The sequence below is a fragment of the Novosphingobium sp. genome, from assembly GCF_041915465.1.
Taxonomy (GTDB): Bacteria; Pseudomonadota; Alphaproteobacteria; order Sphingomonadales; family Sphingomonadaceae; genus Novosphingobium.
Genome location: NZ_JAYSBK010000003.1, coordinates 1 through 55,318 on the forward strand (window position 1 = coordinate 1; position 55,318 = coordinate 55,318).

Here is a 55,318-nt window from a genome sequence, read left to right on the forward strand (position 1 = left end):
GCGGCAGGCCGATGTGGGTGGTGCCGCCCTTGCCGGGGGTCACGCCCGCAACCATCTGCGTGCCGTAATCCAGCGCCGCCTGGGTGTGGAAGCTGCCGGTGGCGCCGGTCATCCCCTGGGTGATGACCTTGGTATTTTTGTTGATCAGAATGGACATTGTTCAGATCCGTTCGATGATGATGGCGGGGGCCATTCCGCCCGCCGCGCACATAGTGATGAGGCCGTAGCGACCGCCCGTCCGTTCCAGTTCGTCCAGCGCCGTGCCGATCAGCAACGCGCCGGTCGCGCCGATCGGGTGGCCCAGCGCAATCGCGCCGCCGCTCGCATTCACTTTCGCGCGGTCCATGCCAAGGTCGCGCATGAACTTTTCCGCAACCACGGCAAAGGCTTCGTTGATTTCCCAGACGTCGATGTCGGCCACGCTCAGCCCCGCGCGTTCCAGCGCCTTGCGGGCGGCGGGAACCGGGGCATTGAGCATCAGCGTCGGGCAATCGCCGACGTTGACCGCCGTCACGATCCGCCCCCGCGGGCGCCAGCCCTGCTTGTCGGCATAGTCCTTCGACGCCAGCAGCACGGCGGCCGAACCATCGACCACGCCCGAGCTGTTCCCGGCGTGGTGGATCCCGCTCCACTCCAGCCCCGGATACTTGCGCTGGATCATCTGGCGATAGGTGGTGCCGTCCTTATCGGCGGCCATGTCGGCGATCCCGTCGAAGCTCGCCTTGAGCTGGGCGAGGCCTTCGGCAGTGGTTTCGGGGCGCGGAAATTCGTCCTTCGCCAGCGCGACGCTGCCGTCGTTGTTGAGGACCGGGACCACGCTCTTGTCGAAGCGGCCCTCGTCCATCGCCACCTTGGCGCGGCGCTGGCTTTCCAGGCCCAGCGCATCGACATCGGCGCGGGTGATCCCTTCCATCGCGGCAATCGCATCGCCGCAGACGCCCTGGTGGCTGAGCGGATGAAGCGCGACGAGATCGGGGTTGCCCGCCCCCGGCCCCAGCGTCAGGTTCGCGGCGGCCTCTTCCTGGAACACGGTGGTGTGCAGGCTCATCATGTCGGTCCCGCCGCCGATCACGCAGTCTTCGAACCCGGAGGCGATCTGGCTGGCCGCGAGCGCGACCGAGGTGATCGAGCCGCCGCAAGCCCGGTCGAGCGTCATCCCGCTGGCCTTGACGTCATAGCCCGCCAGCAGCGCCGAGGTGCGGCCAAGGTTGCCGGCCTGCTTGCCCTTCTGCACGGCGGTCGACCAGACCACGTCATCGACTTCGGATGTGTTCAAATTGTTGCGCTCCTTCAGCGCCTTCAGCACCGCCGCACCCAGCGCCTGCGGGTGCAGATGGGCAAGCGAGCCCTTGCCGACCTTGCCGATGCCGCGCGGCGTGCGCACCGCGTCGATGATGTAAGCTGAACGCATGGAGCTTCGAGTCCTCTCTCGTCCGGATTGACGAATTGCGCGCGACTTATATAACTAGGTAATATAAATCAAGCCGCACGGCCGGGAGAGCAACAATGACAGGCATGGCAGGCGAGAACTGGCTTTCGCGCGAACTGGACCGGCCCCCCACCGCATTGGTGACGGGCGGCTCGGTCGGTCTTGGCCTGGCGCTGGCCAAGGAGCTGCTGGGGCACGGCTTCACCGTCTTCATCTGCGCGCGCACCCAGGCCGATCTCGATGCCGCCACGGCCGCCGAGCCGCGCTTTCACGCGGTCCGCGCCGATGTGGCCAAGGCGGACGACCGCGAGCGGGTGATGGCCTGGGTCGCCGATCAGACCGGGGGCCTGCCGCTCGACCTGCTGGTCAACAATGCCGCTATCGTGCGCGCGCATGACTATGCCAGCGCCTTCACGCTCAAGGCCGACCGCGCCGCCGACGAGATCGCGATCAACCTCGCCGCGCCGATCGAACTGGCGCGGCTGTTCCTGCTGAGCCGGATGGGCGGCGAGGACACGCCCGGCGCGATCCTCAACGTCAGCACGCCGGGCGCATTCTTCCCGCTCGATGCCAACCCGCTGTACTGTGCGACCAAGTCCGCGCTGCACATGTTCACGCTGTCGCTGCGCCGCCATCTGGCCGATAGCCCGGTGCGCGTGTTCGAAGTGTTCCCGCCCGCGCTCGACACGCGCCTTGCCGATCAGCTCGACGTGCCGAGCCAGGCGGCCAACGGACAGGAAGCGATCGATGCCGTCGCCAAGGCCACCATCGACGCGCTGCTGGCCGGGACCGAGACCATCCTGCCCCACGAACAGAGCAAGGCGCTGGTCGAACTGTTCCCGCCGCTGGAGCCAAAGCTGATCGACGCGCTCAACAAGGGCGTCTCGCGCCGCGCCGGGTGGGACCGCGAATAGGTCCGATCAGCGCGGCAGCGCGCGCGCCACGGCGGCAAGGAAGGCTGCAGGTTCTTCCAGCTGGGGCATATGGCCGCAGCCCATCAGCCGCACCAACCGGGCATGGGGGATGGCGGCGGCGAGTTCGTCGGAAGCCGCACTTGCGATCACGGCGTCCTCGCTGCCTGTGATGACCAGCGCCGGACAGGCCAGTGCGCCGATCCGGTCTGCAAACATGGGCCGGGTGGCGGCGGCAGTTTGTTCACGGGCAAAGCGTTCCACCCCGCCCGCCAGCATCATCGCTTCGACCTGGGCCAGGCAGCGCGCGCGGTTGTCACGGGCCAGGGCCGCACGGGCGAGGCGCGCGACCACGCCGGAAAAGTCGGCCTGCGCCGCCGCGACCAGCTCTGCCCGCCCCTGCCGCGCGGCATCGGTTTCGCTTCGCGCCGACGTGGAGACAAGGATCAGCCCGGCTACCCGCCCGGGCGCGGTGAGCGCGGCCTCCAGCGCGACATAGCCGCCCAGCGAATGGCCGAGCAGCACGAAGCGCTCCGGCGCGCGCGCCAACAGGCTGGCGGCCATCGCCTCAATCGAGGACCCTTCGTTGGGAAACACGTCCACGTCAGAAGAAAGGCCAGCCAGCGCCGCGCGCCAGCTGGCCTGATCTTCCAGAATGCCGGGGACGACGACGAGCGGCAGGCTCATCGTCTTCTTCCCGATCAACCGCGCGTGAAGCTGCCGCCAGCGGCAGCCTTGTCGGCCAGCAGCTTGGCCGGTTCGATGCCCATTGCGCGCAGCCCTTCGACCACCTTGGGCAGGCCCACGGTATCGGCCCAGAACATCGGCCCGCCGGTATAGACCGGCCAGTTGTAGCCCAGGATGCAGGCCACATCGATGTCGCTGGCGCGGATCGCCACGCCTTCTTCCAGCACCTTGGCGCCTTCGTTGACCACCGGATAGAGCAGGCGGGCAACAATCGCCTCGGCGCTCTGCGGCCCCTTGTTCTCGACGCCCTTGAACTTCGCGAAGTCGGCGATCACCTGCGCGGCGACCGGGCTCGGCGAGGACTGGCGCTTCTCGTCGTAGTCATAGAAGCCGCCGTTCTGCTTCTGGCCCAGACGGCCCAGCTTGACGAGATCGCCGTTCAGCGTGCGCTCGTTCGAGCCGCGCCCGATTACGTCGAGGCCGACGAGGTCGCTCATCGCGAAGGGCCCCATGGCAAAGCCATAGTCATAGAGCGCCTTGTCGATGTCCTGCGGGGTCGGGCCTTCGAGCACCAGTTCGGTGGCGGCGCGGCTGCGCGGGCTCATCACGCGGTTGGCGATGAAGCCCGGGCCGACGCGGCTGACCACCGGCACCTTGGCGATGGTCTTGGCGATCTTGAGCGCGGTCGCGAGCACCGCGTCCGAGGTCTTCGCCCCGCGCACGATTTCCAGGAGGCGCATGACGTTGGCGGGCGAGAAGAAGTGCAGGCCCACGACGCTTTCCGGGCGCGCGGTGGCGCTGGCAATCTCGTCCAGATCGAGGAACGAGGTGTTGCTGGCGAGGATCGCACCGGGCTTGGCAATGGCGTCCAGCTTGCCGAACACGTCCTTCTTGATGCCCATTTCCTCGAACACCGCCTCGATCACAAGGTCGACGTCCTTGAGCGCATCCAGTTCAAGCGCCGGGGTGAGCAGCGCCATGCGCTGTTCCACCTGCTCGGCGGTCATCCGGCCCTTGGCGGCGGTGTTCTCGTAGTTCTTGCGGATCACGCCCACGCCGCGATCGAGCGCGGCCTGGCTCATTTCCACCAGCGTCACGGGGATCCCGGCGTTGAGGAAGTTCATGGTGATGCCGCCGCCCATCGTGCCCGCGCCAATCACGCCGACCGACTTCACCGGCAGGGCTGCCGTGTCCTTGGGCAGGTCCGGCACCTTGGCGCCTTCGCGTTCGGCGAAGAAGTAATAGCGCTGGGCCGCGCTTTCGGTGCTGGTCACCAGTTCGGTGAACAGCTCGCGCTCGCGCTCTATGCCCTGTTCGAAGGGCAGCTCTGCCGCCGCTTCGATCGCCTTGACGATGTTGAACGGCGCTTTGAAGCCGCGGAACGCGCGGGCGTTCTTCTTGAGGTAATCGGCGTAAATTTCCGGCTTGCCGCGATAGGGCTCAACCTTGTCCTGACGGTCGCGCACGCGCAGCAGCGGGCCGCCTTCGGCCACCAGCTTTTGCGCAAAGGCAATCGCGTCTTCGCGCAGCTTGCCCTCTTTGGCGAGCGCGTCGATCATGCCGAGATCCAGCGCCTTCTTCGCCGCCACCGGCGCGCCGCCGGTGATGAGGTCGAGCGCGGCGGGAATGCCGACGATGCGCGGCAGGCGCTGCGTGCCGCCAGCGCCCGGCAGCAGGCCGAGCGCGACTTCGGGCAGGCCGACCTTGGCCGAGGGCACCGCGATGCGGTAGTGGCAGATCAGCGCCAGTTCATAGCCGCCGCCCAGCGCCGTACCGTGGATCGCGGCGACGACCGGCTTGGTCCCGCTTTCGATGATGTCGAAAACGTCCTGCAGGTTCGGACCGCCCATGTTCTTGCCGAATTCGGAAATGTCCGCGCCCGCGATAAAGGTGCGGCCCGCACAGATCAGCACGATCGCCTTGACGTTGTCATCGGCGGCGAACTGGCGGAAGCCTTCGTCGAGCGCCTTGCGGGTGTGGACGCTCAGCGCGTTCACGGGGGGATAGTCGATGGTAAGGATGCCGATGCCGTCGATGACTTCGGTGGTGCCGACCTGGCTCATGTCTGTCTTCCCTCTCCAGCCGCGTGTTCAGGCGGCAATTCGTTCAATGATGATGGCCGGGGCCATGCCACCGAAGGCGCACATCGTCACCAGTGCATAGCGCCCGCCCGAGCGTTCCAGTTCATCCAGCGCCATGCCGATCAGGATCGAACCCGTCGCCCCGATCGGATGGCCCAGCGCAATGGCGCCGCCGTTGATGTTGACCTTGGCCCGGTCGATCCCGAGGTCGCGGATCGCCTTTTCGGTGACCACGGCAAAGGCCTCGTTGATTTCCCAGACGTCGATGTCCGCCACGGTGAGGCCCGCGCGTTCCAGCGCCTTCTTCGCGGCCGGCACCGGCGCGTTGAGGATCAGCGTCGGGCAGTCCCCGGCATTGACCGCCGTGACGATCCGCGCGCGCGGCTTCCAACCGTTGTCCTTGAGAGCCGCCTCCGAGGCCAGCAGCAGCGCCGCCGAACCATCGACCACGCCCGAAGACGTGCCGACATGGTGGACCGGCTCCCACGTGAGATCGGGATACTTGCGCTCGATCATCGCCCGCATGGTCGTGCCATCCGGCGCGGCGGCGACCTGTTCCATCGCGACGAAGGCAGGCTTCAACGCGGCAAGCGTCTCCGCCGTGGTTTCGGGGCGCGGGTATTCGTCGTGATCGAGCGCCAGGCTGCCGTCGCGGTTATGGACGGGCACAAGGCTGCCCGCGAACCGCCCGGCATCGATTGCCGCCTTGGCGCGGCGCTGGCTTTCCACCCCCAGCGCCTCAAGCGCGGCGCGGGAAATGCCCTCCATCGCGGCGATGGCATCGGCGGCCACGCCCACGGCGGAAATCGGGTGTTCCTGATAGAGGTCGTAGTTCCCGCGCGCGCGGCCCAGCGTGGCAAGCGGCGTGCCGACTTCCCAGCTGTCGGCCTCGGCGTGGTGGCTCATCATCTCGGTCCCGCCGGCGATGACCACGTCCTCGAACCCGGCCATGATCTGCCCGGCGGCAAAGCCGACGCTGGTGATCCCGCCACCGCAGAAGCGGTCGAGCGTCACGCCGCTGGCCTGATTGTCATAGCCGGCCCACAGCGCCGAGAGGCGGCCAAGGTCGCCCCCCTGCTTGCCGCGCTGCTGGCTGCACGACCAGACGATATCGTCAACCTTGGCGGTATCGAGCGCGTTGCGTGTCGCGATCGCGCGCAGCACGGCCGCGCCCAGATCCTGCGGGTGCAGGTGCGCAAGCGCACCCTTCCCCAGCTTGCCGATCCCGCGCGGCGTGCGCACTGCATCGACGATATAGGCTTCGGCCATGATGGCGTCCTTTCAGTAAGGAAAAACTGGCTTTCAGCGGCTCAGCGCGGGGCCATGCGGATCGCGCCGTCGAGACGGATCGCCTGCCCGTTGAAGTACGAGTTGCGCACCAGCTCCATGGCGAGGCTCGCGAATTCCTCGGGCTTGCCAAGGCGCTTGGGGAACGGAACCGAGGCGTTGAGGCCGTCGAGCACTTTTTCGGGCAGGCGGCCAAGCAGCGGCGTGCCGAAGATGCCGGGCATGATCGCGTTGACGCGGATGCCAAGGTCCATCAGGTCGCGCGCCATCGGCAGGACGAGGCCGTTGACCCCGGCCTTGGCCGAACCATAGGCGACCTGGCCAATCTGCGCGTCCTGCGCCGCGACCGATGCGGTCATGATGATCGTGCCGCGTTCGCCGTCTTCGAGCGGCTCGAGGCTGCCCATGCCCAGCGCCGAGAGCGAGGCCACGCGGTAGGAGGCCACCAGGATGCCGAGGATCGCGAATTCATAGTCGCTGGTCGGGAAGCGGACGAGTTCGCCCGTTTCCTTGTTGCGGCCCACGGTCTTGCCCTTGCGGTTGGCCATGGCGCAGTGGACGCAGATGCGCTCCTGCCCGTGGGCGGCGCGGGCCTTGGCGAAGCCGGCAACGACCGAGTCTTCGTCCATGATGTCGACCTTGCAGAACAGGCCGCCGATCGAATTGGCGACTTCCTGGCCCAGTTCCTCGTTAAGGTCGAAGATCGCGACCTTGACGCCGGCGGCGGCCAGCGCCTCGGCGGTGGCGCGGCCCAGGCCCGAAGCGCCCCCGGTCACGACTGCGGCAGTGGTATTGTCAATTTTCATGGGCTCTCTCTCCTCAGGCCAGCAGGCCGGTCAGGCGCTGGCGAATGATGGCTTCGGCATCGGCGACGATGCGCTTGATCAGGACTTCGCAGGTCGGGATGTCGTGGATCAGGCCCTGGATCATCCCGGCCCAGAACACGCCCTTGGACAGGTCCCCGGTTTCGAGCATTTCGCGGCCCGCCGCCCCGGCGACGAGTTCCTTGACGTCGTCGAAAGTCGCACCCGGAATGGCAAGGCGGCGCGCGACTTCTTCCGAAACGGCGCTGCGCCCGACGCGGGCGGTGTTCTTCAGGCTGCGGAAGATCAGCACGCTGCCGCGCTCGTCATTGTCCAAGTAGGCCTGCTTGACGTTCTCGTGGATCGGCGCTTCGACCGTGGCGCAGAAGCGCGTGCCCATGTTGATGCCTTCCGCGCCCAGCGCCAGCGCGGCGGCAAGCCCGCGCCCGTCACCGAACCCGCCCGAGGCGAGCAGCGGAATCTTCACCTTGTCAGCCGCCGCCGGGATCAGGATCAGGCCCGGAATGTCGTCTTCACCCGGATGTCCGGCGCATTCGAAGCCGTCGATGCTGATCACGTCCACACCCGCCTTTTCAGCCGATACGGCGTGGCGGACGGCGGTGCACTTGTGCAGGATCTTGATGCCGTGGGGCTTCAGCATTTCCCAGATTTCGCGCACGGCGGGCGTCCCGGCGGTTTCCACCACCTTGATCCCGCCGTCGATGATCGCCTGGGCATAAGCCTTGTAATCGGGCGCGTTGATCGTGGGGAACACGGTCATGTTCACGCCAAAGGGCTTGTCGGTCATGCCCCGGCAGCGCTCGATTTCGGCGCTGAGCGCCGCAGGCGTCGGCTGGGTCAGCGCGGTCAGGATGCCAAGGCCCCCGGCGTTCGACACGGCCGAGGCCATTTCGGCCACGCCCACGCCCTGCATGCCGCCCTGGACAATCGGATGCTCGATTTCGAGCAGCTCGGTAATGCGAGTCTTGAATGCCATTTCTTGCCCTCTCCTCAGGCCGGAATCTGGTTGAACGGAATTCCTTTGTCCGGGCGATGATCCTGCGGCAAGCCCAGAATCTTCCCGGCAATGGTGTTGAGCAACATTTCATCCGCCCCGCCCGCGAACAGGCGGAAATCAGCCTCCCGGCGCGTTTCTGCAGCGATGGCCTGTTGGCCCTCGTCATACAGGATTGACATAACCGCCATCCCTATCCCAAAAGCCGGTCCAGTTATATAACTAGGTAATATACATCAAGCACCGATTGAGTCCCTCGCGGATTCCATCGGAACGGGCCTTCGGGCCTGGGAGGTTGCGAATGCCGAAGGCCGGTTCCGGGCCTCGCTCAGCGCGGGGCAAAATGCCCTTGCGCTGCAAGATCGCGGCGCAATTCGGCCTTCTGCACCTTGCCGCTGGGGGTGCGGGGAAATTCCTCCACCACGACCAGCAGTTCGGGCGTCTTCTGCCGCGCGACCCCGATGGCACGGAACGCCGCATCGATCGATTCGATGCTGACCTCGGCGCTGCCATCCAGCGTGACGACCGCGCAGATCCGCTCGCCCAGCCGCGCATCGGGCGCGCCGATCGCGGCGGCCTCGCGCACGCCGGGCACGGTCAGCAGCAGCTCCTCGACCTCGCGGCTGGAGACGTTTTCACCGCCGCGAATGATGATGTCCTTCTTGCGGTCGGTGATCGCCAGGAACCCTTCGGGATCGAGGCGGCCGATATCGCCCGTCAGGAACCAGCCGCCGGTGAGGAAGCTCGCCTCGTTGAGCGCCGGATCGGTATAGCCGGTAAAGCGTTCGGCCCCGCGCACCGCCACTTCGCCTTCGCTGCCCGCCGGCAGGTCGGCCCCGAAATCGTCGACGATCCGCACCTCGACGCCGGGATTGGGGCGGCCATCGGTATTGAGCCGCTTGTCCAGCGGATCGCCCGGCCCGCACTGGCTGACAGTGGGCATTTCGGTCGAGCCGTAGCACCGGCAGCAACGGATCCCCATCGCCTCGCTCGCGGCAACCAGCGCGGGCGGCACGGTGGTCGCCCCGATCAGGAACTGACTGAAGCTGGTGATGTCGCGCCCGTCCCGGCTTGCGGCTTCCATCAGGCCCGAGAGGTGGAATGGCGTGCCCGACATCTGCCGCACCTTGAAGCGTTCGACCAGCTCGGCGGCAAGGGCAGCATCCCACGCCTCGAGGATCACCATCGGGCGGCCGAGCAGGGCGTGGCCCATCACCCCCAGCGTCCCCGCGATATGGCCCGAGGGCCAGGGCGAAAGCCCATAGTCATCGGCCGGTCCATCTCGCCGCTGGGCATTGAGTTCGGCCAGCAGGCTGCGCGAGGTGTGGCGCACGCCCTTGGGCGCAGCCGTGGTGCCCGAGGTGTAGAGCAACAGCGCGCGGGCGCCCGGATCGACGGTGATTTCGGGCAGATCCCCCTGCGGCAGATCGGCGAGGCGCAGCATGCCCTCCGGCACGGTCTCACCCATTACGATCCGGTGCTGCAAGGCGGGCAGTTCGGGCAGCCGCGCCAGCCGGTCGAGGTAGTCGATGTTGCGCCATTTATCCGGCACGATCAGCGCCTTGGCACCGCTGTCGCGCAGGATGTGCGCCAGCTCGTGCGGGCCATAGATGTGGACGATCGGCAGCAGCGTGCAGCCCAGCATGGCGGCGGCCTGAAACAGGACCGCGTTTTCAAGGCCATTGGGCAGCTGCATCGCGATGGTATCGCCCGGCCGCAGCCCCAGCGCGTGGAACGATCCGGCCAGCGCCAGACCCTGCGCATGAACCTCGCCCAGGCTGGTCACGCGCTCGCCCTCGGCGCCGAAGAAGTGCAGCGGGGAGTGCGAACGCTCCCGCGCGGCCCGCGCCATCGCTTCGGCCAGCGAAACGTCCTGCCACAGCCCCAGCGCACGCCAGTTCGCTTCCAGTTCGACCGGCATCGCGCTTGCCACCTCAACCATTTACCGCCTCCCACACGTGTATGTGCGTGCGAGGGTGGGACGCGCATTGACGCCGCGTCAACACCGGAGATCTGAACCGATGGATATCCAGTTTTCACCCGAAGAGCAGCGCTTTCGCGAGGAATGTCGCGACTGGCTGCACGCCAATGTCCCGGCCGAACGCCGCCCGATGGACGCGGCCGACGCGATCGCCTTTGACAAGGCGTGGCAGCGCCGCCTGTTCGACGCGGGCTGGGCCGGGATCAACTGGCCGAAGGAATACGGCGGGCGCGGGCTGTCGATCGTCCAGCAGGTGATCTGGCTGGAGGAATACGCGCGTGCCCACGCCCCGTGGATCGGCGCGAACTTCGTGGGCATCAACCACGGCGGGCCGACCCTGATCATCAACGCCAGCGAGGCGCAGAAGGAATACCACCTGCCCCGGATCCTGCGCGGCGATGCGATCTGGTGCCAGGGCTTTTCCGAACCCGGCGCGGGCAGCGATCTGGCTGGGATCAAGACCCGCGGGCGGATCGAGGGCGACGAACTGGTGGTGAGCGGCTCCAAGATCTGGACCAGCTTTGCCCACGTGGCCGATTGGCAGGAACTGGTGCTGCGCACCGAGGATGGCTCAACGCGGCACAAGGGCCTGTCGTGGGTGATCTGCCCGATGCACGCGCCCGGAATCGAAGTGCGCCCGATCCGCAAGATGTCGGGCCAGGTCGAATTCGCGCAGGTGTTCTATGACGATGTGCGCATTCCGCTGGAAAACGTGGTCGGCGGGCTCGGCAACGGCTGGAAGGTCGCCATGTCGACGCTCAGCTTCGAGCGCGGCACCGGGTTCATCGCTGATCAGGTGAAGCAATCGCAGGAAGTCGAGGAACTGCTCGAACGGGCGCGCAGCACCGGTGCGATCAAGGATGACCGGATCGCCGGGGAACTGGCCCAGATGCGCGTGGAAGTCGCGGCGCTGCGGGCGATGACCTATCGCAACATTTCCCAAGTGGTGCGCACCGGCCAGCCCGGCGCGGAAAGCTCGGTCATCCGGCTGTTCACGTCCGAACTCGGCCAGCGGCTCGAACGCATGGCGCTCTTGCTGGCGGGCGAGGAAATCCTCGACTTCCGCTATGGCGACGACGACCTCGTGGCCGATTACCTGCGCGGGTTCGCCGCAACCATTGCTGGCGGCACCGCCCAGATCCAGCGCGACATCATCGGCGAGCGCCTGCTCGGCCTGCCAAAATCGAGGTAAGATCCATGGACCTCACGCTAGACACCGAACAGGAAGCCTTCCTCGCCGCCACCACCGACTGGTGCCGGGACAATATGCCGCTGGAACAGGCGCGCAGCCGCCCGGCGGGCCTGTGGGCCGAACTCGAAGCCATGGGCTGGACCGGGATGACCGCGCCCGGCATGGACCTCTCCCACGCGACCGAGGCGCTGGTCTTTGCCGAACTGGGCCGCCACATCGCCCCCATCGGCCTGATCCCGACGGCCGTGGCCGCGCGGTGGTCCGTCCATCCGGGCAAGACCGCGCTGGCCCTGCTTGACCGCCATGTCGAAGGCGGGCGGCTGCGGCTGTTCGATCCCGAAGGGGCGAGCCAGGCGCTGGGCCTCGTCGGCAACTTCGCCGCCACCACGGCGCTGCCGGCAGACCTTGGCGGCGCGCCCGGGCTCGATCCCTCGGCGCACCTGGCGCACCTCGATCCCGTCCCGCCGTTCGAGGCGCTGGGCGATCCGCGCGCGGCGCTGCACCTGCAATTGCTCGCCGCCGCCTACGCCCTTGGCTGCGCCGATGCCGCGCGCGACATGGCGGCCGAATATGCCAAGGTGCGCGAGCAGTTCGACCGCCCGATCGGCTGGTTCCAGGCCCTGAAGCACATTTGCGCCGATATGGCGGTGCGCTGCGCCGTGGCGCGCTCGCAGCTGATTTTTGCAGCCTGCGCACTGGATGCGGGGCAGGATGACGCCGCCTTCCACATCGCCGCCGCCAAGCAGCTCGCCGATCAGGCCGCCATCGAGAACGGCCGCGCCAACGTGCAGGTCCACGGCGGGATCGGCATGACCGACGAAGCCTATCCGCACTTCTGCCTGAAGCGCGCCCACCTGCTGTCATTCATCGCGCCCGTTCGGCGCGAGATCATTCTTGGAGAAGCCGCATGAGCGACAAGGTTCTGTACGAGGTCGTGGACGGAGTGGGCGTGATCACGCTCAACCGCCCGGAAGTCCACAACGCCATGGATGACGAGGCCGCGCACCTCTACAAGGAAGCGCTCGACCGCGCGCTCGAGGATGACGCCGTGCGCGCCGTGCTGCTGCAAGGCGCGGGCAAGTCGTTCTGCTCGGGCCGCGACACCACCATGCTCGGCCACCGCGCCAAGGACGAAAGCGACTATCACTTCGTCCTGCGCCACCAGCAAAAGCGCTTGGCCGTTCTCGACAGCCCCAAGCCGTTCATCGCCGCGCTGAAGGGCGCGGTGATCGGCGGCGGGTGCGAAACCGCCCTGGCCTGCGACATTCGCGTGTCCGACACCACGCTCAAGATGGCGCTGCCGGAAATCCATTACGGGATCCTGCCCGATACCGGCGGTACCCAGTTGATGACCGCGCTGATCGGCCCCAGCCGCACCAAGTACATCGTGATGACGGGCGATCGGATCGACGCGCAGACCGCGCTGGAATGGGGCGCGGTCGATTTCGTCGTCGCACCGGAAGAGCTCGACGCCAAGGCGCTGGAGATCGCGAAGAAGATCGCCGCCAAGCCGCCAATCGCCCTCGCCATGGCCAAGACCATGGTCGACCAGGCCCATGCCGGCGCGGTGCGCAACGGCATCGCCCAGGAACTGCTGGCCCAGACCGCGCTGTTCAAGACCGAAGACTATGCCGAGGCCCGCGCCGCGCTGCGCGAAAAACGCCAACCCGTTTACAAGGGAAAGTAAGATGACCGACACCTACAAGGGCCTGCGCCGCGCCCCGGCCAAGGGCCTCAGGATGTTGCCCGAAGGCACCTTTGCCAATGACGTCGCGATCATCACCGGCGGCGGCTCGGGCATCGGCAAGGGCATTGCCGCCGAATTCGGACGGCTGGGCGGCGCGGTCGCGATTGCCAGCCGCGACCCGGAAAAGCGCGCGCGCGGCATCGCGGCGGTCGAGGAAGCAGGCGGGCGCGCCATCGGCGTACAGCTCGACGTGCGCGATCCCGCCGCGGTCAAGGCCTGCTTCGACGAAGTGGAAGACCAGCTTGGCCCGGTCACCCAGCTGATCAACAACGCCGCCGGGAACCTGGCCGGGGCGTCCGAGGATTTCAGCCTCAACGCCTGGCGCGCGGTCACCTCGATCGTGCTCGACGGCACCTGGATCTGCTCGACCGAATTCGCGCGGCGGCGGATCGAGGACGGGATCGGCGGCTCGATCCTCAACATCGGGGCAACCTATTCGTGGACCGGCGGCCCCGGCACCTCGCCCTCGGCGGCGGCCAAGGCGGGGGTGACTAACCTCACGCAGAGCCTCGCGGTGGAATGGGCGCCCTATGACATCCGCGTGAACTGCATCGCGCCGGGGCTGTTCCCCCACCAGGATCGCGCCGCGCACCTGCGCTTTGCCGATGGCAACGACCTTGAGGGTCGCCAGCCGGCCCTACGCACCGGCGAAGTCCATGAACTGGGCTGGGCAGCGGCCTATCTCTGCTCGGACTATGCGGCGTTCTGCTCGGGCCACACCTTTGTGCTCGACGGCGCGAACTGGCTGCGGCGGAGCCTCAGGATGCCCGAATTCCAGCCCGTGCGCGAATGGCTGCCCAAACGGGAGAAGTAAGCCAGCAGCCCCGCCTCCCGAGGGGGCGGGGTCAGCCGATCACTTTCTGCTCGCGGTAGCTGGCGATCTCCGCATCCGAGAAGCCCAGTTCGCGCATAATCTCGTCCGTGTGCTGGCCGATGGCGGGGGCGGCCTGGCGGAACACCACCGGCACATCGCCAAAGTGCCAGTAGGCGCCCGGCTGCTCGACCGTGCCGTAGAGCGGCTGCTCCAGCACCGAAATCAGGTTCAGTTCGCGGTTGAGCGGATTGGCGAAGAACTGCTCTTCGGCAGCCTCGAAAGTCACGTGATCGCACGGCACGCCTGCGGCCTCGAGCTTAGCCACCAGATCGGCGGCGCTGTGCCGGGCGGCAGCGGCGGTGAAACCCGCCTCATCCTCGCCCAGCACGCTGCGCAGCGCGGCGCGGCGCGGCTCGGTACGGGCCGCCACCGCAACCCACTTGCCGTCCTGGCATTCGAAGATGCGGTGGTAGGGCGAAAACCCGGTCTGGTCCTTGTCAAGATGATAGGTTTCGGCCAGGCTGCCATCGGGCAGGATCAGCGTTTCGCCCTGGGTCATCGCCGAGATGCCGAGCAGCGAGGTTTGCGTGGTATAGCCGCGCTGGCCCGAACGCTTGGCATAGAGCGAGGCCATCAGTTCAACCAACGCGCTCTGCGCCGAGGAGACGTCCATCGTGCCGGGGCGGTTGAAGATCGGCTTGTTGCCTTCGCCCGCGTTTTCGAACTCCCACCCGGCGATCGCGTTGAAGATCGAATCGTAACCCGGCCAGTTGCCGCGCGTGCCGCGCTGACCATAGGCGCTGACATAGTTGAACGCGACGTCGGGATTGTGCGCGCGGATGCCTTCTTCCGATAGGCCCAGCTTCGCCGCGCCCTTGAAGCGCATGTTGTGGTGCACCGCTTCGGCCCACTTCAGCAGGCGGGCGAGGATCGGCTGCGCTTCGGGCTTGGTCAGGTCCACGGCAATGCTGCGCTTCGAGCGCGAGGCCGCCTGGTAATAGCGGTGCATGAAGCGGATCCGGTCGCCGGTCAGCGCTTCGACCTTGATGATGTCGGCACCCATGTCGCCCATCATCGAGGGGCCCATGGGACCTGCCAGGAACATCCCGAAATCGAGCACCCGCACTCCGGCCAGTACTTCGGCGGGCTGGCCGCCCGCGCCAACCTTGGCGGGCGGCGGCGTCCAGTCGGCATCGCCGCCCTCGCCAAGGCGCGGTGCGGGGCGCGGCGCGGGCAGGCTTGCGTCGGAGTGGAACGGCACGTTGGGCTGAACGGTCTTGCCCAGCAGCGGGTCTTCGATCTCCACCGCGTAGCCGTTGGCGAGGACTTCGGGATGGCTCAGCATCCCGCCCAGCGGATAGGCCGGCTCAGCGGCAATGTCGTCGGCGCGCAGGTCCGCCAGCCAGCGTTCCAGCGGGCGGCGCTTGAAAGCCTCGATCTTGCCTTCCTCGGTGTCGATCTCGACGCCTTCGGCCAGAACCTCCCACATCGTGGGCATGTTGGCGTAATCGTATTGGCGGGGCGGGTCCATGATCTGCAGCCAGTCACCACCCTGGCATTCGTAAAGCTGTATCCCAATCGACCGCGGCCCGAGCGGGTGCGGCGGATTGTTGGGCATGGGCCCGGCCGAATTGCGCGCCCAGATCAGCGAGAGCATGACCATGTGGCCCTGGAACAGCGAGGTATGCGCCGCCCCGCCCTGGCCCGATTGCAGCCGCGCGACGAGCCGGGCAAGAATCCCCGCCGCCGCCAGATGCGCCGCCGACCACGATCCGGCGTTGAACCGCCAGACGATCGGCCCGGCACGGTAGCCATCGTTCTCGTAGAGTGCGCCGAACCGCGCGGCGACGAGCAGTTCGTCGTCCGAGCGTTCGACGTCAGGGTGATTGTGGGGGCTGCCGGTAATCCCGCAAACCACCAGGCGCGGATACTTCAGGCCAAGCGCCGCATCGTCCAGCCCCAGCGCCTTGGCGCGCGACGGGGTGAACTGGTGCAGCAGCACGTCCGCCCCGGCCAGCCGCGCTTCAAGCTGGGCGAGCCCTGCGGCGCTGTCCAGATCGAGTTTCAGGCTACGCTTGCCGCGGTTCCAGTTGGCGAAGGTCGCCTGGCCGCGCGCGGGATCGCCGCCCGGCCGCTCGACCTTGAGCACATCGGCCCCCAGCGCGCCGAGCATCAGCCCGGCGACCTGGACGGCCTGCCCCTCGCCAATCTCGACGATCCGCAGCTCGTTCAACATGGCGTGCGCGTCCCTATGCCTTGCGGAAGTTGGGCAGCACCCAGCCGTCCTGGATCTCGGTCCATTCGACCGTGACCTTCATCCCGATGTGGACGTCCTCGGCGTTGCAACCGGTGACGTTGGCATTGAGCCGCGCGCCTGGCGCGCCATCGAGATCGACCACGACGGGGACATAGATGTAGTCCTCGCCGTTCGCCGGGTTCTTGTTACAAACGACATAGCTGAACACCGTGCCGGTGCCCGGCAGCGCCGGCCAGTTCACATCCTGGCTCGAACATTCGGGGCAATAGGGCGACGGCGGCATGCGGAAATGGCCGCAGCTGCCGCACTGGCAGGCAGTCAGCTTATGCTCCTTCGCCGCTTCCCAGAAGGGTTCGGTGTTGGGATTGGTGGTGATGCGAATCTGCTGGCCGGGCAGGAGCAGCGCGGGGCCGTACTTGATGGGCTCGCTCATATCAGGCGCTCCTCAGGATCAGACTGGACACGGGAAGTGAAGCGGGGCCGCCCGAAACGAGCGCGAATTCCGCATCCTTCACCTGGTTGATCGCGGTGCCGCGCACCTGCTCGACACCCTCGACGATGTGGGTCATGCCGATGATGTAGGCCTCGTTGAGGTTGCCCCCGTGGGTGTTGACCGGCACGCCGCCGTTCACGCCCTTGCCGGTTGCCGCGTCATAACGGATCTTGCCGGAGAGCACGTAATCATTGCCCTCACCCTTTTCGCAGAAGCCGTAGTCTTCCAGCTGCATCAGCACCATCGGGCTGAAGTGGTCATAGATCAGCGCGACGTCCATGTCCTTGGCCGACAAGCCCGACTGCGCCCAGATCCGGTCGGCGGTGAACTTGTGGCCCGAACTGGCGAAATGCGGATCGGGCATGCCCATCCAGGCGAAGGCCCGGCCCCATTCGCGCTGCCCGCCGTGGGCGCAGGCGTGGACGACCGCGGGCTTGTGGCGGCAGTCCTTCGCGCGGTCCATGGTGGTGGTGATCACCGCCACCGCGCCATCGGTTTCGAGGCAGAAGTCGAGCCGCCGCAGCGGATCGGCCAGCATCACCGAGGCATCGTATTCTTCCTTGGTCAGCGGTGCCTTGCGCACTGCCTTGGGTCGGTTGTGGGTGTTGGCGCGGGTGGCCATCACCACTTCGCCAAAGGCATCCTGGGTGGTGCCGTAAAGGTGCATGTGCCGCCGGGTCAGCATCGACATGAGATGTCCCGGGCCGACCAGCCCGGACGGCTGCAGGAAGCTGTTTTCCGGATTGGGCGCGGCCGATCCGAACACCACGCCAAGGCGGTGCTGGGGCAGCTGCTGCAGCGCCATCAGCGTGACGACATACTTGCAATCCTCGTTCATCAAGCCCGCCGTGGCGAGCCCGATCGCGCCGGGGCAGCCGCCCCCGCCGCTGGTCAGCGTGGCCGAGAACGAGATGTTCGGCATGCCCAGCGTTTCCATCAGGCTGGCGGTATCGAACTTGTCGAGATAGCCCGCGCCCGCCGTGGAATAATAGGCGAAGCCATCGATGTCCTTCACCGAAATCCCGGCATCGGCGCAAGCTTTCAGGATCGCCTCGCCCGCCATGTCGTTGATCGTGCGCGGCCAGCTTTTGCCGCGGACGTAATAGTCCGTGGCGCCGATCCCGACGATCGCTGTCTTGTCCTGATTTGCCCAGGCCATCCGTGGTCCTCTCGTTCGAATCTGGTTCAATAGTTATATAACTAGGTTCGATAGGACCGCGTCAAGCCCCTGTCCAGTCACAGTGTCAGGCAAAATGCAGGCGGCGATACTTGCCCCGGAAATAGAGCAGCGGATCGCGGCGCGGCTCGAACCCGGCGCGCACCACTTCACCCACCAGGATGAAGTGATCGCCGCCATCGTGGACCGCATGACGCTTGCACTCGAACGCGACCAGCGACCCGTCGAGCAGCGGCACGCCGGTTTCGCCCGGCGCCCAGGGGGTCGCGGCAAAACGGTCTTCGCCCTTGCCGGCAAAGCGGTTCGAGGTTTGCTGCTGGCTGGTCTGGAGCACGTTGACTCCGAAGTGCATGGCCTCGCGCAGCACCGGCGCGGTCCCGGCGGTGTTGGCGATGCAGACCAGCAACAGCGGCGGATCGAGGCTGACCGAGGTAAAGCTGTTCGCCGTCAGGCCCACCGGAGTGCCGCCGGGATCGAGCGCGGTGACGATGGTGATCCCGGTGGCAAAGCAGCCCATCGCATCGCGCAGGGTGCGGGCATCCGATCCGGCGCGAAATTCGGTCGCGGCGCGGGCCTGCTTGCGGTCAAGGAAGTCGAGCAGCAGCGACAGGAACGCCTCGGTCCGGTCAGTCACGACCAGCAGGTCGGCATCCTCGACCGTCACCGTCTCGGCATTCGGCAGTGCCGCATCGAATGCATCGCTCGCCCCGGACTGCTTGATCCATGACAGCCCGCCACGTACCACCAGTGTCGGCAGGGCGAGGCGCGGCGCGGCATCCATCAGACGGCCCGCGATGTCGTCCAGCGGGAAAGCTCCCAAAGTGCGCGGATCCCAGGCAGGCGATCCTTCGTCCAGCCGTTCGCGCAAGCGGGCGGAAATCTCTCCAGCCAGCGCGGGATCGGTCTCCACCGGCATGTCGACCAGCACCAGCGCGGCGGCAAGGTTTGCGGCATCGTCGGCCAGCGCCGCCGCCGCGATCCAGCCCCCCAGCGTGGCCGCAACCACCACCGGGCGCGATCCCATCTGCGCCAGCACGGCGCGCAGGTCTTCGACATGAGCGGCGAAGTCATAACGCGCATCGACGGGCCATTCGCTGCCGCCGTGGCCCCGCAGATCGAGGCTGACAACGCGCCGGCCCGACTGGACCAGCGCATCAGCCACATCATTCCACACGGCGCGGGTCTGGCCCGCCCCATGGACCAGCAGGATCGCCGGATCGTTCGCCTCGCCGCGAACCTCGGCTTCGAGGCGGGTGCCCCCAAAGCCCTTGAAGCTGATTGTTTCCATCATTCTCCCCGTACGGCATCTTGCGCCGCTTCGATCCATCCCGCCATCGCGGCCGAGCGCCGCCGCATCATCAGGCGGGCAACGTCGCCATCGCGTTCAAGGATCGCATCAACCAACCCGTGCTGCAGCTTGCGGGCCAGTTCGCGCTGCTCGGCGGTGCGATAGAGCGCCATGCCCTGTTCCTGCATTCCGAACGAATAGCCGATCGCCATGACCAGCTCGATCGCCGGATTGCCGCTCATCCGCGACACCAGCTGGGCCATTTCGGCCTCGGCCTCGATCAAGGCCGCAGGGGTATCGGCCGCGTCGATCCTGCCTGAAAACCGGCGCAGCGCCGCGCGGTCGAGCTCGTTTTCGCTGGCGCAGGCGAGCATCGCGGCCTCTTCGGCCACCAGCTTGCTGACCGCCATGATATCGAGCAGGGTCGCGCCCTTGAGCCGCAAATAGCGCGCCAGGGTGCGGATCGCGTCGTTGGCATCGGGGCGGCTGGCATAGAAGCCCCCGCGAATGCCCCGCCGAACCGAGATCAGGCGGTCGTTCTCGGCGATCTTGGCGGCCTGACGGAGGGTCGGACGGCTGACGCCCAGGCGGTGCAGCAGTTCATCCTCCGCCCCGATGAAGTCGCCGTCGTCATGCTCAAGACTGAGCTTGGAAAGTTCGCGCGCGGTGCGCGCAACCAGCGTTTCCGCGTGTCCGACCTGCTGCATGACGCCTCCTTAACAGCTATCTCTTTATGGCATTCCTAGCATTAAGTCCAGCCTCAGGCTTGCGCTGACTTATATAACTAGGTATCTTTTCATCATAACGAATTCGAATCGGGAGATCCCACATGAAGCCTTTCGTATTCAGCGCGGACAGCCATGTCCTTGAACCGCCGACGATTTTCCTCGACGGACTGCCCGCCAGCCTCAAGCGCCACGCGATTCACAGCCGCAAGGAAGGCGATTTTCTCATCACCGGCACCGAGGACAAGGTGATCTACCGCCTGCGCGTGGGCCAGCACCGCGAAAAGGCGCTTGGCGACAATGAACGCCGCGGGATCCGCGAAATCGCCGGCCGGCTCGAGGACATGGAACTGGAAGGCATCGACGCCGAGATCTGCTTCCCCAGCCTCGGCCTGTGGCTCTACGCGCTCGACAACCCGGAAGCCGAAGCGGCCTCTGCGCGGCTTTACAACGACTGGAACAACGAATTCCTCGGCTCCAACCCCAGCCGCTTCGTGCGCTGCGGGATGCTGCCTGTGCTCGATTTCTCGAACACCGTGGCGGAACTGGAATACCTCGCCTCCAAGGGCTTCACCGCCGCGATGCTGCCCGCCGTGACGCCGCCGGGAATGCCCAAGTACAACGACGCGGGCTGGGACGTGGTCTTCGCCAAGGGCGCGCAGCTGGGCATCGTCTTCGTGATGCACACCGGCACCGGCCTTGAAACCGTGGTGATCGAACGCGGCCCCGGCGCCGGGATCATCAACTACACCAACCAGATGACCGATGCGCAGCAGAGCGTGATGTACCTGGTTGCGGGCGGCGTGCTCGATCGCAATCCGGGGGCCAAGATTGCCTTTATCGAAAGCGGCGCAAGCTGGCTGGTCGCGCTGGCCGAGCGCATGGACGAGGTCGAGGAAGCCCATTCGAACTTCGTATTCCCCAAGCTGTCGCGCCGCTGCAGCCAGATCATCGACGATCAGGTCTGGGCCAGCTTCCAGCACGACCGCGCCTGCATCACCGCTGCCGCGGCTGGCCTGCCGGGCGCGAAGAACGTGATGTGGGGTTCGGACTATCCCCACGCCGAAGGCACTTTCCCGATCAGCCGCCGGATCGTCGACGATCTGTTCGAGGGCCTGGGCGTCAGCGACGAAGTGCGCCGCGACGTGCTGGGCCTCAACGCCTCGCGCCTGTTCCGGATCGAACCCAAGGTCCAGACCAGCGCCGCGCTGGCAGCCTGACCTCAAGCATTCCCAAGGAGCATTTCGATCATGGTTTCTCTCGGTCTCTCAAGCGAGCAGCAGGCCATGATCGACAGCGTCGGCGGAGCGCTGGCCTCACGGGGTGAGCGTTCCGCCGACAGCGTGCTCGAGGAACTCGGCATCGAGGCGCTGCTCGGCGAGGGCGGTTCGCTGCTCGATGCCGCGCTGGTGGCCGAAGCGGCGGGCCGCGAGGGCGTGCTGGCCTTTCCGGGCAAGCGCATTCTTGTCGCCGCCAGTTGCGTCGGCATGGCCCAGCGCGCGCTTGATGAGGCCGCCGCCTATGCCTGCGAAAGGCAGGTGTTCGGCCGCGCGATCGGCGAATACCAGGGCGTCGCCCACACCCTTGCCAATGCCGCGACCGAAGTGGACGCCGCGCGCCTGATGGCCTGGCGCGCGATTGCCGCGCGCGCCGAAGGGCTGGGCGATGCCGCCCTGCTCGATACCCAGGCGTTCTGGTGGGCGGCGCGCGCCTGCCCGCTGGCGATCAAGAATTCCATGCGCGTGTTCGGCGGCTATGGCGTGAGCGAGGATTCGCCGCTCCCCGCGCTCTACCGCAATGCCCGCGCGGCGCTCTACGCCGATGGCGATCCAGACCGGGTGCTGACCGCGCCGCTGCCCCACCTTTCGGCCATCGAACCCGTCTCGATGAGCTTTACCCAGGACGCAGAGGCCGACGAATGGGAAGCGCGCACCCGCCGCTTCCTGGCCGAAAACTTCACCGACGAGCACAAGCGCGCCTTTGCCGCCGCGCTCGACAATCACCTGCCCGAACTGCACCTGAAGCTGGCCGCGGCAGGCCTGCTGTTCCCCGACTGGCCGGCCGAATGGGGCGGATCGGGCGCGGGGGCCATCGCCACCTCGGCCGTCCACCGTGTGCTGACCCGGGCGGGCTGGCCGATTTCGGTGCTGGTCGTCTCGGACTCGATCGGCAAGCTGCTGATGATGTTCGGCACCGAGGAAGCCAAGGCCGAGATCCTGCCGCGCCTGGCGCGCGGCGAGGCGCTGGCCTGCCTCGGCCTGTCCGAGCCTTCGGGCGGATCCGACGTGTTCGGGGCAAAAACCCGCGCCGAGCATGACGGCACGCGCTGGATCGCCAACGGGCAAAAGGTCTTCACCACCAGCGCGCACCGCGCCGACTATGTCCTGCTGCTGACCCGCACCGAAGGCGGCCTCACGCTGTTCGTCGCCCCACTCCCCGTGCCGGGAGAAGGCGGCTTCGACCTCGCCCCGGTCCAGACCTTCGCGGGCGAGCGCACCAACATCACCTTCTATTCCGATTTCGCCATCGAAGATCGCTATCTGCTCGGCGTGGCCGGCAAGGGCGCCAAGGTGCTCGCGGCGACGATGACGCTGGAACACAACCAGGGCGACTATTACCTCGGTGCGATGGGCCTGGTGCAGGAAGAACTGCGCCACGATCTCACCCGGATCATGGCCCTGCCCGGCATGGCCGAGAACGCAGCGGCGATCCGCCATTCGTTGGCCCGCTTCGATGCCCATGTCGCCGCGCTCGAATGCCTGTCGGTTCGCGCGATCTGGGCCGGGCACGCGGGCCAGTCGCAGCGCTGGTACGGGCCGATGTGCAAGTTGTTCGGCACCGAAAGCTGGGCGGCGTGCTGCGCCGAGCTGGTCGAACGCTTTGCCCCCTATTCGCTGCAGGGTGAAATTCCGGCGCTGGCAGCCGTGGAATCCGAGGCGCGCAGCGGGATCCAGGCGACGATCTATGGCGGCACCAGCGAAGTGCAGCGCAGCGTCATCGCGGAAACCGCGCTGGGCCTCCCGCGCAGCCGTTAGAAGTATCTGTAAATCGTGGCCATTGCCATATTGCTCGCTATTTTTTGACATCCGTCAAATTAAATAGATACCTCTTTTGGCATTCTCTCTTTGCAGGCAGCGAGCCCGAAGGATTCGCGCCGGACAAACCTTGGAGGAATGCCATGACGGACAAGATTCGCCCCTTCGTGTTCAGCTGCGATGCCCACGTGGCCGAGCCGCCAGACCTGTTCCTGAAGGCGATGCCCAGCCACCTGCAGCAATATGCGATCCATTCCGAAGCGGACGGCGACGTGCGCATCACCCGGATCGGCGAGCAGGTGATCCTCAAGATCAACACCAACTTCCACCAGCACAAGACTGGCGAGGGCGATGCCGCTTTCAACGCGCAGGCCGCCGGCGGCAGCGCGGACCGTTCGTGCACCGATGCGAGTGACAACTTCGTGTCCGATTGCGCGGTCGACACCAAGCGCCGCGGCGCGCGCGACCTTGAACTGCGCCTGACCGACATGGACCGCGACGGCGTGGACGCCGAACTGGTGTTCCCCTCGCTCGGCCTGATGCTGCCGCGCATCGGCGACGTCGAGGCCCAGGCCGAAGCCTGCCGGATCTGGAACGATTGGGCCTGGGACTATACCGCGCCGGTGCGCGACCGCCTGATCCCCGCCGCAATGATCCCCTGCATCGATTTCGACGCGGCGCTGGCCGAATGCCAGCGCACCGCCACCAAGGGCTTTGCCGCGTTCTGCCTGTGGGAAGGCCTCAACAACTACAACGACCCGCGCTGGGATCCGATCTTCGCGCTGGCGGCTGACCTTGGCATCCCACTGGTGTTCCACACCGGCGTGGGTGACATCAACATCCGCGCCCTCAAGGGGCCGGGCGGCGCGCTGTTCAACTATACCCGCCAGATGAACGACGCGGTCGACGTGATCACCCAGCTGGTCGCTGGCGGCGTACTCGATCGCAATCCGGGTGCGCACATCCTGTTCGCCGAGCACAGCGCCGGTTGGCTTTGGGGCCTGGCCGAGCGGATGGACGAAGTCTATAACGGCCACGCCCCCTCGATCAGCCCCAAGCTGTCGCGCCTGCCCAGCCAGATCGTGCGCGACCAGGTGCACCTTGCGCTGCAGAACGATGGCAATTCCTCGATGGCGATCCGCAAGGGCGTCGGAATCGACGCGCTGCTCTTCGCCACCGACTACCCGCACGCCGAAGGGACCTTCCCCTTCTCGAAGCAGGTGATCGACAAGCTGGCCCAGGACAATCCCGACGTTTCCACCGACGAACTCGTCGCCGTGCTGGGCGGGAATGCCGCCAAGCTGTTCAAGCGCGCCAACCTGCAAGGCGCGGTCGACACCCGCCGCAAGGAACTGGCCGTGGCCTGATCGCCGCGCGCCTCACGACCTTTCTCCCCAACTGCCCCGCCGGATCACTCCCCGGCGGGGCATTTTTTGCGCGCGGCGAAGGGTGCCGGTCGATCCTGGACGATGGCACGAAAAAAGGGGGAGGACCCTGCGGTCCTCCCCCTCAAGATCTGGCCGGTTACGGCCGCTCGGTATCAGAACTTGGCGGTCAGGCTGACGCCGTAAGTCGCCGGGTCATTCCAGTTGGCGCCGACATAGTTGAAGCCGCCAAGCCACAGGATGTACTGCTTGGCGCGCACGTCGAAGACGTTACGGCCCCAGATGGCGATTTCGTAGTTGTCATCCGGACCGAAGGCCAGCGAAGCACGCATGTTGGTGATGCCATAGGCCGGGGTCTTGCCCGCTTCGATCAGCTTGTTCGCTTCGGTCGCGTTCGGCAGCCCGCCACCGCCCAGCGCCGAAGACAGGGTCAGCACGCTGACCGGATCGCCGACCTGGTACATGTCACCCTGCCAGGCATAGCTGGCGTTGAAGCCGAACCGGGCAAAGCCCAGATCGCGATTGTAGTTCATGCCGACCGAGAACTGGTCGTTGACGATCGAGCCGAACTTCTGGCCGCTCTTGTCGAACGAGGTCAGCACCCCGCCAGCCACGACGAAGCCGTTGTACTTGGTGTACTTGGGCTTGGTGTGGGCATAACCGGCGAACAGGTTCAAACCGTCAGCCACGCGGATGTTGGCATCGGCTTCGAAGCCCCAGTTTTCGGTATCGGCGTTTTCCAGCACGGTGCGGCTGGTGCCCCCCACGTTCAGGATGACGCTGCGCTGAGCGTTCTTAACGGTGGTGTGATAGCCCGAGATGTTGAAGCGTACGCGCTTGTCCAAGAACTCGGTCTTGAGGCCCACTTCCTGCTCGTTCACGATTTCCGGCTGGGCCGGGTTCGTGTCGGTCAGGGTCAGCGAGCGCAGCTGCTGGGCCCCGGCGCGATAGCCGCGGCTCTGCTTGGCATAGAGCATCACATCTTCGGTGACCTTGTAGTCGAACCCGACGGTGTACGAGAGGTTCGACCAGGTATCTTCACGGCTGCGGTTGCAGTCGGAAATGGAGAACTTGCCGTCACCGTTGTTGTCGCCGGTCATGGCGAGCGGAAGACAAGCCACTGCAGCGGCCGGATTGTTCAGCGGGATCACCGCGGACTGGACGGTCACGCCCTTGATGTCATGCGACCAGCGCAGACCGGCAGTGATGTTCAGCTTGTCGGTAACTGCATAGCTGGCCTGACCGTAGATGCCGACCGACTTGTTGTCGATGTCACCGCGGAACTGGGTCCAGATCGCGGACGGCCCCGGAGGCGGGTTCGGCGCGTTCGAGTGCGAGGTGTCGTAGCCGGTTTCCTTGAGGTAGGTCACGCCCATCGCGAACGACAGCTTGTCGTTCATCGCCTTGCCGGTCACCTGCAGTTCGCTGGAGTACTGCTTCAGGTCGTTGAGCGCTTCGGTGTAGTGATAGAACGCCACCGAAGACGCGCCGTCGAGGTCGATCAGCGAGTTGCCCTTCACCTTTCGGTAGGCGTTGATCCACTTCACTTCACCAAAGCCGGTGTCGATCGTGACCTTGCCGATATAGGTCTGGGTCTTGACGTTGGTGTTGGGGCCGCGCAGCGCGGTACCCGGGATCGCGGCGGGGTCGGTCACCGCCACCTTGTCGGGATCGCCGCCGAACAGCGCGCGGTCGGCCGCAGCCGGGTCAAACCCGGTACCGCCCAGGTTGAAATACTGGTTCTGGTTGACGCGGCCATCGATCGCGGCATCCCAGATTTCGCCAGAAAGCAGCACGGTGACGTTGTCGACCGGCTTGACCGCAAGCTTGACGCGGCCATTGACGGTCCGGGTCTTGCCCCACTTGAGTCCGGTGTGAACATCGGTCTGGTAACCGTCGCGGCGGGTATAGAACAGCGCGCCGCGCAGCGCGACCTTATCCCCGCCGACATTGATGATGCCGGTCATCGAATGTTCGTTGAAGCGGCCATAGGTCAGCTGGACCTGGCCGGAATTGTCGCCGAACTTGGGATCGACGGTCTTGAGCAGCACGGCACCGGCCGAGGTGTTGCGGCCGAACAGGGTGCCCTGCGGCCCCTTGAGCACCTGGGCCGATTCAACGTCCAGCAGGTTGGCGTTCAGACCATAGGCGCGAGCGATGTAGACATCGTCGAGATAGACGCCGACCGACGGGTCGAGCGTGGCGATGTTGTCGTTCTGGATCTGGCCGCGGATCGCGAGCGAGAAGGCGGTCGGGTTGTTACCGGCGTCACGGATCGTAAAGCCCGGCGTGAACTTCGCCACTTCCTTCACATCGCGCACGCCCTGCTGTTCCAGCTGGTCGCCGCTGAACGCGGTGATGGCGCTGGGGGTATCCTGCACGTTGGCAGCCTGCTTGGTGATGCCGATCACGGTGATAACGCCGTCATCGGAATTTTCGTCTGCATTCTGCGCAAACGCCGGGCTGGCAGCAAATGCGATGGCCGCGGCCGCTACACCGCACAACATGCGCGCAACGATGCGTGAATTGGTGGTCTGCATTGTCAGGCTCTCCTCCCAAGGAGCGATCAACCGCTCTCTCGTCCCGAGTTGTATAACTACGTTCACCACGACACACAAGAGTGTCTGTAGTTACGCTACGGATATGGCTTTATGGCAACAGTCGCGCCAAGGCTGGCACGTCAGCCAGCGCGCGCAGAACGTCGTTGAGATGTGTGCAGCCCAACGTCGCGGGCAGCGTTTCGAGCACGGCCCCGCGGAATTGCGTCACATTTTGCCCGATCATCCGTGTCGCTTTGACCGAGGCGCCGGGACATTCGCGGTAGGGCAGGATCAGCGGCAGCGCCTGGAGCGCCAGCAGCCGGTCGTCCGCCGGGTCGATTTCCGCATAGACGCGGTATTCGTGTATCGCGGTGCGCCCGCCCCTGGGGTTGGAGCCGCTGTCCTGAAAGCCCGCATCCACCTTGATCACGCCATTCTCTCGCCACAGGTCGATTCGGCGCGCGCGGCGTTTTTGCGGACCTTCCTGATATGGCATCGCGTGCCAGCCCAGCGGATCGTCGGGATGCTCGAGCGGGCCGACCTCGGTGAACGACTGGTTGACGTTATCAGGCGTGCCATCGGGCTTGAACGCACTGCCCCCGGTGGCAAATCCGGTGCAGATATCGTCCATCACCCCCTTGCGCCCGGCGGTTGATTGCTGGGCGCTGCGCTGCGGGCCAGAGGCCCAGTCGCCGCGCCACTGCGACCAGATCCAGCCGGCAACCAGGCTGGCCCCGGCAAAATCGTCGAGCAGCTGAAAGGTCGGCGTGCCTTTGATGTCGCCCAGGATGTTGGCAATGGCGTGACGACTGGCCCCGCCCGCACGGATGCCCACCAGTTCCTGCGCGCGCGGATGATCGGGACTGACCGCGATCTTCAGGATTTCCCGGATCGGCGAAGTGAAGATCTGAAACCCGCCGCTCGCCAGGACGACCGGCTCCCCCTCTGCCGGGGTCAGCAAGTCGCGCGCGCGCCCGACCATGTCCCACGGCTGACCGAAGCCTTCGGGCCAGTCCGAATCGATCGAGGTCGTGCGGCGGATCGAATCCGGCCGCCGCAGCGGCGCATGGCCCGCACTCTGGCGGGCAAAGGGAAACTGCTGCGGCCGGTCCATCTGCTATCTCCCGCTTACTTCGGCGGCATGCGGATCGCGCCGTCGAGGCGGATGCACTGGCCGTTGAAGTAGGTGTTGCGCGCCAGTTCGCAGACCAGCGAACCGAACTCGGGCGGATTGCCGAGGCGCTTGGGAAACGGCACCGAGGCGGCAAGGCCAGCGAAGATCGCGGGGGCCTTGTCCTGCACGGCCAGCATCGGCGGGGTGGCGAAGATGCCGGGCAGGATCGCGTTCACGCGCACGCCCACGTCCATCAGGTCGCGCGCCATCGGCAGGACCATCGAATTGACCGCGCCCTTGCCGCCGCCATAGGCGACCTGGCCGATCTGCCCGTCCTGCGAAGCCGCCGACGAGGTCATGATGATGCAGCCGCGTTCGCCGTCTTCGTTGAGCGGGTCGGCATTGGCCATGCCCACCGCCGCGTGGCTGGCGAGGCGATAGGACGCGGTGAAGATGCCTTCGGCCGAGCGCGCGATCATCTCGGTGGGGTTGCGCTTGTACTTGCCGGTTTCCTTGTCATAGGACACGGTCTTGCCGCCGCCCGTGACCACCGCGCAGTGGACGAGGATGCGTTCCTGGCCGTGGGCGGCGCGGGCCTTTTCATAGCCGGCGACGACGCTTTCCTCAGACGTGATGTCGACCTTGCAGAACACACCGCCAATCGCCTTGGCGACTTCCTCGCCGTCGGCTTCGTTGACGTCGAAAATGGCCACCTTGACCCCGGCGGCGGCGAGCGCCTCGGCGCTGGCCCGGCCGAGGCCCGAAGCGCCCCCGGTGACGACTGCTGCGATGGTATTGTCGATCTTCATTGCTTGCTCCTGTGCGAATTCATTGCAGGGATTCGATGTTGCCGCCGTCCACGACCAGCACCTGCCCGGTAATGTATCCGGCAAGATCGGAGCAGAGGAAAGCGGCCGCGGCAGCCATGTCTTCAGGCGTGCCCATCCGGCGCACCGGCCATTCGGCCACCCGACCCGCGACATGTTCCTCGTAGGTCTGCCCGTGCTCGGCGGCGATCTTGGTGAACACGGTGCGGAACTGCTCGGTCGCGATCGCGCCGGTACCCAGCGTGTTGACGGTAATTCCGAACGGGCCAAGCTCGGCCGAAAGCGTCTTCGACAGCGCCAGCGCGCCCACGCGGTAGGTGTTCTGCGCGGCGCGCGGGAGCTTGCGGTGGGGCTGTTTTACCGAATTGGTGCCGATCGTCAGGATCCGGCCCCAACCGCGCTCCTGCATGTGCGGGAAGACTGCCTGGACCAGCCAGCGAAAGGCCATGACGTTGTTGGTATTGGCCGCGGCGAAAGTTTCGTCGTCCACGTCGAGGAACGCGCCCTTGGGGCCGGAATCGACGTTGAAGATCGCGATGTCGGGCGCGCTGCCAAAGGCATCGATACAGGCCTGCACGGCCTTGGCCACGCCGTCCTTGGTGGTGCAATCGGCCGAAATCCCGGCGCAGTCGCCGCCGATCCCGGCCACGGCCGCATCGATGTTCGCCTGGGTCCGCGCCGCGATCATCACCTTGCAGCCTTCCGCCGCAAAGCGCTGCGCACAGCCCAGCCCGATCCCCTGCGATCCGCCGGTGACCAGCGCCACCTTGCCCGAAATACCCAGATCCATGATCAGCGCCCTACCTGTGTCTTGAGCCGGTCCTGCAACACGTCGCCGCGCCCGCCGCGCGCCGGGGCGAGCGAGGAACCGCCATCCATCACCAGGCTGGCCCCAGTGATGTAATCCGACCTTGGCGAGGCCAGGAACAGGCAGGCATGGGCAATGTCGGCGGGCGTTCCCGCACGGCCGACCGGCACGGTCGAACCATAGGCGGCAAGGCCTTCATCGCCCAGCACCTCGCGGGCGTGATCGCTAGCGATCAGGCCGGGCTGGATAGCGTTGACCGTGATCCCCTCGCCCACCACATCGACCGCCGCCCCGCGCACGAAGGCCAGCAGCGCGGCCTTGGCCATACCATAGGCGGTCATGTTCGGGACCACGCTGACCGTGCCATTGACCGAACCCACCGCGATAAACCGTCCCCCGCCCGGCGCCTGCGCCATGTGCGGGCGCGCCGCTTCGAGCAGCCACCAGGCCGCCTTGGCGATGCTGGCAAGCCCCGCCTCCATGCGCTCGTCGCTGACCGCGCCAAGCCCGCCGTGGGGGATGTCCGCCGCGCAGTGGATCAGCACGTCGAGCCCGCCAAAGGCCGTAACCGTCGCCTCGACCAGCCTGCGGCAATCCTCGCGGCGCGAAATGTCGCTCTCCACAGCCTCGGCAATGCCGCCCTTTGCGCGAATCGCGGCGACGGCATCCTGTGCATAGGAGAGCGTGCGCGCGCCGAGCATGACCTGCGCCCCGGCAGCGGCAAAGGCCTCCGCCACGCCGCGCCCGACCCCGCGCCCGGCCCCGGTGACTGCTACGCGCGTTCCCTGGAACTCACCCGTCATGCCCGTCTCTCCCCATCGTTATCATTCCCGGACCAGCAGCATCGCCCCGGCCAGCGGGCCGCCAGCGGTGGATGTTGCAACGACCCGCGGATCGCCCTGCACCTGCCGCGCCCCGCCACGGCCCCACAGCTGGGTACAGCCTTCCCAGACCGCACCATAGGCATGGAGCCGCCCGGCCGAGAGCGCGCCGCCACCGGTGTTCACCGGCAATTCGCCTTCCAGCGCGATCCGCCGTCCGCCCTCGATGAAATCCTTGGCGCCATAGCGCTCGCAGAACCCGAAGTTCTCCAGCCAGTTGAGCGTGTGGAAGCTGAACCCGTCGTAAAGCTCGGCAATGTCGACATCGGCTGGCTTCAATTCGGTGCGCGACCACATCATTTCAGCCACCTTGGGCTGGGCCTGGCTGTCGACCTCGGCCAACTGGGTCCAGCTGTTGCGATAGCGCATCGAGCTGCCCACCGCCTCGATCCGGATCAGCGGATTGCGGCCATCGCGCGCCACTTCGAGCGCCGAGACGATGATCGCGACCGAACCGTCGATCGGCACATCGCAATCGTAGAGCCGCAAGGGCCCTGCGATCAGCGGACTGGCGAGGTAATCGTCCAGCGTGATCGGCGCCTTGTAGATCGCGTGGGGGTTGAGCGCGGCATTGCGGCGCTGATTGATCGCGATCATCGCCTGCTGTTCGGGCCGGATGCCGGACTTGTGAACATAGGCGTTGAAGTAGAGCGACTGTTGCAGCGCCGCCGCATAGACATGGTAGGGCGCATAAGCCGCAAAGCCGCCGCGCTGGCGTTCGCCGGTCCGCACCAGGTTGTTGGCGAAGGCCTCCTTGCGCGCGCTGGCTTCATACATCGAGCGATAGATCAGCACGTTGCGCGCAAGGCCCGCATTGATCGCGCCAATCGCGTTGAACACCGCGCCGAATTGCCCCGGCGATTCCCCGCCGTTCGAATACCAGCCCAGTTCCAGTCGCAGCGCATCCTGGAGCTGCGGGATCGACACCGGGGAAAAGCCGCTGGCGTTGTTGTCGCCGCCCGGCCAGGTCGCGATCCCGTCGATGTCCGAGCGGCGCAGCCCCGCATCGCCGATCGCATCGAGCGCGGCATCGACCGTGAGTTCGAGCGAGGACTTGTCGGACCCGCGCGACACCTCGGAAATCCCGACGCCGGTGATCGCGCAGTTCTTTTCGCCATAGCGCGCCGTCCGCATGGCCTAGCCCTCCGCCGGTTCGAACAGCGGCACCCAGACGTCCTCGTGCTGTTCGAACAGCACCTTGACCGGCATGTCGAAGGTCACGTCATCGGGCGAACAATTGACCACGTTGCAGGGCAGCAGCACATCGCCCTGCTCCTCCAGTGCCACCAGCGCGAGAACGTAGCGTTCGGGCAGGCCCGGCACCCATTGCTTGTAGTTGATCGTGTAAGTGTAGATCCGCCCGCGCCCCGACACCGGCTGCGGCGCGACGGCGCGCGATTCGCATTCCGGGCAAGAGCGCACCGGCGGATGGACATAGTAACCGCAATCGCCGCAGCGGTGGATCAGCAGCCGACCGTCCTTGCCGCCCGTCCAGAAGGCGGCGCTGTCCTTGTCGATGGCAGGCAGCGGACGCGGCAGGGCGGCGGCGGTCATGGCCTTTACCCCTCGGCGAACAATGCCTGCAGCCCGGGGGCCGAAGGCTTCATCGAAGGGGTGCGGGGAAAGTCCGTGACGAAGCGGAAGTGGACCGGCACTTGGTATGCGATCAACCGGTCCTTGAGGAAGGCTTTCAGCGCTTCCGGATCGGGCGCCTCGGCCCCTTCGCGCAGGATGATCGCGGCGGCCGGCACGGCGCCCAGCCGGGCGTCGGGCACGCCGACCACGGCAGCCTCGCGCACGGCGGGATGCTGGTGCAGCGCTTTCACCACGTCGTCAGGGTGCACCTTGAAGCCGCCCCGGATGATCGCATTGTCGGCGCGCCCCTTGATGAACAGGAAGCCATTGGCGTCGAGCACGGCCCGGTCGGTCGTGCGCAGCCAGCTGCCGCCCTCCAGTGCATGGGCCGGGCCAAGCTGATCGCCCTTGATCTCGAGCAGGCCTTCCGCGCCGTTCGGCAGCTCCGCCCCGCTCTCGGCATCGACCACGCGCGCGGCAATGTTCGAATGAATTCGCCCGACCGCGCCATGCTTGGCCTGCCAGTTCGCCTTGAAATCATCGAGCGACCAGCCCGCGATGGCTCCGGCAAATTCGGTGGCGCCATAGTTGGCCAGGATCGGGATGCCGTATTTTTCGTAAAAGGCGTCGACCAGTTCGGGGGCGAGCGGCGCCGTGCCGCTGATCAGCGCCGAAAGGCTCGACAGATCAGCCGGATCGACGTTCGCCTCCAGCAGCATCCGCACCGCCGAAGGCACCGCGCCCGCCACCTTGGGCCGGTTGCGGCGGATCGCTTCGACCCAGGCCTCGACCGTGAACTTTTCCAGCAGGCTGATCTTGCGGCCCGCCGCCAGCGCGCCGATGCAGCCATAGATCCCGCCGATATGGGTCAGCGGATTGTTGACCATGGTCACGCCCGAGCGCAGCTGCGGCTGGTCGGCAAAATCGCGCCCGCGTTCATAGCGGGTGAACCCGGCAAAGCTTGCATCGAACGAGGCGCGGGTCAGCGGCACCCGCTTGGGACTACCGGTCGTGCCGCTGGTCAGCATCTCGATCGCGACGCCGGGCGAAGTGCGCACTTCGCACTGCGGCGTGTCATGGCCCGGCAGCAGTCGCACGGCTTCGAGCCGCGCGCCGATCGCGATCACCGCGCTGCCCGCACGGGTAAAGGCCTCGGCGATCCCCGCGCGCTCGACGTCGCCTTCATCGGCGATGATCGCGGGCAGACCCAGCGTCGCGATATCGGCGAACAGCTTTTTATCGGGCAGGATCGGATTGAGCGAAACCAGGCAGCGATCGGTGGACAGCACCGCCAGGATCGCGGCGATATGCCCCGGCCGGTTGCGCAGCATCACGCCGACCCGCGCCTCGGCCGGCAGGTTCATCCCATCGAGCGCGGCCTCGATCCCCTGCACCACGCGCGCCAGATCGCCCCAGCTGTAGTCGCGCCCTTCAAAGTCGATTTCGGCGCGCGCCGGGTCGATCGCCATGATCGCCCGCAACTTCTCGGTCATCAGCGCCATCAGGCCGTTTGCCTCCATGCCACCGGAAGCCGCACACTTGCGGCAACGACCCCGCGCTCCCCGGTATCGGCGGGCACAGTCTTTCCTTCAAGGCATCCCATGCCCTGATTGTGCAGAGATATCTCACCTAGTGCAATAACTGATTCTCAATCGACCAGCGACTGGAATGCTCCGATCAGCCAGACCCGCGTTTCCTGGGCCATTTCAGGCCCGACCGCATCGAGCGGATACAACTCGCGGTAGACCGTGAGGCCCGAGGCGAGCGCGGAAAAGCACGCCGCCTTGCCCGCTCCGCGCTCTGCCCCGAACCACCGCTCCATCGGCTCAAGGAAGACGGCGTGGAGCAACCGTTCGGTGATTGCTCTCGCGGTCGGATCAGCACTGGCCAGCATCATCATCGGCAGCGGATTGCGCTGGCCGCGGGTGGTCGCGGTGAGGATCGCCACCACAGTCTCGCCAAACCGTTCACGCGGGATGTCGGTGATCAGCGAAGAATTGAGCAGCGCCGACAGCGCTTCTTCGTAGAGCTTTTCCTTCGAGCCGAAATAGCGGCTGACCAGCGCCGGATTGACGCCGGCCGCAGCGGTAATGTCGCGCACGCCGGTGTTCGAATAGCCGGTGCGCGAAAAGGCGTCCTGCGCGGCGGCAAGGATCGCGGCGCGGGTACGCGCGGCGTCGCGCTGGGGACGGGGATCAGCATCAGCCATATTGACACATCATGTAAACCACCGTTTACTTAGCTGCAATAACACATTGGGGAGAGGAGCCCGATTCGATGCCGATAGACGCGTCCGCGCCGCTGCGCGAGCCAGTCCACGAGTTCGATTACCTGCGTGAGCCGGCGCTCGCGGAGGATCTGCACGGCACCTACTGGAAGCTGAAGGAAACCGCCCCGCCGGTATTCTGGACCAATGCCAACGGCGGCCATTGGGTGGTCACCAGCGCCGATGCCGCGATCGAGGTGCTGCGTCATCCCGACCGCTTTTCGAGCAAGTTCCTCTCGATTCCGCCCAATCCCAACCAGCCCAGGATGATCCCGGAATCGCTCGATCCGCCGGAACACCGCCCCTATCGCCAGCTGCTGCGCCCCTACTTCGAGAGCAAGGCGATCGAACCGCTGGAACCGCGCATCCGCGAATGGGCCGAGCGGCTGATCGATGCCGTGGCCGCCGACGGCAAGTGCGAGTTCGTCGATGCGCTCGGCTCGCGTTTTCCGGTCTCGGTGTTCATGGAAATGTTCGGTTTTCCGCTCGACCAGTTCGATTTCTTCCGCGCCACCGTGGTCGAATACTTCAACGCCCAGGTCGAAGAGCAGCGCCGCATGGAACTGACCATGCAGATCCTCGGCACCCTGACCCAGCTGATCGAGGCGCGCCGGGCCGAACCGAAGGACGATCTGGTCTCCACGCTGGTGCACATCGACTTCGAAGGCCGCAAGCTGAACCAGGATGAGCTGATCTCGATCGGCTTCCTGATGTTCCTTGCCGGGCTCGACACCGTGGTGAACGCGCTGGCCTTCGGGATGCGGCACCTCGCGGGCGACGAAGCCCTGCGCACCCGCATGATCGAGGATCCCGCCGCCATCCCCGCGATCGTCGAGGAACTGATGCGGCGCTACACCTTCGTGTCCACCCCGCGCTACATCACGCAGGACACCGAAATCACCGGGACCCGCGTCTATGCCGGGGACTCCGTACTGGTCCCGCTGCACATGGTCGGCTGGGATGAAAAGCTGACCAGCTGCCCCGCCGAGGTCCGCCTCGACCGGCCGCACTGCCGCCATGCCGGGTTCGGATCGGGCATCCACACCTGCCTCGGCATCCACCTCGCCCGGCTTGAAATGGCCGTGTTCTATGAAACCTGGGCAAAGAAGATCGGCCATTTCCGGATGACCGAAGGCCAGCCGCTGCACTTCCGCGGCGGTTCCGTCCAGGCCCTCGAAGCCCTCCACCTCGAATGGGAACCCCAGAAATGAGCGCCACGATCCCCACTGTCCACCTGCACATCGGTCACGAAAAGCGGACCACCGGGTCGGGCGGCACCCGCACGCACATCCATCCCGTCACCGGGGAAGCCCTTGCCAAAGTGCCGCTGGCTGGCCCCGCCGAAGTCGAAGCCGCCGTCGCCAAGGCCGAGGCCGCCCGCGAAGGCTGGCGCCGGACCAATCCGGAAGTGCGCGGCAAGATTCTCACCCGCCTTGCCGACCTGCTGATCGAGAAGCAGCGCCAGTTCGCGGAAATGGCTGCGCTCGATGGCGGCACGCCGCTGATGCAGGGCGAACGCGGGGTTGAAACCGCCGCCTCGTGGATGCGCTATTACGCCGGCTGGTGCGACAAGCTGACGGGCGACCTGATGAGCACCTTCGAAACGCGCGGCGAGTTTTCGTACTCGGTGCCCGAACCGATCGGCATCGTCGGGATCATCAACACCTGGAACGGTCCGCTGATCGGCATGGGGATGAAGGTCTCTCCGGCGCTGGCGGCCGGCAACTGCGTGATCCTCAAGCCCGCGGAAATCACCCCCTTCGCGCCCGAACTGTTCGCTGAATGCGCCAAGGAAGCGGGCATCCCCGACGGGGTCCTGTCCGTGCTTCCCGGCACGGGCGAGGCGGGCGAGGCGATCGTGCGCCATCCGCGGATTCGCAAGATCAGCTTCACCGGTGGGCCGATCACCGCGCGCAAGATCCTGCAGGCCGCGGCCGAGCAGATCAAGCCGAGCGTGATGGAACTGGGCGGCAAGTCGGCCAGTCTGACCTTCCCGGACTGCGACCTCGATGCCGCCGCCGAACGCGCGGTGTTCTGGACGATCGGCTGCCTCGCGGGCCAGGGCTGCGCCCTGCCCACCCGCCAACTGGTCCATGCCGACATCTATGACGAATTCGTCGCCAAGATGGTCGAGATCGCCAAGCGCTTCAAGGTGGGTGATCCGATGGACCCGACCGTCATGGTCGGCCCGGTGATCAGCGCCGCCGCGGTGGAACGCATTACCGGCATGTTCGACCGCGCCGCGGCCGACAACGCCTGCAAGTTCCTGATGGGCGGCAAGCGCGCCGGGGGCGATCTTGCCAAGGGCAACTTCATCGAGCCGACGATCATGGTCGACGTCAATCCCGATCACGAAATCGCCCAGGTCGAAATCTTCGGCCCGGCCGTGGCGATCATGAAGTTCCACACCGAAGACGAAGCCGTCGCCATCGCCAACAACAGCGAATACGGCCTGTCCGCCTATATCCAGTCGAACGACATCCAGCGCGTCCACCGCATTGCCGAGCGGCTTCATGCGGGCGGAGTCTATGTCAACGGCGGCTTCCAGATCAATTCGCACACGCCCTTTGGCGGGGTCGGCATTTCCGGCTTCGGCAAGGAAGGCGGCAAGGCCGGGATTGACGAATTCCTGCACTACAAGACCGTCACCATTGGCGTTGGCGCGCCGATCTTCCCCAAGGAAGGATGATTTCCCATGGCTGATTTCAACAACGACAGCTTCCGCGTGGACGGCAAGGTGGCGATCGTCACCGGGGCCGGCGGGCGCGGCAATTCGATCGGGCGGGCCTATGCGGTCGCGCTCGCCAATGCGGGCGCCAGCGTGGTCGTGGCCGACCTCAACGGCGAAGGCGCGCAGAAGGTGGCGGACGAGATCGCCGGCATGGGCGGCAAGGCGATTGCCGTGCAGGTCGACATCACCGACACCGCCTCGGTCGAGGCGATGGCCGCAGCCGCCAAAGCCGCGTTCGGCGGGATCGACATCCTGGTCAACAACGCCGCGCTGATGGTCGAAATCGTCGACAAGCCGCTGATGCAGACCGACAAGGCCCGCTTCGACAAGGGCATGGCCGTCAACGTCTGGGGCGCGATCAACTGCGCCCAGGTGATTGCACCGCACATCGCCGAGCGCGGCGGCGGCTCGATCGTCAACCAGGTCTCGGCCGGGGCCTATCCGGCGCAGTCCTATTACGGCGTCACCAAGATCGCGCTCCACGGCGCGACGACCACGCTGGCGACCGAACTGGGCAGCCAGAACATCCGCGTCAACGCGATCGGCCCGGGCATGACCAAGACCGACGCAGGGCTAGCCCTGACCCCGGAAGACAGCCCGCTGGTCCAGGCCATCGCCTCGCGCACCCCGATCCAGCTGCGCGACACGCCCGATGCCCTGTGCGGCGCGCTGCTGCTGCTGGTTTCGGAAGCCGGGCGCTGGATGACGGGGCAAGTGCTCAACGTCGATGGCGGCTGGGTGATGCGCGGTTGATCCGGCCCTAACCGAGCCAAACGAAAGGGGCGGCCCTGCACCTGGCAGGGCCGCCCCTTTTCTTGTCCGGCTTTGGCCTCAATCCTCGTCGAGCATGAAGTCGGCCTTGGAAGCGGCGCATTCCGGGCAGACCCAGTCATCGGGAACGTCTTCCCACCGGGTGCCGGGCGCGATCCCTTCATCGGGCCAGCCCAGCGCCTCGTCATAGACCGTGCCGCAATAGAAGCACAGGAAGCGGCGATAAGGGGCCTCGCTCATTTGACGCTCTTGGGATCCCAGACCAGTTCAAGCGTGGTGATCGTCGCCACCGAACGCGCGCTGACCTTGGGCTCGGAGCCGGGCTTCACTTCGAAATCCGGAATCCGCTTCAGCCATTCCTCCAGGAAGATCCGCAGTTCGGTGCGCGCCAGGACCGAGCCGACGCAGCGATGCACGCCGCCGCCGAAGGTGGAATTGGCGCCCGGCTTCACGCGGTCGAAATCGACAGTCAGCGGATCGGCGAACTTGTGCTCGTCGAGCCCGTCCATCTGGGTCGGGACCATGACCATTTCGCCCGCCTTCATCGCCACACCGCCAAATTCGACGTCGGCCTTCACCTCGCGCGCAAGGATCGCGATCGGGAAGCGGCGCAGCAGTTCCTCGTTGGCGTTGGGGATAAGGTCCGGGTGCTCGACCAGCTTGCGGCGATGCTCGGGATGGGTGGCCAGGAACTGGGCATAGAAGCCCAGGGTCGAGGCGACGGTATCCAGCCCGCCCAGCAGCAGCAGCAGGATCATGCCGGTCAGCGGGAAGTCATCGATCGGCTTGCCCTCGACCTCGGCCTTGACGATCGTGCTGATCAGATCAGTGCCGGGATTGGCGCGGCGTTCCGCCACCGTGCCCATGCCATAGGCCATCAACTTGGCCCCGGCTTCGTTGCGTTCTTCCTCGCTCGCACCGCGCATCGCCACTTCGGCGATCTCGGTCAGGTAGGGGCGATCCTCGCTCGGCAGGCCGACGATTTCCATGAAGATCGCGATCGGCAGATGCTGGGCGAACTGGCCGATGAATTCGCAGTGGCCATCGGCCTTGAAGCCATCGATCAGCTCGATCGACAGTTCGCGCGCACGCTCGCCCAGCTTGCCCACGGCCTTGGGCGAAAGCGCGGCCTGCAACAGCGCGCGGTAGGGCGCGTGGTGCGGCGGATCGAGCTGCAGCGGCACCAGCGGCGGGCGCGTCTGGTCCTCGGTCGTGACCATGATCCGGCGCGAGGAGAAGTGATCGTTGTCGGCCAGCACCTTGGCAACGTCAGCGTTGTTCTTGACGATCCAGTGTCCGCCGTTGCGCGGGGTCCACAGCACCTGCGCCGGGTTCGCCTGGAAGATCGAACGCATCGAAGCCTGGTATTCGAGCCCTTCCACCGGGAAGTCGTAGATATCGAAATCGATCACCCGGTCCGCCGGCACGTTGGCGGGCCGTTCGATTGCACTGGTAGCCATGGTCAAATTCTCCTCTCCAGGCCGCCGTCAGGGCTGCGGCCGTGTTCCCAATAGTTCGACGATGATCGCCACCAGCCGCTCGCCCGGGGTCGTGTCCGGTTCGCCCAGGCCCAGCCGGGCCTCGTTGATCAGCTGCGGGCTAAAGGATTGCAGCGCCTTGCCCAGCGTGGCGACCGAGATGCGGCTGCCCCCCGCGCGGGCAATGAAGGCCTCGGCCAGCTTGTAGGTGCGCCAGCCGATCTCGGCTGAAAACTCGCGGTAGCGCGCGGCGAATTCGGGGTTGCGCAGCGCCTCGATCTGCAACTCGGCCGAAAACAGCACCTCGTCCGCGTTGCGGGCGAAGGCATCGAAGCGGTCGCGCAGCGCGGGCAGCACTTCTTCCAGCGGGCCTTCGGCATCGAGCAGCGCCTGCCAGGCCTCGATCTCGCGCGTCTGGTGCTGGGCCAGCAGTTCGAGCAACAGATCGTGCTTGCCGGCATAGTTCGAATAGAATGCCCCGCGCGAGAAGCCGGCGGTTTCGCTGATCCGGTCGATCGAGGCAGCAGCGATGCCGCGCCGGGCAAATTCCGCCCGCGCCGCGCTGAGCAACCGCTCGCGGGTCTGGGCCTGGCTTTCCTTGCGGCTGGGTCGAGAGATACGCATACGAATCCGAATACACTTATGTATTCGAAGTCGCAGCAAGTCGCGGCCCGGTCCTTGATCCGGATCAATGTTTAAAGCTGACGATATGTCAGTTTTTTGCTCCAACCTGCACAGAGCAACAAGCCGAGAGGAATGCCCAATGGCCATGAACATGGAAGACATGGTGATCGCCAGCGTCGACGATCACATCATCGAACCGCCGACGATGTTCGACGCCCACGTGCCGAAGGAACTGCTCGGCAAGATGCCGCAGTACATCACCGGCCAGGATGGCCACGCGTTCTGGAACTGGGAGCCGGAAGGCAAGACCACCTTTAACATCGGCCTCAACGCGGTGGTCGGGCGGCCCAAGGAAGAATACGGGATGGAGCCCGCCAATATCGACCAGATGCGGCGCGGCACCTGGGATGCGGCGGCCCGGATCGACGACATGAACGTCTCGGGCATCTATACCTCGGTCTGCTTTCCCACCTTCGTCGGCTTTGACGGGTCGTGGCTGTGGGACGCCAAGGACAAGGGCCTCGCCGAACGGGTGGTCCAGGCCTACAACGACTGGCACATCGACGAATGGTGCGGGCCCTATGCCGGCCGTTACATCCCCACCGCGATCCTGCCGCTGTGGGACATTGATGCCACCTTGCGCGAATTGAACCGGCTGGTGAAGAAGGGTTGCCGCTCGGTCACCTTCCCCTCCAACCCCTCGATCAAGGGCCTGAAGCCGGTGCACGATCCGGTGTGGGAACCGGTCTGGGCGTTCTGCAACGACCATCACGTCGTGCTCAACTGCCATATCGGCACCGGCCAGGCGCCGCTCTATGCCTCGGACCTCTCGCCGATCTCGGCGTGGATCTCCTCGCTGCCGATGGCGATCAGCACCGATGCGTCCGACCTGCTGCATCTGCGCGCGCTGTTGCGCTATCCCAACCTCAAGTTCTCGCTGTCGGAAGGCGGGATCGGCTGGATTCCCTATTTCCTCGAACGCGCCGACTTCACCTATCGCCACCACGGCGCCTGGGTTCGGTGCGACTGGGGCGGCAAGCTGCCGAGCGAGGTGTTCCGCGAACACTTCCTCTCGTGCTTCATCGAGGACCGGTTCGGTTGCCGCCATTATGACGAGATCGGCGAGGACATCGTCGCCTACGAGTGCGACTATCCCCATTCGGACTGCACCTGGCCGGATGTGGCCGAAGGGCTGTGGGACAATGTCAGCGGCCTGCCCGAGCGGATCATCGACAAGATCAGCCACCAGAACGTGTTCGACTTCTTCAAGGTCGATCCGATCGCGGCGGGCGGCGGGCGGGCGAACTGCACGGTCGGCGCGCTGCGCCAGAAAGCGGCCGGGGTCGATACCGCGCTCGTCTCGCTGCCGGGCAAGGACGCGCGGGTTGAGGGCGATTTCGATCACCCGGTGACCGCCGCCGACGTGTGGAAGACGCTGAGCGAACGCAAGGCCGGCTGATCCGGACTATAATTGACCATACGTCAGTTTTTGATTGAGGCACTCTCCCACCCGCGCTAGCCTCGGCGCGCAAACGAGAATCGATCTGGTGGGAGAGTTTTGAATGGCCGCTGATATCCTGGGCTATGCCGGCAAGCGTGTGGTGGTGATGGGCTGCTTTTCCGGCACGGGCGAAGCCTGCGCGCGCCAGCTCGTGGCGCTGGGGGCCGAAGTCCACGGGGCCGACATTCGCCCCTCCCCGGTCGAAGGGCTGGCCTCGTTCACCGCGGTCGACCTCAAGGACCCGGCCTCGATCGCGGCGGGCGTCGCCAGCATCGGCGGCGAGATCGACGCGCTGTTCAACATTTCCGGCTTGCCGCAGACCTTCCCCGGCGAAGACGTGGTGACGGTCAACTTCCTCGGCATCCGCGAATGGACCCAGGCCTGGCTGCCCAGCATCCGCGAAGGCGGCGCAATTGTGACCGTATCCTCGCTCGGCGGCATGAACTACCTTGCGCGCCAGCCGCTGCTGGCCGAATTCCTTGGCAATGCTGATATCGCGGCGGGCCGGGCCTGGTATCGCGCCAATGCCGAGCGCGCGGGCGATCCCTACACCCTCTCGAAGGAAGCGGTGAACACCTGGACCCAGCAGTCCGCGCCTGCATTGATGGAACGCGACATCCGCATCAACTGCACCATGCCCAGCCCGATCGACACGCCGATGCTGAACGATTTCCGCAAGGTGGCGGGCGATGCCGTGCTGAGCGCCTTTGCCCGCGCCAAGGGGCGGTTCTCCTCGCCCGCCGAACAGGCGCTGCCGCTGATCCTGCTCAACAGCGATGCGGCCAGCTTCGTCTCGGGCGTGTGCCTGCCGGTCGATGCCGGGCTGTCGGGCGGGCTGGCGACCGGCGTGCTCAACCTCCAGCAGATGATCGCCGAGGCGACCGGGGCCTGAGAATCAGGCCCGCCCGCCCAGCATATTGGCCAGCGTGAAGGCTGCTGCCGCCTTCAGCGGGCCAAAGGCGATGTCGGTATCGTCGTCGCGGCTCATCGGCCCGATTGCGGAGAGGCGTTCCAGCATCATCAGGATCGTCCCGGCACAGGCGCGCGGGCGCAGGTCCGCCGGGATCGCGCCGGCCGCCTGGGCGCGCTCGATTTGCGCGGTCAGCGCGGTCATCATCGGCATCGCAGCGGTCATGCGGGCCTTGTAGAACCGCTCGTCACCTTCCTCGGCGGCCAGGTTGCGCACGCGGAACACGACGCCGTGGCGGTTCCACAGCTCGCAATAGGCATCGACGAAGGCGCGCGCCCGTTCCAGCGCGCCGGGGGCCTGCCAATCCTGCGCCATCAGCGCTTCAAGTTCGGGCGAGGTTTGCGGGGCGTCTTCCAGCGCGGCCAGCACCACTTCGGGCACACCGCGGAAATAGACATAGAAGGTAGCTGGCGAGGTCTGCGCTCCGCGCGCCACATCGGCCACCGAAACGTCGCGCAGGCCTTGGGTCCCGAGCAGCTCGATCGTGGTGTCGATCAGCGCCTGGCGGGTCCGCTCGCCCTTCGAGCCGATCTTCTGCCCGTAATGGTTGTATCCGGCGGCGCGATTGCGTGCAGGCTTGCTGGCGCTGGTCTGGGCAGCTGGGGGCATGGTGTTCCTGACGTCCAAAGAATTCTCGCCCCCCTTTCGACGATAACTTGCACCAGCGCAAGAAACTGACATATCGTCAATACCACGACGAGGCCGGTCGCGCCACCGCCTCGCACCGGGAGACAGATGATGCAGCAATTGAACGGCAAGGTCGCGATCGTGACCGGGGCATCCAAGGGCATGGGCCGACACTTTGTCGCCGCGCTGGTCGGGGCCGGGATGAAGGTCGGCTGCATCGCCCGTCCCTCGAGCGAACTCGATAGCCTGACAGGAGAATTCGGCAGCGCGGTGCTGCCCCTGCCCTGCGACATTGCCGAACCCGCGGCCGTCACCGCCGCGATCAACCGGGCGGCCAGCCACTTTGGCCAGGTCGACGTGCTAGTGAACAACGCCGCGATCTTTCACCCCTTCGCCTTCGAGGCAGGCTCGGACGCGATGATCCGCAGCCATGTCGACGTCAACGTGCTGGGCCTCGCCTGGGCGACCCGCGCGGCGATCCCGCACCTGCGCCGCACCCAGGGCCAGATCGTCAACATCTCGAGCGAGAGCGTGCGCCACCCCTTCCCGATGCTCGCGCTCTATGCCGCGACCAAGGCCGCCGTCGAAGTGCTGACCGAGGGCCTGCGTGAGGAACTGCGCAGCGAAGGCATCCGCCTGACCGTGCTGCGCTCCGGCTCGGTCTCGGGCAGTTCGGGCAGCATCGGCTGGTCAGACGAGACCAAGCAGAAGTTCTACCAGAAGATCGTGCAAACCGGCCATGCGGCGATGAGCGGAAGCCCCGCCAGCCCGCAGTCGATGGCAGAGGGCCTGCTTTCGATCCTCGGCCTGCCCCGCGATGTCAGTGTCGATCTGGTCGAACTGCGCGCCGCGCAGGAGGGCCTGCCCGAAGGGGCAATCGCCGTGCGCGAGTCCGCCGCGTGACCGCAGCTTCTGCGCGCCAGACCGGGGTGTTGATTCTTGCGCTGTGGTGCGCGGAAATGGCCAGCTCGTTCGAAAGCGCGATGATCCTCGCCGGGCTCAAGGCGCTGGTCGCAGCGTTCGGCAGCCCGGTCGCGGCAGGCTGGCTGGTGACGGCCTTCCTGATCGTCGGATCGGCGGCCTCGGCGGTGGTCGGACGGCTCGGGGACATTTACGGTCGCCAGCGGGTGCTGCTCATCGTGCTGGGGCTGGGCATGGCCGGATCGCTGCTGAGCGCGGCGACCGAAAATTATGAGCTCGTCCTGCTGGGCCGCATCCTGCAAGGGGTGACTTCCACCATCCTGCCGCTGTGCATCGGCCTGGTGCGCGAGAACCTGCCCGAAGCGCGGGTGCCGATGGGGATCGGGCTGATGATTTCGGGCGCGTCGATCGGCACTGCCGCGGGACTGATCGTGGGCGGCGTGATTGTGGATAATTTCAGCTGGCCGGGAATTTTCGTGGCAAGCGCCGCCTTCTGTCTTGCCGCGCTGATCTTGGTTGCGCTGTTCGTGCCGCGCTCGGCGCGCGCGCCGGCCCGCGGGCCGGTTGACTGGCTGTCCGGTGTGCTGTTCGCCCCGGGGATCACGCTGGTGCTCCTCTACCTGACCGGTGGCAAGCTGTGGGGCTGGCGCGATCCCGGTGCGCTGGCACTGCTGGGCGCGGGCATCGCGCTGAGTCTGTGGTGGTGGCGGCGCGCGCTGGCCAGCCCGAACCCGCTGATCGACGTGCGCACCCTGGCCAACCGCTCGATCGCGGTCGTCTGCGCGGCGAGCGCGCTGGTCGCCATGGGAACGATGCAGATCATGGTGTTCTTTTCCCTGCTGATGCAGGCCCCGACCTGGACCGGGCTCGGGCTTGGCCTTTCGGCCACCGCGGCGGGCCTCGCCAAGCTGCCCTCGAACCTTACCTCGGTGCCGGGCGGGCCGCTCAGCGGGTGGCTCACCGCGCGCGGCGGCGGGCGGCTTGCCATGCTGAGCGGAGGGGGGCTCACCACGCTGGGCTGGGCGATGGTCCTGTTCGACACCAGCAGCCTCGGCATCGTGATCGCCGAACTCGTGGTGATCTCGTTCGGCACGATGATGCTGTTTGCCGTGGCGCCCACGATCATTGCCGCCGCCGCCCCGATCGAACGCACCAGCGAGGTGACCGGCATGCTGGGCGTGATCCGGGCGCTGTTCATGGGGGTGGGCTCGCAGCTGGTCGCAACGGTGCTGGCGAGCGACAGCGTGACGCGGGGCAGCGAAAGCTACCCCTCGCCCGCGGCCTGGCACCTTGCTGCCAGGCTGATCATCGTGCTGACGGCGGGGGCCACCGCGCTGGCGCTGGCCCTGCCGGGAAAGAAAGCGGCGGCCTGAACCGTTACTTCGAGCGGCGCAGCGCGTGGAGCATGCGCTGGAAGTGGCGCGGGTTCCACACGTCCTGGTCTTCGCCCCAGCCGATCTTGCCGTCGAAGTCCCAGCGGAAGAGCTGGTTGGTGCCGTATCCGGCCTCGCTCATCCGGCTCACCGCCATGCCTTCGATGGTCATGGTCCGGCCCTGATCGTCGGCCAGTTCGACCTGCATATGGCTGCACCAGCCGGTCTTGGGATCGCGGAAGGCGCGCATCCGCGACTTTGACCCGTCGAGATTGCCATAGACGCCATCGCGCAGCAGATAGCCGCCGTTCATCGGGCTCCAGCCGTCGGCAGTACCATCCTGCGAGCGCACGAAGCCTAGGAAGCCGCTGTCGGCGTCGGCATGGCCGAAGATGTACTGGATCCGGCCGCGGCCGCGCTCACGCTCGATCTCGCGCCAGCGCGCGCCGCCGGGGTCCTTCACCCGGTCAAGGTCGGTGGCGTAGTTCTGCTTCTTGCTCTGCGCATAGGGACCGCCACGCGGCCCCCAGGTGCGGTCGCGCACGCTCCACGAATCGATCGCGATCACTTCGCCATCCAGCGTCATGGTGCCTTCGACCCGGCCGAGCTGGTCATAGTGCGGGGTGTTGATAAAGGGCGGCTCGCCCGGCTCGAACCGGCGCGGCGCATGGGCGCCGGTGAACACGAAATCGAGCGCGAAGTCGCGGTCCTTGTCCTCGTACTTGAGGTGATACTTCATCCCCGGCTCCAGCATCTTGAGGCTGTAGCCGCCGCTGGGGAAGGTAATGTCGCGCAGGTCCGGATTGTCCGGCATTGGCGCTTCTTCCACCTTCTTGTAATAGGCCATGCGGGTGGGATCCCAGCCGCGTTCGTCCCACACGAAGATCCGCCAGGTCACCGTCTTGCGATTGGGGTAATAGGGCGTGTGGATCCAGCAGCCGATCTTGCGCTCGGGAATGTTGAACGACCACCAGTTGGTTTCGGTTTCATAGGGATCGTCCGAGAGCTGGTGATAGCAATCGTCCTCGATCTTGAAGGCGTATGGATCGTTTGCGGGGCTGCTCATCGGGGTACCTCATCCACTGTTATCGGCTTACCTAGTATACGTGGTTAGATATGTTGCAAGCGCGAATTGCTTGCAAGGCCTGCGCAAAGTTGACATATCGTCAACAACAAGGCGAGCCAATCGCCACCGGGAGATCGATCTTGCGCCCCTTGCCCGAATTGACCGCCGAAAGCACCGCCTTCTGGAGCGGCGGCGAACGCGGCGAACTGATGATCGCGTTCTGCGACGATTGCGCCCGCGCGGTCCACCCGCCGCAGCTGGTCTGCCCCGGCTGCCTCTCGCGCAGCGTCACACCCCGCGCCGTGGCGGGGACTGGCACGGTCTATACCTACACCGTCAATCATCAGCCCTGGCTGCCCGACATGCAGGTGCCGTTCGCCATTGCCGTGGTCGATGTCGATGGCGCGCCGGGGGTGCGGGTGACCGCGCCGGTAGACTGCGCCGATCCCGCCACCGTCCGGATCGGCCAGCGCGTGACCATCGCCTTCGAGCCAGCGGGCGATGTCTGGTTGCCGCTGTGGCGCCCGCTGAATGGAGAGGCCGCGTGATGACCATTGCCAAGGCCGCGATCACCGGGGTCGGCATGTCCGACATTGGCCGCAATACGGGCCGCCCGGCCATGCACCACCTTGTCGAAGCCGCGGACCGCGCGCTCGCCCGCGCCGGGCTGACCCGCGCCGATATCGACGGGATCTGTACCTATCCCGGCAAAGCCGACAACAGCCCCGGCATGTCGCCGCTCGGCACCGGGGAAGTGCGCGGCGCATTGGGTCTGCAAACCCGCTGGCACAGCGCCGTGCCCGATGGCCCGGCGCAGATGGCCCCGATAATGGTCGCGGCGATGGCGGTGATGACCGGCCAGGCCCGCCAGGTGCTGTGCTTTCGCGCGCTGACCGAAAGCTCGTCGCAAAGCGCGGGCCGCCGCGCCAGCATCCCGGGCTCGGGCAAGGCGCAGATCGGCGGCTGGCTGAGCTGGCTGGTGCCGGTGGGGGCAATGTCGGCCTCGAACTGGGCGGGCTGGATGGCCACGCGCTATTTCCACGAATTCGGCATGACGCGCGAGCATCTGGGCATGGTCGCCACCGGCCAGCGCGCCTTCGCGCTGAACAACCCGGCCGCCGTGATGCAAAAGCCGCTCAGCATGGAAGAATACCTCTCCGCGCGGATGATTTCCGAGCCGCTCGGCCTGTTCGATTGCGACGTGCCGATCGACGGCGCGGCGGTGGTGATCGTTTCGGCCGCCGATGCCGCGCGCGATTGCCGCCTGCCGCCGCTGCGGATCGAGGCGCTGGGATCGGCGCTGCGCTCTCCCGAAACCTGGGATCAGCGCGCCGACCTTACCACCATGGGCGCGCATGATGCGGGGGCGGACCTCTGGGCGCGAACCGACTTCAAACCCAAGGACGTCAACGTGCTGGCGCTCTACGACGGGTTCTCGATCTTCGTGCCGCTATGGCTCGAGGCGCTGGGCTTTTGCGGCCACGGCGAGGCCAAGGACTTCATCGCCGAGGGCAATATCGGCCCCGGCGGGCGCTTCCCGGTCAACACCGGCGGCGGGCAGCTTTCGGGCGGGCGGCTCCACGGGTTCGGCCTGCTGCACGAAGCCTGCGTGCAACTGTGGGGCGAAGCGGACGGGCGGCAGGTGCAGGATGCCAGCACCGCCGTCTGCGGCATGGGCGGCGGGTTCATCGCCGGGGCAATGCTGCTCAATCGCGATTGAAGGCTATTTCCCCGCCGATCAGCGTGCAGCGCACCCGCTCGGCGCAAAGGTCGCGGAGCACGTCGACCAGCGATCCTGCGCACAGGATCAGGTCGGCAGTCGCGCCCGGCTCGATGGCTCCCCGGCCATAAATCCGCAGCGCCTGCAAGGCGTTCAGACGCTCGCCTGCGCCCAGCACGGCCCCGGCGCTGGTCCGGCGACCGCGCGCGGTGCGCATCGCCAGCCACGGATCGACACTGGCATAAGGCGCATCGGACCCGGCGAGCAGCGGCACGCCCGCCCGCGCGAGGCTGGCGGCGGGATAGAGCTCGCCCCACTGCTCTGCCGGGATCGTGGCTAGGTAGCGTTCGCCCCGGTCGTGAATGAAGGCAGGATTGGTCACCACGGTCAGCCCTGCCGCCCGGATTTCGGGCACGAAGGCCGCCGGGATCATCCCCCCGTGTTCGATCCGGTCGCCGCCGCGCGCGCCGCCTGCATCGTCCAGCGCCGCCAGAAACAGCGCCAGTTCCGCCTCGGTCACGCAGTGCGCGGCAACGCTGCGCCCCGCCCCGCGCGCCCAGCGGATACGCGCCGCCAAAGCATCGAGCGCGGGCGGATCGCGCTCGTCGATCAGCAGCTTGAGCGCGCCGAGCGCATACCCCTCGCCGGCCGTCAGCGCCTCGCTCCCCATCAGCACCAGCCGCTGCGGCAGATGCCCCGCCAGCAGGGCCGCCTCGGCCGGGCCATTGTGCGCCCCGGCATCGGTCAGCCCGGTCAGCCCCAGCGCGGCCAGTTCACAGCCCAGTGCGGCAACGTCTGGCGCGGCTTGCGGCAGGGCTGAGGCCAGCCACGGATCCTCCCGCCAGAAGCGCCCGGTTGGCTGCCCGCGCGCATCGCGCTCCGCGCCGGGGGGCAAGTCCTTGCCTGCAAGCAGCGCCAGCGCGGCGGAGTTCAGCACCCGCAGCGCCCCCGTCCGGTCGGCCAGCCGCAGCGGACGATCCGGCAGCCAGCTGTCGAGCAATGCCGCATGGGGCAGACCGCCCGCGCGCTCGTCATAGTCCACCGCCCGCACCCACGGCCCCGGCGGCGCGGCAGCCAGCGCGGCGCGCACGGCAGCGGCGCTGGTCAGCCCGGCCAGGCTGACCGACTGCCGCCGCGCCGCCAGCGCGAGGATGTGCAGGTGATGATCGTGCAGCCCCGGCAGCAACACATCGCCGCGCCCGTCGATCTCCTGTTCGGCGCGCGGCAGGCCGGGACCGATCGCGGAAACCTTGCCCCCCGCTAGCGCCACGTCGACCAGATCGCCGCCCCATGGCCGCACCTCACGCAGCACCAGTGTCATGCCAGCAGCCCCGCATAGGCTGCTGCAACGCGCGCCATCGCCATGTCGATCAGCCCGCGCTGCCCGGCGAGCACGGCCAGCGCGGCTTCAAGGCCGGTCAGAGGATCGGCCAGGGCATCGCCCAGAAAGCGCGGCTCGCCCTGCTCCCAGCGCAAGAGACTGCCCGCCGCCGCGCAATCATCGCCAAACCCGACGCGCGTGGCCCCGGCCCCGGCAAACCCGTGTGCGGTGATCGCGACCCAGGTGAGGTGCGGCAAGGCCTCTGGTTCCAGCCCCAACCGCGCAAGCGCTGCGGCGCGCGCACTGGTGACCAGCACGTCGGCGTCGGCCAGTTCGTCCATCAGGGCCGCACGCCCTGCCGCCGTGCGCAGGTCGAGCGGGCGGCGCTGTTTGTCCGCGTTGAGCCTTGCATCGAGCAGCGGCGAGCCGAGCGGCGTCGGATCGGGCCGCCCGACGCTTTCGATCCGCACCACCTGCGCCCCGGCCCGCGCCAGCAGCCCCGCGCAGAGCGGCCCGGCCCACAGCGCGGAGAGGTCCACCACCTTGCGCGGCACCCTATGGCCGCCCAGCGGCGCGAGCGCCTGCGGTGCGGCTTCACCCACAACCGCGACCGGCAGCTGCAATTCGGCGGCGCGGTGCCGAAAGAGGGCGGCGGGGCAGGAGCGCGCAAAGGCCGCGACCGCGTCCCACGGATCGCCGGTGGAGCCGGTCAACGCCGGGATCAGATCGAGATCGTCGCCGCGCGCAAGGTTGAGCGCGGTCCAGCCGTCCTGCGCAGCCAGCAGACGGCACGAACCATTGGCCGAGACGCGCCCCGGCGCGGCCAACCCGCCCGGCGCATCGCGGTCCAGCAATTCGGCCGGGGTCAGGCCCAGCCCTTCCAGCCGCGCCGCCAGCACGCCGTGCAGCGTCTCGATCACGGCGCGATCTCGTGGATTAATCCCCAGCTTAGCGCTTGCTTCGCGCCGATCCGGAACGCCCCCAGCGCCAGCCACATCAGCCGGTGCCGCCCGATCGCGCGCGCCACACTGACCGTACCGCCCGCGCCGGGGATCAGCCCCATCCTGAGTTCGGGCAGCTGCACGATCAGGTCGCCCGCGCCGATCCGGCGGGCAGCGGCTGCGGGAACTTCGATCCCGGAACCGATGCAGGCGCCGTTGAGGACCACCGATGCCCGGCTGCCCAGCCGGTGGAGCAGCCGCGCGCAGCTGCGCTGGGTGCGGATCACGTGGGCTGCCGCCAGATCGCGCGCGCTGCCGAATTCGGGCAAATCGCCCCCGGTCGAAAAGCAGCGCCCCTCGGCCCGCAGGGTCAGGGACGGTAGACTGGGGTCTTCCAGCACGTTGGCCAGCGCCTCGTAAAGCGCATCGCGCATCGCGGCGGTCATGGCGTTGCGGTTGCCGGGCGAGGCGAGCGTCAGCGTCACGCTGTCTCCATCGCGCGCATAGCGCACCGGCTCGGCGGCCTGCACGCCGCTAGGTTCGCGCGGGGCCGTTTCCAGCCAGCGCGCGAATTCGCCCCCGCCGAGCAGGGCGGAATAGGCCAGCGATTCCACTTCCAGCGCGGCCTCGAAGTCCAGCGCTTCGCCGAGCTGCAGCACGCGCGCGAGCATGGTGGTGGCGACCGGGTTTTGCGCCGCCGTGGCCGTGATCGCTGCCAGTTGATCGTCCAGCCGCTCTGCCGCCACGCTGACCCACGGCGCGGGCGCGTCGCCGCGGGTGGTGACCAGCGCGTCGAACCGCGCGGGGTCGACCGGCGGCAGCTCGCCCGCCCGGTCAACCAGCACAGAGACCCCAGCTGCCGGCACCGGATCGCCCGGGCCAAGCACCACCAGCTGACAGCCGCTTAGCGGCGAAAGGCTTTCAGCCCCCAGAAGGTCGGATGGCGCAGGCATGGCTCCCCGCTCCATCGGCCAAACTGCCGCGTCAGGCAATCGCCCCCTTGCCCTTCAGTTCCTCGATCCGGTCCCATTCGAGGCCCAGCTCCATCAGGAAAAGTTCGGTATGCTCGCTCGCCTCGGGCGCGCGGGTGTTGGTGACCGCTTCCTTGTTGAACTGCACCGGGTTGGAAACCAGCTTGATCGGCTTGCCGCCGTCGGCGCTTTCCACCTCGAAGATCCAGCCGTTGGCGGCCACCTGCTCATCCTTTTCGACATCGAGCGGCGACTGGTAGGCCGCCCACTGGCCCTTCATCGTCTTCAGGCGTTGCAGCCAGTAGGCAAACGGCTGCCTGAGGAAGGCGGAGCGAACTTCGAGGTGGGCGGCCTCGGAATTCTCGTTCAGCTTCTCGATGGTGGAAAAGCGCGGATCCTCGGCGCATTCGGGGATATCGAGGTGCGCGAAGGTATCCGCGATCAGCTGCGAGGGAGACAGCACGGTGAGGTTGATGTACCCCCCGTCGCTGGTCTTGAACACGCCCATGAACGGGTTAGATCCGACCACGGTCTTGCCCGGCAGGGCATTGGCAAAGGGATCGACCTGCATTTCCATGCAAACGTCGATCGAGCAGGCCGTGGCCCAGATACCGGACGAGAGCAGCGAAACGTCAACCTCGGTCGCCTCGCCGGTACGCTCGCGGTGGAACAGCGCGGCGGCGATCCCGCCGGCGATGTTCATGCCCCCGATCGTATCGCCATAAGCGGGTCCCGGCTGGGTCAGCGGCCCTTCCAGCTCGCGCGGGGTGGCAAGGATCGCCGAGCCGCCGCGTGCCCAGAAAGCGGTCGAATCGAACCCGCCCTTGTCGCGCTCCGGCCCCTTTTCGCCAAAGGCGCTGCCGCGCACGTAGATTATGTTGGGGTTGGCCGCGCGGATGTGCTCGAGATCGATCTTGAGCTTCTGCCGCGCCGAGGGGAGGTAGTTGGTCAGGAAGATATCGCAGGTCTTGGCGATCTCGTAGATCAGCTCCTGCCCTTCCGGCGTCGAGATGTCGATGCCCACGCTGCGCTTGCCCCGGTTGGGGTGCTGCATTAGCGCGTTGCGGCGTTGATCGACGGCGAAGCGCTGCAATTCCTTGATCCCGCGCTGGGCATCGCCGCGCACGGGGTGTTCGATTTTGATCACGTCCGCACCCCAGTCGGTCAGCACCGCGCCGGCCGCCGGGACGAACGTGAACTGCGCAACTTCGAGCATGCGCACGCCCTTCATTACCTGGGTCATGCCCCGATACTCCCTTACTTCGCGCTAAAGGTGATCACCTTCTGGTAGGTGAATTCGTTGAGGCCATCCTCGCCGTATTCGCGGCCATAGCCGGAGCGCTTGATCCCGCCGAACGGCGCGTCGGACAGCATGGTGCCGCCCCCGCCGTTGATCGAAACCCCGCCGGTGCGGATCTGGAGCGCCATTTCGAAGGCCTTGCCCGCATCCGCCGAGCAGATCGCGCCCGACAGGCCGAAATCGCTGGCATTGGCGAGCGCGATGGCCTCGTCATCGTCGTCGAAGCCGATCACCGCACCAATCGGGCCGAACACCTCTTCCTGGGCCAGGCGGCTGTCGTTGCGGACATTGTCGAACAGGGTCGGCTCGAAGAAGAAGCCCTTGTCCAGCCCCGCCGGGCGCTTGCCGCCCGCGACCAGCGTCGCGCCTTCATCCTGTGCAATCTGGACGTAGCGTTCGGTCCGCTCGCGCGCGACTTCGCGGATCAGCGGCCCGTAATTGACCGTGGGATCGGCCGGGTTGCCGATCTTCATGTGACCAAGCATCGCCTGCAGGGTCGCCACGAACTGCGGCCGCACCGAATTGTGGACGAGATGCCGGGTGGTCAACGCGCAGCCCTGCCCGCAGTGGACGGTGAACCCGCCAAGCGCGGCTGCCGCCGCTTCCTGGATGTTGGCATCGGCCCGCACGATCAGCGCCGACTTGCCGCCCAGCTCCATCACGATCCGCTTGAGCGTCGGCGCGCCCTGGGCCTGGATCATCTCGCCAACCTTGTCCGACCCGGTGAAGTGAACGAGGTCAACACGGCTGTCGGTGGTCAGCAGCTTGCCCGCCTCGACATCGCCGGTGACGATGTTGAGCACGCCCTTGGGCAGGCCCACCTCGTCGGCGATCTCGCCCAGGATCAGGGCTTCTATCGGGGTATAGGGCGAAGGTTTGAGCACTACGGTGCAGCCCACCACCAGCGCGGGCACGACCTTCCCGATGTTGAGGAAGAACGGGAAGTTGTAGGGCGAAATCGCCGCGACCACGCCCACCGGCTCGCGGCTGATCACGCCCGTGCCAAGCGTGGTCATGCCGGCGGCGTTGGGGGTCAGCTCGATCGGCAGCGGCGTGATCGCCGGGCGGCTCGCCACTTCCACGGTGCGGCGGGCGTGCTTCATCGGGATGCCGTATTGCAGGAAGTCGGCGAGCACCCGGGTTGCCCCGGCCTCGGCCACTATCATGTCGACAATCTCGGCCTTGCGGGCGTCGATGGCGTCGAGGAAGCGGGTCATCAGCGCCTGACGCCGGGCGACCGGCAAACGCGGCCAGTCGGTGTGGTCAAAAGCGTGGCGCGCCGCCGCGATGGCGGCGTCCACCTGCGCGGCGCTGCCCACCGGGGCCTCGATCAGCAGGCTTTCGTCGGCCGGGTTGATCACCGGCTCGCTGGCGGCGGTCGGCTGCCATTCACCATTGATGTAGATGCAGCCGGGATGCTTCAGGAATGACATGCGGGAATCCTCAATTGGGGGTCCAGACGATCGGCAGGTTCCGGATCGACAGCAGCCCGGCGGTAACCGTGGTGTCGCCCCCCGGCTTGACGGTGAAAGTCGGCACGCGGGCCAGGAACTCTTCCAGCAGGATGCGCAGCTCGCGCCGGGCAAGGTGCGCGCCCAGGCACAGGTGGATGCCGCCCACAAACGTGAAGTGGCGGTTCACCGAACGGGCGGGATCGAAGGTGCGCGGATCGGGGAACTGCGCGGGATCGAAATTGCCCGAGGTGTTGAGGCAGGTGATGTAATCCCCGGTCTTCAGCGTCACCCCGTCCCATTCCAGATCCTGCTTCAGTATCCGGAACGAATTGACCAGCGGCTGCATCCGCAGGAATTCCTCGACCGCGGAGTGGTTGAGCTCCGGCTCGGCGCGCAGCCGCGCCTGAAGCGGCTGGTCGAGCGCCATGCGGCGGAACATCTGGCTGATGGTGGAAGCCACCGTATCCAGCCCGCCCAGCCACAGGAACCAGGTCATCCCGATGACTACGTCCGGGGTCAGCGGCACGCCGTCGATCACGCCGTTGGCGATATAGCTGCCCAGCTTTTCGTCGGGGTGCTGCTGCTTTTCGGCGATGAATTCGCGCAGGTAAGCGATCACCTGCCGCACCGCCGCGCCCATGCGCTGGTGATCGCGCGAATGCAGGATCTCGTATTCCCAGGCGAGGAACTGCTCGAACATCGCAAACGGCAGGCCCATCAGGTCAAGGAACACCCGCACCGGGAAGACCCGGCCAAAGTCATAGGCGATGTCGACCTCGCCCTTCGCGGCAAAACTGTCGATCATCTCGACCGCCATGGCGCGGACCTGCGGCTCCAGCTTCTTGAGCGCGACCGGCGTGAAGTGGACGTTCAGGAACTTGCGGTACTTGCCATGCTGCGGCGGATCGATCCCCAACGGGATCGAGGGAAAGGTCTCTCCCGCCAGCAGCTGGAACTGCGCGACGCCCTGGGTGGAGAAGTATTCGTTCTCCTCGTAGACGCGGCGAATGTCTTCGTAGTGCGAGACGGTCCAGGTCCCGACCGATTTGTCGCCGAACGGGAACGGGCTGTAGAGGATGCGCGGCACCCCGGGCGCGCGCAGGGCATCGCTTTCGACATAGGGGTCGAGCAGGTCGTTCTGACCCGACCCCATCGCAAAGCGGATATCGACCACGCGTTCGCGCGGGACATGCGCGGGTGCGGGTTCATTGACCTGCCAATCGGCCAGTCC

The 55,318-nt window shown here is 66.6% G+C and carries 50 protein-coding genes and 1 pseudogene (1 of these 51 cut by a window edge); 17 read left to right on the top strand and 34 right to left on the bottom strand.

Annotated features, from left to right (window positions below):
* Positions 1-157 (bottom strand): annotated as a pseudogene (locus tag ACE3SN_RS01100) (succinate--CoA ligase subunit alpha); the annotation flags it as partial.
* A 3-nt stretch (positions 158-160) separates the two neighbouring features.
* Positions 161-1,411, bottom strand: a complete 1,251-nt coding sequence (locus tag ACE3SN_RS01105; protein ID WP_374526893.1) for an acetyl-CoA C-acetyltransferase — start codon at positions 1,409-1,411, stop codon at positions 161-163.
* A 95-nt stretch (positions 1,412-1,506) separates the two neighbouring features.
* Here ACE3SN_RS01105 and ACE3SN_RS01110 point away from each other — a divergent pair, with 95 nt between their 5' ends.
* Positions 1,507-2,343, top strand: a complete 837-nt coding sequence (locus ACE3SN_RS01110; protein ID WP_374526894.1) for an SDR family NAD(P)-dependent oxidoreductase — start codon at positions 1,507-1,509, stop codon at positions 2,341-2,343.
* Between the two features lie 6 nt (positions 2,344-2,349).
* Here ACE3SN_RS01110 and ACE3SN_RS01115 read toward each other — a convergent pair whose 3' ends face one another.
* The 7 genes from ACE3SN_RS01115 to ACE3SN_RS01145 all read right to left on the bottom strand — a co-directional run bounded on the left by ACE3SN_RS01115 (position 2,350) and on the right by ACE3SN_RS01145 (position 10,155).
* The gene (locus ACE3SN_RS01115) at positions 2,350-3,027 is read right to left on the bottom strand and encodes an alpha/beta fold hydrolase (protein ID WP_374526895.1); all 678 of its coding nucleotides are present in this window, start codon (positions 3,025-3,027) and stop codon (positions 2,350-2,352) included.
* A gap of 14 nt (positions 3,028-3,041) precedes the next feature.
* Positions 3,042-5,090 carry a 3-hydroxyacyl-CoA dehydrogenase NAD-binding domain-containing protein gene (locus ACE3SN_RS01120; RefSeq protein WP_374526896.1) on the bottom strand — a complete coding sequence of 683 codons (2,049 nt, stop codon included), beginning with the start codon at positions 5,088-5,090 and terminating at the stop codon, positions 3,042-3,044.
* 27 nt (positions 5,091-5,117) lie between these two features.
* Entirely contained in the window at positions 5,118-6,377 is a 1,260-nt protein-coding gene (locus ACE3SN_RS01125; RefSeq protein WP_374526897.1) for an acetyl-CoA C-acetyltransferase, read from the bottom strand.
* 41 nt (positions 6,378-6,418) lie between these two features.
* Positions 6,419-7,201 carry an SDR family oxidoreductase gene (locus ACE3SN_RS01130; protein ID WP_374526898.1) on the bottom strand — a complete coding sequence of 261 codons (783 nt, stop codon included), beginning with the start codon at positions 7,199-7,201 and terminating at the stop codon, positions 6,419-6,421.
* A gap of 13 nt (positions 7,202-7,214) precedes the next feature.
* Entirely contained in the window at positions 7,215-8,195 is a 981-nt protein-coding gene (locus tag ACE3SN_RS01135; RefSeq protein ID WP_374526899.1) for an NAD(P)H-dependent flavin oxidoreductase, read from the bottom strand.
* A 14-nt stretch (positions 8,196-8,209) separates the two neighbouring features.
* Entirely contained in the window at positions 8,210-8,395 is a 186-nt protein-coding gene (locus tag ACE3SN_RS01140) for a hypothetical protein (RefSeq protein ID WP_374526900.1), read from the bottom strand.
* Positions 8,396-8,541: 146 nt separating this feature from the next.
* Entirely contained in the window at positions 8,542-10,155 is a 1,614-nt protein-coding gene (locus tag ACE3SN_RS01145) for an AMP-binding protein (RefSeq protein WP_374526901.1), read from the bottom strand.
* 79 nt (positions 10,156-10,234) lie between these two features.
* Between ACE3SN_RS01145 and ACE3SN_RS01150 the strand changes: the two genes are divergently transcribed.
* The 4 genes from ACE3SN_RS01150 to ACE3SN_RS01165 are packed head-to-tail and all read left to right on the top strand — an operon-like array spanning position 10,235 to position 13,947.
* Positions 10,235-11,386, top strand: a complete 1,152-nt coding sequence (locus ACE3SN_RS01150; protein WP_374526902.1) for an acyl-CoA dehydrogenase family protein — start codon at positions 10,235-10,237, stop codon at positions 11,384-11,386.
* Positions 11,387-11,391: 5 nt separating this feature from the next.
* Entirely contained in the window at positions 11,392-12,297 is a 906-nt protein-coding gene (locus tag ACE3SN_RS01155) for an acyl-CoA dehydrogenase family protein (RefSeq protein WP_374526903.1), read from the top strand.
* Complete coding sequence (locus ACE3SN_RS01160; RefSeq protein ID WP_374526904.1) at positions 12,294-13,073, top strand: enoyl-CoA hydratase/isomerase family protein; 780 nt, start codon at positions 12,294-12,296, stop codon at positions 13,071-13,073. Before ACE3SN_RS01155 ends, ACE3SN_RS01160 begins: the two co-directional genes overlap by 4 nt.
* 1 nt (position 13,074) lies before the next feature.
* Positions 13,075-13,947, top strand: coding sequence for an SDR family oxidoreductase (locus ACE3SN_RS01165; protein ID WP_374526905.1), 873 nt, complete (start codon positions 13,075-13,077; stop codon positions 13,945-13,947).
* Positions 13,948-13,978: 31 nt separating this feature from the next.
* On the opposite strand, the gene ACE3SN_RS01170 is transcribed toward ACE3SN_RS01165, so the two are convergent.
* The 5 genes from ACE3SN_RS01170 to ACE3SN_RS01190 form a co-directional block, all read right to left on the bottom strand.
* A complete protein-coding gene (locus ACE3SN_RS01170; RefSeq protein ID WP_374526906.1) occupies positions 13,979-16,183 on the bottom strand; it encodes a CoA transferase in 2,205 nt (734 codons plus the stop codon).
* A 13-nt stretch (positions 16,184-16,196) separates the two neighbouring features.
* Positions 16,197-16,637: a Zn-ribbon domain-containing OB-fold protein gene (locus tag ACE3SN_RS01175; protein WP_374526907.1), complete on the bottom strand. Its 441-nt coding sequence runs from the start codon at positions 16,635-16,637 to the stop codon at positions 16,197-16,199.
* A 1-nt stretch (position 16,638) separates the two neighbouring features.
* Positions 16,639-17,856, bottom strand: coding sequence for a thiolase (locus tag ACE3SN_RS01180; protein ID WP_374526908.1), 1,218 nt, complete (start codon positions 17,854-17,856; stop codon positions 16,639-16,641).
* A gap of 85 nt (positions 17,857-17,941) precedes the next feature.
* Positions 17,942-19,165: an alpha/beta fold hydrolase gene (locus tag ACE3SN_RS01185; RefSeq protein ID WP_374526909.1), complete on the bottom strand. Its 1,224-nt coding sequence runs from the start codon at positions 19,163-19,165 to the stop codon at positions 17,942-17,944.
* Positions 19,162-19,869 carry a FadR/GntR family transcriptional regulator gene (locus tag ACE3SN_RS01190; protein ID WP_374526910.1) on the bottom strand — a complete coding sequence of 236 codons (708 nt, stop codon included), beginning with the start codon at positions 19,867-19,869 and terminating at the stop codon, positions 19,162-19,164. Before ACE3SN_RS01190 ends, ACE3SN_RS01185 begins: the two co-directional genes overlap by 4 nt.
* Before the next feature lie 122 nt (positions 19,870-19,991).
* Here ACE3SN_RS01190 and ACE3SN_RS01195 point away from each other — a divergent pair, with 122 nt between their 5' ends.
* From ACE3SN_RS01195 to ACE3SN_RS01205, 3 genes are all read left to right on the top strand, one after another.
* A complete protein-coding gene (locus ACE3SN_RS01195; protein ID WP_374526911.1) occupies positions 19,992-21,107 on the top strand; it encodes an amidohydrolase family protein in 1,116 nt (371 codons plus the stop codon).
* 30 nt (positions 21,108-21,137) lie between these two features.
* Positions 21,138-22,922 (top strand): acyl-CoA dehydrogenase family protein, encoded by a 1,785-nt coding sequence (locus tag ACE3SN_RS01200; RefSeq protein WP_374526912.1) that lies wholly within the window; start codon positions 21,138-21,140, stop codon positions 22,920-22,922.
* 143 nt (positions 22,923-23,065) lie between these two features.
* Positions 23,066-24,289: an amidohydrolase family protein gene (locus tag ACE3SN_RS01205; RefSeq protein WP_374526913.1), complete on the top strand. Its 1,224-nt coding sequence runs from the start codon at positions 23,066-23,068 to the stop codon at positions 24,287-24,289.
* 173 nt (positions 24,290-24,462) lie between these two features.
* Here ACE3SN_RS01205 and ACE3SN_RS01210 read toward each other — a convergent pair whose 3' ends face one another.
* The 9 genes from ACE3SN_RS01210 to ACE3SN_RS01250 all read right to left on the bottom strand — a co-directional run bounded on the left by ACE3SN_RS01210 (position 24,463) and on the right by ACE3SN_RS01250 (position 34,261).
* A complete protein-coding gene (locus tag ACE3SN_RS01210; protein ID WP_374526914.1) occupies positions 24,463-26,847 on the bottom strand; it encodes a TonB-dependent receptor in 2,385 nt (794 codons plus the stop codon).
* A gap of 109 nt (positions 26,848-26,956) precedes the next feature.
* Positions 26,957-27,961, bottom strand: coding sequence for a DUF2889 domain-containing protein (locus tag ACE3SN_RS01215; RefSeq protein ID WP_374526915.1), 1,005 nt, complete (start codon positions 27,959-27,961; stop codon positions 26,957-26,959).
* 14 nt (positions 27,962-27,975) lie between these two features.
* The gene (locus ACE3SN_RS01220) at positions 27,976-28,770 is read right to left on the bottom strand and encodes an SDR family NAD(P)-dependent oxidoreductase (RefSeq protein ID WP_374526916.1); all 795 of its coding nucleotides are present in this window, start codon (positions 28,768-28,770) and stop codon (positions 27,976-27,978) included.
* 19 nt (positions 28,771-28,789) lie between these two features.
* Entirely contained in the window at positions 28,790-29,578 is a 789-nt protein-coding gene (locus ACE3SN_RS01225; RefSeq protein WP_374526917.1) for an SDR family oxidoreductase, read from the bottom strand.
* Between the two features lie 2 nt (positions 29,579-29,580).
* Positions 29,581-30,399 carry an SDR family NAD(P)-dependent oxidoreductase gene (locus tag ACE3SN_RS01230; protein ID WP_374526918.1) on the bottom strand — a complete coding sequence of 273 codons (819 nt, stop codon included), beginning with the start codon at positions 30,397-30,399 and terminating at the stop codon, positions 29,581-29,583.
* Positions 30,400-30,420: 21 nt separating this feature from the next.
* The gene (locus ACE3SN_RS01235; RefSeq protein ID WP_374526919.1) at positions 30,421-31,611 is read right to left on the bottom strand and encodes a thiolase family protein; all 1,191 of its coding nucleotides are present in this window, start codon (positions 31,609-31,611) and stop codon (positions 30,421-30,423) included.
* Between the two features lie 3 nt (positions 31,612-31,614).
* A complete protein-coding gene (locus tag ACE3SN_RS01240; protein WP_374526920.1) occupies positions 31,615-32,031 on the bottom strand; it encodes a Zn-ribbon domain-containing OB-fold protein in 417 nt (138 codons plus the stop codon).
* A 5-nt stretch (positions 32,032-32,036) separates the two neighbouring features.
* Positions 32,037-33,572, bottom strand: coding sequence for a class I adenylate-forming enzyme family protein (locus ACE3SN_RS01245; RefSeq protein WP_374526921.1), 1,536 nt, complete (start codon positions 33,570-33,572; stop codon positions 32,037-32,039).
* Between the two features lie 128 nt (positions 33,573-33,700).
* Positions 33,701-34,261, bottom strand: a complete 561-nt coding sequence (locus ACE3SN_RS01250) for a TetR family transcriptional regulator (protein WP_374526922.1) — start codon at positions 34,259-34,261, stop codon at positions 33,701-33,703.
* A 68-nt stretch (positions 34,262-34,329) separates the two neighbouring features.
* Between ACE3SN_RS01250 and ACE3SN_RS01255 the strand changes: the two genes are divergently transcribed.
* The 3 genes from ACE3SN_RS01255 to ACE3SN_RS01265 are packed head-to-tail and all read left to right on the top strand — an operon-like array spanning position 34,330 to position 37,802.
* A complete protein-coding gene (locus ACE3SN_RS01255) occupies positions 34,330-35,529 on the top strand; it encodes a cytochrome P450 (RefSeq protein ID WP_374526923.1) in 1,200 nt (399 codons plus the stop codon).
* Positions 35,526-37,007 carry an aldehyde dehydrogenase gene (locus ACE3SN_RS01260; protein WP_374526924.1) on the top strand — a complete coding sequence of 494 codons (1,482 nt, stop codon included), beginning with the start codon at positions 35,526-35,528 and terminating at the stop codon, positions 37,005-37,007. The genes ACE3SN_RS01255 and ACE3SN_RS01260 overlap by 4 nt, the downstream gene beginning before the upstream one ends.
* A 6-nt stretch (positions 37,008-37,013) precedes the next feature.
* Entirely contained in the window at positions 37,014-37,802 is a 789-nt protein-coding gene (locus tag ACE3SN_RS01265) for an SDR family oxidoreductase (protein WP_374526925.1), read from the top strand.
* A 78-nt stretch (positions 37,803-37,880) separates the two neighbouring features.
* Here the strand turns inward: ACE3SN_RS01265 and ACE3SN_RS01270 are convergent, their stop codons facing one another.
* From ACE3SN_RS01270 to ACE3SN_RS01280, 3 genes are read right to left on the bottom strand one after another with little or no spacing between them, the layout of a single operon-like run.
* Complete coding sequence (locus ACE3SN_RS01270; RefSeq protein WP_374526926.1) at positions 37,881-38,060, bottom strand: rubredoxin; 180 nt, start codon at positions 38,058-38,060, stop codon at positions 37,881-37,883.
* Positions 38,057-39,280 (bottom strand): cytochrome P450, encoded by a 1,224-nt coding sequence (locus ACE3SN_RS01275; protein ID WP_374526927.1) that lies wholly within the window; start codon positions 39,278-39,280, stop codon positions 38,057-38,059. The genes ACE3SN_RS01270 and ACE3SN_RS01275 overlap by 4 nt, the downstream gene beginning before the upstream one ends.
* Positions 39,281-39,307: 27 nt before the next feature.
* Positions 39,308-39,922, bottom strand: coding sequence for a TetR/AcrR family transcriptional regulator (locus tag ACE3SN_RS01280; protein ID WP_374526928.1), 615 nt, complete (start codon positions 39,920-39,922; stop codon positions 39,308-39,310).
* 139 nt (positions 39,923-40,061) lie between these two features.
* Between ACE3SN_RS01280 and ACE3SN_RS01285 the strand changes: the two genes are divergently transcribed.
* Complete coding sequence (locus ACE3SN_RS01285; RefSeq protein ID WP_374526929.1) at positions 40,062-41,381, top strand: amidohydrolase family protein; 1,320 nt, start codon at positions 40,062-40,064, stop codon at positions 41,379-41,381.
* A gap of 103 nt (positions 41,382-41,484) precedes the next feature.
* On the top strand, positions 41,485-42,315 hold the full coding sequence (locus tag ACE3SN_RS01290) for a coniferyl-alcohol dehydrogenase (RefSeq protein ID WP_374526930.1): 831 nt from the start codon (positions 41,485-41,487) through the stop codon (positions 42,313-42,315).
* Positions 42,316-42,318: 3 nt separating this feature from the next.
* Here ACE3SN_RS01290 and ACE3SN_RS01295 read toward each other — a convergent pair whose 3' ends face one another.
* Entirely contained in the window at positions 42,319-43,002 is a 684-nt protein-coding gene (locus tag ACE3SN_RS01295; RefSeq protein ID WP_374526931.1) for a TetR family transcriptional regulator, read from the bottom strand.
* Between the two features lie 126 nt (positions 43,003-43,128).
* Between ACE3SN_RS01295 and ACE3SN_RS01300 the strand changes: the two genes are divergently transcribed.
* Together ACE3SN_RS01300 and ACE3SN_RS01305 are read left to right on the top strand one after the other, a co-directional pair.
* Positions 43,129-43,923: an SDR family oxidoreductase gene (locus tag ACE3SN_RS01300; RefSeq protein ID WP_374526932.1), complete on the top strand. Its 795-nt coding sequence runs from the start codon at positions 43,129-43,131 to the stop codon at positions 43,921-43,923.
* Entirely contained in the window at positions 43,920-45,314 is a 1,395-nt protein-coding gene (locus ACE3SN_RS01305; protein ID WP_374526933.1) for an MFS transporter, read from the top strand. The genes ACE3SN_RS01300 and ACE3SN_RS01305 overlap by 4 nt, the downstream gene beginning before the upstream one ends.
* A gap of 4 nt (positions 45,315-45,318) precedes the next feature.
* Here the strand turns inward: ACE3SN_RS01305 and ACE3SN_RS01310 are convergent, their stop codons facing one another.
* Entirely contained in the window at positions 45,319-46,380 is a 1,062-nt protein-coding gene (locus tag ACE3SN_RS01310) for a hypothetical protein (protein WP_374526934.1), read from the bottom strand.
* Between the two features lie 158 nt (positions 46,381-46,538).
* Between ACE3SN_RS01310 and ACE3SN_RS01315 the strand changes: the two genes are divergently transcribed.
* Positions 46,539-46,928: a Zn-ribbon domain-containing OB-fold protein gene (locus ACE3SN_RS01315; RefSeq protein WP_374526935.1), complete on the top strand. Its 390-nt coding sequence runs from the start codon at positions 46,539-46,541 to the stop codon at positions 46,926-46,928.
* Complete coding sequence (locus ACE3SN_RS01320) at positions 46,928-48,100, top strand: thiolase family protein (protein WP_374526936.1); 1,173 nt, start codon at positions 46,928-46,930, stop codon at positions 48,098-48,100. The genes ACE3SN_RS01315 and ACE3SN_RS01320 overlap by 1 nt, the downstream gene beginning before the upstream one ends.
* Here ACE3SN_RS01320 and ACE3SN_RS01325 read toward each other — a convergent pair.
* The 6 genes in view from ACE3SN_RS01325 to ACE3SN_RS01350 are tightly spaced (at most 31 nt apart) and all read right to left on the bottom strand, a layout consistent with a single transcriptional unit that may run on beyond the window.
* Positions 48,087-49,421, bottom strand: coding sequence for an amidohydrolase family protein (locus tag ACE3SN_RS01325; protein ID WP_374526937.1), 1,335 nt, complete (start codon positions 49,419-49,421; stop codon positions 48,087-48,089). The genes ACE3SN_RS01320 and ACE3SN_RS01325 overlap by 14 nt on opposite strands.
* Positions 49,418-50,341 carry a CoA transferase gene (locus tag ACE3SN_RS01330; RefSeq protein ID WP_374526938.1) on the bottom strand — a complete coding sequence of 308 codons (924 nt, stop codon included), beginning with the start codon at positions 50,339-50,341 and terminating at the stop codon, positions 49,418-49,420. The genes ACE3SN_RS01325 and ACE3SN_RS01330 overlap by 4 nt, the downstream gene beginning before the upstream one ends.
* Positions 50,338-51,315, bottom strand: coding sequence for an enoyl-CoA hydratase/isomerase family protein (locus ACE3SN_RS01335; protein ID WP_374526939.1), 978 nt, complete (start codon positions 51,313-51,315; stop codon positions 50,338-50,340). Before ACE3SN_RS01335 ends, ACE3SN_RS01330 begins: the two co-directional genes overlap by 4 nt.
* A 31-nt stretch (positions 51,316-51,346) precedes the next feature.
* Positions 51,347-52,576, bottom strand: a complete 1,230-nt coding sequence (locus ACE3SN_RS01340; protein ID WP_374526940.1) for a CaiB/BaiF CoA transferase family protein — start codon at positions 52,574-52,576, stop codon at positions 51,347-51,349.
* Positions 52,577-52,590: 14 nt separating this feature from the next.
* Entirely contained in the window at positions 52,591-54,066 is a 1,476-nt protein-coding gene (locus ACE3SN_RS01345; RefSeq protein WP_374526941.1) for an aldehyde dehydrogenase family protein, read from the bottom strand.
* A gap of 10 nt (positions 54,067-54,076) precedes the next feature.
* A protein-coding gene (locus ACE3SN_RS01350; protein ID WP_374526942.1) for a cytochrome P450 crosses the window boundary here: on the bottom strand, positions 54,077-55,318 show its 3' portion. The gene runs 6 nt beyond the window's last position; 1,242 of the gene's 1,248 nt are visible here — the last part of the coding sequence; its start codon lies off the right edge, out of view; the stop codon is at positions 54,077-54,079.

What these genes read in the sequence shown, in the direction of transcription:
- ACE3SN_RS01105 (WP_374526893.1), bottom strand. Translation starts at nt 1,411, where the DNA reads ATGCGTTCAGCTTACATCATCGACGCGGTGCGCACGCCGCGCGGCATC.
- ACE3SN_RS01110 (WP_374526894.1), top strand. Translation starts at nt 1,507, where the DNA reads ATGACAGGCATGGCAGGCGAGAACTGGCTTTCGCGCGAACTGGACCGG.
- ACE3SN_RS01115 (WP_374526895.1), bottom strand. Translation starts at nt 3,027, where the DNA reads ATGAGCCTGCCGCTCGTCGTCGTCCCCGGCATTCTGGAAGATCAGGCC.
- ACE3SN_RS01120 (WP_374526896.1), bottom strand. Translation starts at nt 5,090, where the DNA reads ATGAGCCAGGTCGGCACCACCGAAGTCATCGACGGCATCGGCATCCTT.
- ACE3SN_RS01125 (WP_374526897.1), bottom strand. Translation starts at nt 6,377, where the DNA reads ATGGCCGAAGCCTATATCGTCGATGCAGTGCGCACGCCGCGCGGGATC.
- ACE3SN_RS01130 (WP_374526898.1), bottom strand. Translation starts at nt 7,201, where the DNA reads ATGAAAATTGACAATACCACTGCCGCAGTCGTGACCGGGGGCGCTTCG.
- ACE3SN_RS01135 (WP_374526899.1), bottom strand. Translation starts at nt 8,195, where the DNA reads ATGGCATTCAAGACTCGCATTACCGAGCTGCTCGAAATCGAGCATCCG.
- ACE3SN_RS01140 (WP_374526900.1), bottom strand. Translation starts at nt 8,395, where the DNA reads ATGTCAATCCTGTATGACGAGGGCCAACAGGCCATCGCTGCAGAAACG.
- ACE3SN_RS01145 (WP_374526901.1), bottom strand. Translation starts at nt 10,155, where the DNA reads ATGGTTGAGGTGGCAAGCGCGATGCCGGTCGAACTGGAAGCGAACTGG.
- ACE3SN_RS01150 (WP_374526902.1), top strand. Translation starts at nt 10,235, where the DNA reads ATGGATATCCAGTTTTCACCCGAAGAGCAGCGCTTTCGCGAGGAATGT.
- ACE3SN_RS01155 (WP_374526903.1), top strand. Translation starts at nt 11,392, where the DNA reads ATGGACCTCACGCTAGACACCGAACAGGAAGCCTTCCTCGCCGCCACC.
- ACE3SN_RS01160 (WP_374526904.1), top strand. Translation starts at nt 12,294, where the DNA reads ATGAGCGACAAGGTTCTGTACGAGGTCGTGGACGGAGTGGGCGTGATC.
- ACE3SN_RS01165 (WP_374526905.1), top strand. Translation starts at nt 13,075, where the DNA reads ATGACCGACACCTACAAGGGCCTGCGCCGCGCCCCGGCCAAGGGCCTC.
- ACE3SN_RS01170 (WP_374526906.1), bottom strand. Translation starts at nt 16,183, where the DNA reads ATGTTGAACGAGCTGCGGATCGTCGAGATTGGCGAGGGGCAGGCCGTC.
- ACE3SN_RS01175 (WP_374526907.1), bottom strand. Translation starts at nt 16,637, where the DNA reads ATGAGCGAGCCCATCAAGTACGGCCCCGCGCTGCTCCTGCCCGGCCAG.
- ACE3SN_RS01180 (WP_374526908.1), bottom strand. Translation starts at nt 17,856, where the DNA reads ATGGCCTGGGCAAATCAGGACAAGACAGCGATCGTCGGGATCGGCGCC.
- ACE3SN_RS01185 (WP_374526909.1), bottom strand. Translation starts at nt 19,165, where the DNA reads ATGATGGAAACAATCAGCTTCAAGGGCTTTGGGGGCACCCGCCTCGAA.
- ACE3SN_RS01190 (WP_374526910.1), bottom strand. Translation starts at nt 19,869, where the DNA reads ATGCAGCAGGTCGGACACGCGGAAACGCTGGTTGCGCGCACCGCGCGC.
- ACE3SN_RS01195 (WP_374526911.1), top strand. Translation starts at nt 19,992, where the DNA reads ATGAAGCCTTTCGTATTCAGCGCGGACAGCCATGTCCTTGAACCGCCG.
- ACE3SN_RS01200 (WP_374526912.1), top strand. Translation starts at nt 21,138, where the DNA reads ATGGTTTCTCTCGGTCTCTCAAGCGAGCAGCAGGCCATGATCGACAGC.
- ACE3SN_RS01205 (WP_374526913.1), top strand. Translation starts at nt 23,066, where the DNA reads ATGACGGACAAGATTCGCCCCTTCGTGTTCAGCTGCGATGCCCACGTG.
- ACE3SN_RS01210 (WP_374526914.1), bottom strand. Translation starts at nt 26,847, where the DNA reads ATGCAGACCACCAATTCACGCATCGTTGCGCGCATGTTGTGCGGTGTA.
- ACE3SN_RS01215 (WP_374526915.1), bottom strand. Translation starts at nt 27,961, where the DNA reads ATGGACCGGCCGCAGCAGTTTCCCTTTGCCCGCCAGAGTGCGGGCCAT.
- ACE3SN_RS01220 (WP_374526916.1), bottom strand. Translation starts at nt 28,770, where the DNA reads ATGAAGATCGACAATACCATCGCAGCAGTCGTCACCGGGGGCGCTTCG.
- ACE3SN_RS01225 (WP_374526917.1), bottom strand. Translation starts at nt 29,578, where the DNA reads ATGGATCTGGGTATTTCGGGCAAGGTGGCGCTGGTCACCGGCGGATCG.
- ACE3SN_RS01230 (WP_374526918.1), bottom strand. Translation starts at nt 30,399, where the DNA reads ATGACGGGTGAGTTCCAGGGAACGCGCGTAGCAGTCACCGGGGCCGGG.
- ACE3SN_RS01235 (WP_374526919.1), bottom strand. Translation starts at nt 31,611, where the DNA reads ATGCGGACGGCGCGCTATGGCGAAAAGAACTGCGCGATCACCGGCGTC.
- ACE3SN_RS01240 (WP_374526920.1), bottom strand. Translation starts at nt 32,031, where the DNA reads ATGACCGCCGCCGCCCTGCCGCGTCCGCTGCCTGCCATCGACAAGGAC.
- ACE3SN_RS01245 (WP_374526921.1), bottom strand. Translation starts at nt 33,572, where the DNA reads ATGGAGGCAAACGGCCTGATGGCGCTGATGACCGAGAAGTTGCGGGCG.
- ACE3SN_RS01250 (WP_374526922.1), bottom strand. Translation starts at nt 34,261, where the DNA reads ATGGCTGATGCTGATCCCCGTCCCCAGCGCGACGCCGCGCGTACCCGC.
- ACE3SN_RS01255 (WP_374526923.1), top strand. Translation starts at nt 34,330, where the DNA reads ATGCCGATAGACGCGTCCGCGCCGCTGCGCGAGCCAGTCCACGAGTTC.
- ACE3SN_RS01260 (WP_374526924.1), top strand. Translation starts at nt 35,526, where the DNA reads ATGAGCGCCACGATCCCCACTGTCCACCTGCACATCGGTCACGAAAAG.
- ACE3SN_RS01265 (WP_374526925.1), top strand. Translation starts at nt 37,014, where the DNA reads ATGGCTGATTTCAACAACGACAGCTTCCGCGTGGACGGCAAGGTGGCG.
- ACE3SN_RS01270 (WP_374526926.1), bottom strand. Translation starts at nt 38,060, where the DNA reads ATGAGCGAGGCCCCTTATCGCCGCTTCCTGTGCTTCTATTGCGGCACG.
- ACE3SN_RS01275 (WP_374526927.1), bottom strand. Translation starts at nt 39,280, where the DNA reads ATGGCTACCAGTGCAATCGAACGGCCCGCCAACGTGCCGGCGGACCGG.
- ACE3SN_RS01280 (WP_374526928.1), bottom strand. Translation starts at nt 39,922, where the DNA reads ATGCGTATCTCTCGACCCAGCCGCAAGGAAAGCCAGGCCCAGACCCGC.
- ACE3SN_RS01285 (WP_374526929.1), top strand. Translation starts at nt 40,062, where the DNA reads ATGGCCATGAACATGGAAGACATGGTGATCGCCAGCGTCGACGATCAC.
- ACE3SN_RS01290 (WP_374526930.1), top strand. Translation starts at nt 41,485, where the DNA reads ATGGCCGCTGATATCCTGGGCTATGCCGGCAAGCGTGTGGTGGTGATG.
- ACE3SN_RS01295 (WP_374526931.1), bottom strand. Translation starts at nt 43,002, where the DNA reads ATGCCCCCAGCTGCCCAGACCAGCGCCAGCAAGCCTGCACGCAATCGC.
- ACE3SN_RS01300 (WP_374526932.1), top strand. Translation starts at nt 43,129, where the DNA reads ATGATGCAGCAATTGAACGGCAAGGTCGCGATCGTGACCGGGGCATCC.
- ACE3SN_RS01310 (WP_374526934.1), bottom strand. Translation starts at nt 46,380, where the DNA reads ATGAGCAGCCCCGCAAACGATCCATACGCCTTCAAGATCGAGGACGAT.
- ACE3SN_RS01320 (WP_374526936.1), top strand. Translation starts at nt 46,928, where the DNA reads ATGACCATTGCCAAGGCCGCGATCACCGGGGTCGGCATGTCCGACATT.
- ACE3SN_RS01325 (WP_374526937.1), bottom strand. Translation starts at nt 49,421, where the DNA reads ATGACACTGGTGCTGCGTGAGGTGCGGCCATGGGGCGGCGATCTGGTC.
- ACE3SN_RS01335 (WP_374526939.1), bottom strand. Translation starts at nt 51,315, where the DNA reads ATGCCTGCGCCATCCGACCTTCTGGGGGCTGAAAGCCTTTCGCCGCTA.
- ACE3SN_RS01340 (WP_374526940.1), bottom strand. Translation starts at nt 52,576, where the DNA reads ATGACCCAGGTAATGAAGGGCGTGCGCATGCTCGAAGTTGCGCAGTTC.
- ACE3SN_RS01345 (WP_374526941.1), bottom strand. Translation starts at nt 54,066, where the DNA reads ATGTCATTCCTGAAGCATCCCGGCTGCATCTACATCAATGGTGAATGG.